Origin of the sequence: Commensalibacter nepenthis, from assembly GCF_029953305.1 — a bacterium.
Classification (GTDB): Bacteria; Pseudomonadota; Alphaproteobacteria; order Acetobacterales; family Acetobacteraceae; genus Commensalibacter; species Commensalibacter nepenthis.
Window position 1 is genome coordinate 1,662,672 of sequence record NZ_JASBAN010000001.1, and the last position, 57,491, is coordinate 1,720,162.

Consider the following 57,491-nt stretch of genomic DNA (forward strand, 5'->3'; position numbering starts at 1 on the left):
GAACAAAAGGTTCAAAAACGTGATCCAATGCTTCTTCGCTAATCCCTGGTCCGTTGTCTTCGATTAAGATAATGATCCGTCTATCATGATGTGGGTCTTTGGCTATGGGTAATTGTTCTATTTTCAAAGTAACAGAAACATTTCCTGCATAATGTAGCGCATTTTCCATTAAATTTTGCAAGGCGCGTTTTAAACTAATGGGGCGGGCTTTGGTGGTAATATGTGGGGTTGGTTCACACAAAAAGATATTGTCTTTTTTGTCAGGATGTGTTTCTTGTAATTCATGAATTAACGTTTGTAATAGCTTTGTTAAATTCAGAGAGACAATAGGTTCATGGCGTGTGCTGTCTTTGCCAAAATCGAGTGTGGCTTTAATCATACTTTCAAGTTCATCCAAATCAGCAATAAATTTCTTTTGTAATTTGGGATCATCAATAAATTCAGAGCGTAATTTCAGGCGTGTGATGGGGGTTCGTAGATCGTGACCAATTGCGAGTAAAAGTTGGGTACGATCATTTACAAAACGATTAATACGATGCGCCATATTGTTAAAGGCTCTTGCTGCGCGAGCGACTTCCAAAGGACCCGTTTCAGGTAGAGGTGGCGCATTGACATCTTGTCCTAATCTTTCAGCGGCGGCAGCTAAGGTGCCAACAGGGGCAATTAATCTGCGCACACCCCAAAATGTTAATAACCCTGTTGCGGTTGCCATAACGAAAAAAGCAATTGGAAAAGTGGCTGATGTAAAAGGGTTAGGAGAGGAAAGTGTATAGCTGATATTTAGCCATTTATTATCATCAGGCAGTTGAAAAGCAATAGCACTGCGATGGGTATCTCGGTCAGAGGCGGCAATAATTTCTTTGGGGCGTAATTCTGGTGGAAAGAGAACCGTAGTCAGTAAATGAGATACGGTTTGTTCCAATTTTTGAGAGCGCGGTGTAATTTTTTGTAAGTCTGGTTGATTAGAAAGAAAAATGGTAAAACCATGCATTGGATCGAGGTCATTGATTTCATCAATACGATCGACGCTATCAACCTCCGAAATATCACGATAGATTGCGGTGGCGCGGTTGGCGGCTTCTTGTTCTTGGGTGATGCGGTCAAAGTCCAGTCGATCTAAGGTATGAATCATTAACCCGCAAGCCTCTACCAAACCGATGCCAACGATAAGGAGCAACCCCGTTCTAGCGGCTAACGAAGAAGGCCATAACCGCCATTTTTTCGATGATTGTTTAGACATGACGGACGGGGACGGCGATGACATATCCCCCTCTATGAACGGTCTTAATGAGTTGAGATTGTCGTCCGTCATCTTGTAATTTGCGTCTGAGACGACTAAGGGTCACATCGATCGTGCGATCTGTTGGGGGAAGTTCATGTCCGTACAGGATTTCAGAGAGCTGATCTCGTGTGACAATTTTGGGTGCATGTTCCAAGAGCGCCAGTAAAAGATCGTATTCTTTTCCTGTCAATGGGGTTTCTGTTTTATCCAAATGCAATAATTGACGTGAGGTTGTATTTAAAATCCATTCCCCAAATTGAATCGATTGCTTTTGTTGATGGTCTTTTGATTGAATTCTGCGTTGCGAACGATGCAAGACAGAGTGAATACGTGCAAGTAACTCTCTAGGATTAAATGGTTTGGAGACGTAATCATCCGCCCCTAATTCCAATCCAATAATTCGATCTGTTTCTTCACCCATGGCGGTTAACATGATAATGGGGATATCATCTTGCTGCCTTAACCAATGGGCAATCTCAAAGCCACTTTCACCTGGCAGCATTAAATCTAAAATCACCAGATGATAGGTGTTTTTTTTCCAAATTTGTCGTGTTTGTTCACCATTATAGGCATGGCTTACTTCAAAATGATGACGTTTTAAGAATTGAGAGAGAAGTTCAACAATTTCATGGTCATCATCGATAATTAATAAATGTGCAGGATGTTCCATTGCTGATCCACTATGTTTTTTTGAGGATATATTCGTAAGAATTTTTTTATGAAAGTAAAGATATTTAAATTTGTTTTTTGTCAGTATAAGTTAAATATAATAAGGGATAAGGTCTATTTTGCTGGTCATGATCTGTACGATGTGTTTGTTGAAAGTCTAGATGTTTGTAAAAATCAACGGCTTGAGTATTCTGTTCGTTAACAGTGGTTGTTAAATGAGCATGCTGTGATAAAGCATGCGCAATCAGTGCCTTGCCAATACCTTGTTTACGCAAAGTATGGTTAATAAATAAGGCTTCTATATGATTTTCGTTTAAAATCATAAAACCAGTAATTTCTTTTTGTGCGTTCATTGCTAAAATAACTGGTATATTGGGTATAAAAGAAGAAAGCTCTTGATGGATAAGATGAAAGTCTTCATTTGATAAAAAATGATGGGTTGCTTTAATCGTATCATGCCATAGATTAATAATAGCTTGGCTATCTGATGGTGTTGATTGACGAATAGTAATGGTCATCATAGTGCCTTTGATTCTTTTTAAGGTAGTATTGGATATTATCGTGTTTAATGCGTTTTATAAATTTATTATTGAGTAAGGACTTTAAAATGATTGATGAAAAAACACCAACTGAAACATGGGATCAGTTAAAGAATAACGAGAATACGGTGTTAATTGATGTTCGTACACCTCAAGAGTGGGAACAAATAGGTTATCCTGATCTATCATCTTTGAATAAAAATATTTTAAAGATCAGTGTCCAAAATATTTACGGGGAACGAAATAATAATTTCATATCAGATTTGACAGAATCTGGTTTAAAACCAGAACAAACACTTTATTTTGTCTGTCGCTCTGGCAAACGCAGCATGCTTGCCGCAATGCTGGCGCAACAAGCAGGGTTTTCCCATGTCATCAACGTCCAAGATGGCTTTGAAGGTCCCACAGACCCAACAGGTCAAACGGGTAAAATTGCGGGATGGTTGGCTGAAAAGCTGCCTGCGATTCAGCCAATATAGTCTTTAATTATTTATGTGATGCTGTTTCAGCGTCATATAATACTTCCAGCACAACGCACCAAGGGTAACGAGAATCATAGCTGGTGCCGTTTGGATCAGCAAGTTTCCCTGATGTATCAACAGGCACATGAGTCAAAGCCACAGAATCATCGACATTTCCGCCAATGATACTGATTTGACGTCCAAAAGGTTGTCCATTTTCATTGACAGACACGACAATACCGCAATGTGCTGGAAACATGTAACCCGTAGGTAAACTAGAGAAACGGATACTATCTCTGTTTTTTCCACGTGCGGTACAAATCATATCTCCAAGTTTAGGCGCATAGTTGGCTGGGTCTTGAGCACGTAGGATTTGAGATTCTCCAGAAGCTGCCGCATTAATATAGGTGGCATGGTTAGGAGAGTAGGGGAAACGATTATTTGCACCTGCAATACGCATCACGTAAGAGAGGAACGCCGCAGACCATGCATAATGTCCGTCATTACGGAAATTAAATACAGTGCCATTGGAGTTATGTTTGCCTGTATAGCTGCCTTCGGGCATGCCTGGATCCATACCAATCCACCAATACTCGCCAACACGTTGCCATAGACCAGGCATGCGCTCGGCTTTGAAATCTGGTACTTCTGGTTCGGGATGTTGTAACGGATCGTAATCTGCAACGGGTTGACCAAATAAACGCCATTCACGCAAAGCAATTGCAACGGCTTCTTGTCTTGCAAAAGGTTCAAAATTATTCGTGGCAAAATCAGGGACACGATCATCATAATATGATTGTTGCTGTTGAGGGGATGTTCCCCTTGGATTTGTATGAATTTGTTGATTAGAGGGACCACCACAAGCGGTTAAAAATCCCAATATAATGAACGGTGACAACTTACGAATCATGTTTTTATTCAATCATCTTATAAATAAGGCGTTAACAGATAGGAAGGGTGTATTAATAAGTATCCTTGTGTAAAATAGTTTTTACTTTTTTAAAATGATTTTTATTTACCAGAATACAGCATTATAAAAGAATTGTTGCTTTTTAGCACTTTAATATATCATGAAATATTATATTCTATCTGATTATCATGTATTTTATGATCTATTTTTAATTTATATATAGTTAAGGTTTTTTCATGATTGTTGCTCGTAATTTACAAGAATTTTTACAAGCTAGAGCTGGGTTTAATGATTATTCTGTGGCATTGGTTCCAACAATGGGGGCATTGCACGAAGGGCATATGGCGTTGGTTAAACGTGCCAAGGAGCTATCTCATTATTGTATTGTAACAATATTTGTCAATCAATTACAATTTGATCAACAAGAAGATTTTAGCCGTTATCCCAAAACCGAAGAACGTGACATTCAGTTATTGGAACAGCATCACGTTGATTTGGTGTGGTTGCCAAGGGTGGGAGATATCTATCCAAAAGATTTTGCCACCCATATTACAGTGGGTGGTCCTTCTTTATTATGGGAAGGGGAAAAAAGACCAGGGCATTTCTCAGGGGTTGCAACGGTTGTTTATCGTTTTTTTTCTTTGATAAAACCGCATGTTGCTTGTTTTGGGGAAAAAGATTGGCAGCAATTGCAAGTGATCCGCAGAATGGTCGAAGATTTAAATATTCCTGTTTCTATTTTTGGCGTGCCTATTGTTAGGGAAACAGATGGGCTTGCAAAATCATCTCGGAATCGTTTTTTATCACAAGAAGACCATCAAAAATCAGCTTTATTATATAAAGTGTTAAAGGAAAGCCACCAAAGATTATTGAGCGGTGATAGTGTTACAGAAGTTCTAAAAGACGCTGTGCAACAATTATCGGACAATGGATTTGAAGTCGATTATTTTAACGCTGTGGATGGTCAGACTTTGTGTAAAATCTCAGAGTGGCAACAAAATGCACGTTTGATTACAGCAGCCAAGTTAGGATCCGTTCGCCTATTGGATAACATATAAGACAATAAAAAAACCTTGTTTCGTATAACAAGGTTTCAACAGCCATCTGGATTAAAATTATTCTACAGGAAGGTCGTCCCGATAGATTTTCTCTTTTCTCTCGTGCATTTCTTGTGCTTCGATGGATAAGGTTGCAACGGGACGTGCTTCCAAACGTTTCAAACTGATTGGTTCGCCAGTGACTTCACAATAACCGTAAGTGCCATCGTCAATTTTTCTGAGTGCATGTTCAATTTTCGAGAGGAGTTTCCTTGCGCGATCATGCGTTCTTAGTTCCAATGCACGATCTGTTTCAGAGCTGGCTCGATCATTTAAATCAATATCAGCAGGGCGGTCTTGAGAGAGATGGTTTAATGCTTCGTTTGAATCGTTTAAAATCGAAGCGCGCCACGCTTCTAATTTTGCCTTAAAGTATGCGAGTTGACGAGGATTCATGAACTCTTCGTCATCAGAGGGTTTGTAGTCATTTTTAAATGAAATCGTATTCATATATTAAGTACCTACGTTGTGCATATAGTGAAAATTGATAGATATAGAAGATTACCCTTACTCTTTGTTTTTTAAGGGTTATAATATCAACAGCATCTTACGCCAAGAAAAAAATGTAATTTTAATGAAAAAAACTTAATCTACGAAATATATAAGGCAAATATGCCTGTTATATTAGATTTTATTATAATTATTTTAAGTATTTATTTATTCTATATTAAAACGACTGGAGCATTTAAATAAATCCCATTTTATTTAAGAACGCTCTACTGGCTTTGACATCTTGTAAACTGCCATCCGCATGACGGGGATCCCTTTCTTGCTCAATAGTAATAAATCCTTCATATTTTATTTGTTTCAAAGTTGTGTAAATAGATGGGTAATCCAATATGCCCTTGCCAATAGGACACATGACCCCTTTGGCACATGCGTCAAAAAAGCGGATTTTTTCTTGCATAACGTCGTTAAAGACAGATATATTAATATCTTTGAAATGGATATAATCAATACGATCTTGATAATGTAAAAGCGTTTTGACGGGATCCATACCCGCATAATAGGTGTGACCTGTATCAATACATAATCCAGCGATTTGAGAATCAATATCTTGGACAATTTGTTCGATTTCGTCTGAAAATTCGATATATCCGCCCGCATGTGGGTGGATAACGGTACGAATGCCATAAATATCAAACGCATGTTTTGCGATTAAAGTGATTGTTTCTGTCATTTCTTTCCACTCATCTGGGGATAACCGTGGGGCACGATCACTATGCCCTGCGGCGTAATCGCGAACATCATGCCCCCAATCCATAATTGTTAAATAAGGGGTAGGGTAATGTTGATTCGAGTACCGATTCGGTTGAGGAAGTTGTGATAATAAGTGACAAATATTATCGGTTTGGAATAATAATGACTGACGGTTTGATACGGACACAAGATCGCTAAAAATAGTTCCTGCGATAATAAACAAATCATATTGATTAAGCACATTAGAGATAAGGGGGACATCCAAAGGTAAATAACCGTATGGTCCCAACTCTAGCCCTTTATACCCTGCCAAAGAAGCCTCTTTTAATACCCGTAACCACGGTGGTAAATAGGGATTTTTGGGATCATCGACCCCCCAACAACATGGTGCCGTTGTAATAGATATATTGAGAGGCTCAACTATTGTCATTATTTTATATCTCTGAGCAAGGTTGATATTATAGCCAAGATAATGATATATAAGATGAATGACAAAACACAGCTTTGTTACAAAATAGGAATTATAGACACATTGTCTGGAAAATAGTATTATTTTTGTAAAAAATGTATTTATAATAAAAAAAGACTTGTGATTCATAAGATAAAGGATCATATAGTAACCCAATTATGACGTCAGTCATTTGTTTCATGGAATATAGAGTGATTAAAATTATTTTAGCCTTGGTTAAAGTAAGTAAGAGTTAATTTTAGTCATAGGAAATATATTCTACTTTTTCGAATTCGTTTGGCCCAAGGGGGCGTAATGCCCAACAGGCTATCTACTGGTTTAGGGGTACGTTGATGAACGCACTTGCTCAACTGGGGATGGTCTCGGAAGTTCCGAGAAGTAACCAGGTTTCGGGTGATCTTGCATATAATATGGAAGATCGCAAAGATTATTTTATTGTTAGAGACGGTATGCGTTTTGCGGGGACACATTTGCTTGTGGATCTGTGGGATGCGACGAATCTAGATTCTCCTGAAGAAATAGATCGCGTTTTGCGCGAGGCAGCAATTGTTGCGGGTGCAACAATTTTGCATAGCCATTTCCATCATTTCTCTCCGAATGGTGGTGTGTCAGGGGTTGTTGTGTTGGCAGAAAGCCATATTTCAATTCATACATGGCCTGAACGTAATTTTGCGGCTTTGGATATTTTTATGTGTGGTTCATGCGATCCATATACATCTATTCCTGTATTGCAACGTTTCTTTAAGCCAGAACGCATCGTTCTGGATGAACAAAGACGTGGAAAAGAGAATCTCTAGGCCAGATAATTGATCGGCGAGAGTTACAGATCAATGAAAGCTGGGCAACGATATTGTCCAGCTTTTTTGTATTTGAAGATAGTGAAAAGGACAACTCAATGTCTAAACAATGGATAGATGAAACACTTTATGATGAATGGAAGCAAAGCTTTCGTGTTGATAAAGAATTAGCCCATAAAAAATCTGAATTCCAAGATATTCGTATCATTGAAAATGATTTTTATGGACGCGTATTGTTGCTTGATGGTGCAACGCAAATTACCGAAAAAGATGAATTTGTTTATCAAGAAATGTTGGCACATGTTCCTTTGTTTGTGCATGGTCATGCCAAACGCGTGCTGATTATTGGTGCTGGGGATGGGGGTGTTTTGCGTCGGGTTTTACAACATCCTGATATTGAAAAAGTAACGATGGTTGAAATTGATGGGGATGTTGTATCTCTATCAAAAGAATTCTTGCCCAAGATTTCTGATGGTTGTTGGGATCATCCAAAAGCCGAAGTGATTATTGGTGATGGTATTCAATATGTTGCCGATGCCAAAGATGAAAGTTTCGACGTTATTATTGTAGATAGCACTGACCCAATTGGTGTTGGGGAAGTTTTATTTACAGATGCATTTTATCGTGATTGTGCGCGTATTTTGACAAGCCAAGGATTGATCGTAAATCAATGCGGTGTTCCCTTTATGCAAGCCGATGAGTTGCGTGAAACCAGCTTACGTCGGGCGAAGTTTTTTTCCTATGTGTCTGCGTATGTTGCGGCAGTTCCAACTTATGTTGGTGGCTTTATGACTCTTGGCATTGCGGGTAAAGGGGAAAACCTTACACGTCAATCGGTTGATGTGATTACTGAACGTGCGCAAAAAGCGAATATTTTAGGCAAGACAAGATATTGGTCACCAGAGGTTCATACTGCCTCTTTTTGTCTGCCTCCATATATTCAAGAGCAACTCCCCTAAGTTATTATAAAAGAATATTAGAATACATTAAAGATTTCTAATATTCTTTTCACGGGTATATGTATTGAATTCTTTTGCTACAAACGCTCATATTTCTTGATGAAGCTATATGTGATTTAGTCATTTTTGAGTGTCACTATAATGTGTGTTATGGTGTATCTCGTTTTATTTTTTATAAAATCTTGTGGCTATCATTAATTACCCATAAATTTAAAAATATAGTATCATATCGTAATATTAGTATTATAGGTGGGGTTTCATATTAAAATTATTGTATAGCTACTGCCTGAGAACGGGGGAAAAGAATGAGTCAAGTCATAACCTTGCTGACTGTTTGTATCATTATTTTGGTAATGGTAGCAATTTTTTATTCATTGTGGGATATTCTAATGGGGCGTTGGTCGGAAAAGAAACGTATTCAAAGGCAGCTTCAGGATCAAGATGAATTTGATAATAGTTAAATGATCCAAACAATGACAAACAAAGAAAATATTGTTAAACGAGGTAAGTTTCAAATTGGTTTAATGCGACATCCTCCTGTGGATGTGCCTGTTGGGTTGTGTTATGGGCATACCGATGTTGCTTTGAAAGAGGCGTGGGAACAATTTGCGGTTTTGCCTACGGATTTTCAAAATGTGACAATATATACTTCTCCAGCAACGCGCTGTTTAAAATTGGCTCAAAGCATTGCTGAACGATATCGGCTTTCTTATCAAATAGAGGATCGTTTGTTAGAGTTCCATTTTGGCGATTGGGAAGGTAAGTTATGGGATGATTTGCCTAAATCCTTGATTGATGAATGGGCAAAAGACCCTTGGGGATGGAACGTGCCAGGGGGAGAGAATGGTCAGGAACTATTCGATCGTGTTTCTGAAGTTTGGCAAGAAATTCACAAAAAACAAGAAAATGCGTTAATTGTATCGCACGCAGGGCCTCTTCGCTTATTACGTCAAGTAGCAATGGATATAAAGCCCATAGAGTTGTTAGGAGACTTACCTGATTTTGGAAAGCTGGAGACTTTTGATTTTTAGATTAAAATAAAGCAATAAAGATCGTGCTGAATACTAGAATTCCAGTTGCTACAAAAACTTGTATAGCGCCTAAAATATCGCCTGTATATCCTTGAATATGACGATATGATAATAAACTTATTCCGATTGTAATGATAATTGCTAGTAGAATATAGGCTATTGCACAAATTGGTGGAGCTAATAAAAAAGTAACAATCAATGTGACTAGAGTAGCAATGATTGTTGAGGGGAGTGCCGTGTTTTTTAATGTGCTGGCCAACCCATCATCTCTTGCTGGTTGACTTATATAAATAGGTAATAAGATGCTCATCCTTGATAGAATAGCAGTGATGATTAAAATAGGAATGGCTTTATAAGAATACTGAACGAGGAAAGCGAGGCTGCTGGCTTGTAATCCCAATATAATCAAGAGTGTTAAAACACCATATGTCCCTAAACGACTATCTCGCATGATGGATAGCTTGTGTTTTTTATCTTTGCCTCCACCAAATCCATCTGCCATATCTGCCAGCCCATCTTCATGTAAACCTCCAGTTAATAATAACTGAAACCCAATGGTTAAAAATGCGATAATCCAAGAAGATGGAAAATAATAAGATGTGGTGAAAAAGAAAATGCCGTTCATAGAACCTAAAATGAGGGATACCAATGGCCATGTCCAAATGGCACGACCAAAGGAGAATGGAAAATCAGAGCGATAAAGCCATTGAACGGGCAATCTGGAAAAGAATGAAAGCCCGCAATAGAGATCAGCATGAATTTTCCTGTAAATTAAGCTCATGACTGTGGAGGGGGAAGCCCTGCATCTTGATAGCTATTCATCCCTGTATAGCAAGCTAAAGCCCCTTTAAGTAAAGGCACAACGGTTGCAGCACCTGTCCCTTCGCCTAAACGCATGTTAAAAGCAATCAAAGGATACAACCCTAAATTACCAGCAAGGAGTAAATGTCCTTTTTCAGCAGAAAGATGGCTGATTTTAGTATGGTCTAGTCCTGTCGGATTTAATTTTTGCAAAGCAGCAATGGCAGCAGTGCACACAAAGCCATCTAATAACACAGGAATATTTAGATGACGCGCGGCAAGGGTTGCGCCTAATATAGCGGCTTCTTCGTATCCACCTAAGAGCCTGCAAATTTCTAAAGGATCAGTCAGTGCAGCTTCGTGTAAAGCTAATGCTTTGTCAACGGCTTGTTGTTTACTGGTGATATATTCTGGTGCGTTGCTGGTGCCTTTGCTGACCCATTGCGCACCATCGCCACCAAATAAAGCAGCGCTGAGGGCTGCGGCTATGGTTGTATTGCCAATTCCGACTTCGCCTAAGCAAAGTAAATTAATATTAGGGGTAACCGCATTATATCCAGCTTCAACCGCTTGTAAAAATTGTTTTTCTGTCATGGCTGGGGCTTGAGTGATATTGGCGGTTGGCTCAAGATTATTAACTGGAATAACGCGTAACTCGGCATTGGCATTTTTGGCAAGTTGATTAATTGCAGCGCCATTTTGATTAATTTGTGCAATCATTAATTCGGTAATAGTGGAGTTATAAGGGGTAACCTTTTCTTCCGTTACGCCATGATTACCTGCAAAAATCATAATACATACACGGTCAAGGGTTGGCTCAGCTTTGCGTTGCCATGCAGCCAACCAGCCTACTAAATTCTCTAACTCTCCAAGGCTGCCAGAGGGTTTTAATAATGTGTTTTGCTTTTTATATGTAGCTTGTTCACTGGCTTCATCTTTGGAAGGGAGGTCCAAACATGCTTGTCTTAATTGTTCTAATGTTTCAAAATTTTTCATGGTTGTAATGCAATACTATGGAAAAAACAGCCTGTAATTAAATTTCTACGCCCACCTTCTGTTCCTAATGGATTTCCAGTGCCGTCGGTCAACGTAGCATAGGGAAGATCATGTCCTGGGTCAATGACTGTCGCATAATGAAATTCATGCCCATGGATCACTTCTTGTTTAGGGGTGTTGAGGAATGCACGACGATAGCCCAGATGGATTTTGCGTTTTTCATAACTACAAGAATGGCTGAGCAATCCTGCCATTGGATAGGTCACACCGTCTTTATCAGTTAAAGTCTTGCCCATCACCATATATCCTCCACACTCCCCATGCACAGGATGGGTCAGAGCAAAGGATTGTAACCCTTTGATAAAGAGATCGGCATTCGCCAGTTGTTCAGCATAGAGCTCTGGATAGCCACCAGGAAGCCAACAAGAATCACACTGTTTAGGAGGGGCCTCATTATTCATAGGAGAGAAAAAGTGAATGCTGGCCCCTTGGTCTTGCCATCCTTTGAGAATATGGGGATAGATAAAGCTGAAAGAAATATCTCTTGCAATCGCGATCCGTTGGCTTGGTGGGGGCAGGGCAATATAGGATGAAGGCGCGGGCATAGAAAGCGTTGTATCCAGCTCTAGGATCGCATCAATATCAATATGTTTCTCTGCAATATCTGCTAAATGATTTAAATGAAGCTCAAGATTTTGATGTTCTTCAGCTTGGATTAACCCCAAATGCCGTGCAGGTAAATGGAGTGTTGGATCACGAGGGATCGAACCAAGAACGGGGATATGAATCCGTTTAAAAGCAGCCTCGGTGCTGGCGTGATGTCTGGGGGAGGCAACATTATTGAGAATAACGCCTTTGACTTGAATATTGGGATTGATAGTGGCAAAACCATAGGCAATCGCAGCCGCAGATTGTGCTTGCCCAGAAATATCCATTACTAAAATAACAGGGAGTTGATAGCGTTCTGCAAGGTCAGCCCCGCATCCTCTGTGACCGTCTTTGGTTTCAATACCATCAAAAAATCCCATAGAGGACTCGATAATCGTAAGGTCAGAGCCTTGTAATGTGGTGGCTAATAAATTATCCAATAAAGGAACAGGCATTGCCCAGCTATCAAGGTTAAAAGAAATTGCGTTGGTGGCAACCCTGTGAAAAGCAGGATCAATATAATCAGGTCCAGATTTTGCAGCACGGACGTTGATGTTTCTGCGTTTTAATGCAGTCAGTAATCCCAAGGTAATTGTGGTTTTTCCACTGGCAGATTTTGGGGCAGCGATAATGAACCCCTTTGCGTTTTGCTCAGAATGCGTCATAGTTTGCTTTGAAGGGAATATGAATGAATCAAGAAAATCAACCATTACGGTATGGATGGTCAACAGGGGCTTGTGCAACGGCTGCTGCCAAAGCGGCTTATCTTGCTATATATAATGGTTTTTTCTTGGATTGTGTAGAGATTACCTTACCCTCAGGGAAAAAAGTTTCATTTTCTTTATTCAAAACCCAAATGATTGATAAAAATTGTGCGATTGCTTCGGTTATTAAAGATGCTGGCGATGATCCAGATGTGACGCATGGTGCTGAAATATGGGTACAAATAAAACGATTAGGAAAAGGTCAAGGAATTCTTTTCAAAGCAGGCAAAGGGGTGGGAACAGTTACGAAACCAGGTTTGCCTTTGGCGGTGGGTGAGCCTGCGATTAACCCTGTGCCACGCCAGATGATTGTGAGTGCCTTATCTGAAGTTTACGATGATCCTCATGTTGAGGTGACTGTTGGTGTAACGAATGGTGAAGCAATCGCATTAAAAACAATGAATCCTCGGTTGGGCATTTTGGGTGGACTATCGATTTTAGGGACAACAGGGATTGTTGTGCCTTTTTCATGTGCAGCATGGATTGCGAGTATCCATCGTGGAATTGATGTGGCGCGGGCTGCACGTTTGGATCATCTGATTGCTTCAACGGGTAATGTTTCAGAGGTTGCAGCCCAAAAGATTTATAATCTGCCTGATAGCGCGTTAATAGAGATGGGAGATTTCGCTGGAGGTGTTTTAAAATATATTAAAACCCATTCAGTCAAAAAATTAACGCTGGCGGGAGGGGTTGCAAAAATGACGAAACTTGCTCAAGGGCATTTGGATTTACACTCCAAACGTTCTTCTGTGGATATAGAGTTGTTGGCTGAATGGGTGGCACAGCTTGGTGCACGCCAAGAAATGGTTGAACAAGTTAAGAACGCCAACACAACAGCTGAGGTTTTTTCTTTGTGTCAGGAGCAAATTCCTTTAGGTGACTTTATTGCCCAAAAAGCATTGCAGATCACAAAACAAGCACTTGATCCTGTATTGATTGAAATTGAAATATTGCTATTTGATCGGCAAGGTAAAGCGCAAGGTAAGGCTATTGGGTAATGAATATTTGATTTAAGCTAAGTAATATAGAGCGGTTTGATGGTGTCTGAGAGCGTCGCATTATCGCTTTCATCTTTTAGACGAACGCCACTGATTTGCTTGATAAAGCTTTGCTCTAATAACCATGCCAGTTTAAATGCAGCCAGATCGTGTCTCAATCCTTCTGGACGAACATTTGAAATACAATTACGATCGGCATCATTGCGTGTATTATCTGGCTGCCATGTCATGTAAATACCAAGGCTGTCTGCGGAGGATAATCCAGGACGTTCACCAATGAGCATAGTGATGGATTTTGCACGTAAAAGAGTACCAATTTGATCGCCAAGTGCCACTCTGGCTTGATGTGCAAGCACAATGGGTCCTAGTTGAATATTGAATTTCTTTAAATAAGGCAGTAATGCGCGAATAACGCCTACAGCCTGACGATCAACTGCATAAGAAGATAACCCATCCCCAATAATAATAATTAAATCAGAAGGGTTTTGATAGGCTTGTTCTAGCTTCTCAATACTTTCTTGGTTTAATTTTCGTCCCAGATCAGGACGGCGTAAATATTCTTCTCGATCTTTTACACAACTATGGACGGTAAGCGTTGATAAGCCCATAGCCTGTAATTCATCTTGTATTTTGTTACTATTAAAAGGTTGATGCACAGCATCTCTTGCTTGTGCATGAGATAGTGAAAAATTTAAAGTTTCTTTGGTTGGTAAACTGACCCCATTACGCCCCAATGCAATGCGTGCTTTGGTGAATTGTTTTAAAAATAACCAATTATCAGGAAGGGTCATGTTTATTCTCCTGCAGGTAAAGAAGCGAGTAAAGGATGATTAGAATTTGCAGCTTGTAATTGCCCCATTTTATCGGTGATATGCATTTTTTCTAACCATTCACCAAATTCAGGTGCATGTTTAAGGTTGAATAAACGACGAAGATATAATGCATCATGAAAAGAAGTGCTTTGATAATTTAACATAATATCATCAGCACCAGGAACACTAATAATAAACGGAATATTTGCAGCTCCTAATAGAGTAAGCAATGTATCCATATCATCTTGATCTGTTTGTGCATGATTTGTATAGCAAATATCACATCCCAAAGGTAACCCGAGCAACTTTCCACAGAAATGATCTTCCAAACCAGCTCTAATAATTTGTTTTCCGTCATATAAATATTCTGGTCCAATAAATCCAACCACGGTATTGACGAGTAAAGGGGTGTAATGTCTTGCCACAGCATACGCTCTGGCTTCACAGGTTTGTTGATCGATCCCATGATGTGCATCGGCAGATAAACAGCTACCCTGCCCAGTTTCGAAATACATGACATTTTTTCCAACGGTGCCTCTATTTAAAGAAAGTGCAGCATCATAAGATTCTTGTAAGATATTCAGATTAATTCCAAAGCTAGTATTGGCTTTTTCTGTGCCTGCAATCGATTGAAAGACTAAATCAACAGGAATATTTTTTTCTATCAGCTGAATAGTATTGGTAACATGTGTGAGTACGCAGGATTGTGTAGGAATCTCAAATCGTTGAATGACTTCATCCAACATTTGGTTAATTTTTCCAAGGATTGGTAAGCTATCACTTGCAGGATTAATGCCAATAACAGCGTCTCCACTGCCATAGAGCAATCCATCCAGCATGCCCGCAGCAATTTCTTGCAAATCGTCAGTCGGACTATTGGGTTGTAATCGGGTGCTAAGATGTCCCGGCAGTCCTATGGTATTTCGGAATTTTGTGACGACATGACATTTTCTTGCGGCAATAATAAGGTCTTGATTACGCATTAATTTACTGACTGCTGCTGCCATTTCAGGGGTAATAGCAGGGCTTGCAGATGTAATCATTTCTGGTGTGGTTGTGTCGTCTAAGATCCAATTACGAAAATCACCCACTGTTAAATGGCTAATAGGCTGAAACTTATCTTTGTCATGACTATCAACGATAAGACGTGTGACTTCATCTTGTTCATAAGGGATTAACTGATCTTCTAAAAATGTTTTAAGAGAAATATCAGCTAGAGCCATTTTTGCAGCAGCACGTTCTTCATCACAACTTGCAGCAACACCCGCCAACACATCACCTGATCGTAAAGGAGAGGCTTTGGCTAGTACTGTTTTTAAATCTTCAAAAACCCAAGTTTGATTGGCTAAAATTGTTTTATACATAATTTTACCTGCTGAATGTTGCTAAGTATTGACTGAGTTTTATTGGTTCATTTTATTTCTGGATGATCGCGTTGCTAGAAAATAAAGATATCCTATACCCATAAACCCAACAAAACATCCTGCCAGTTCAAGATTATAGAGTGCCATTGTAATCAAGCATAAAACAGACATTATCATCGCAAAAAGTGGTGCAAAAGGATATAAAATTGCTTTAAAAGGTCGATGAAGGTTTGGTTCACTATGGCGTAATTTAAACAAGGATGCCATTGAAATAATATACATTAATAATGCGCCAAATGCAGCTACAGTCATAATACTTGCTGTTAAAGGTTGATTGGCAATAATAATCAGAGAGTCTGAAAAAATAGCACCAATGCCAACAAAACCACCTGCTAAAATAGCGATATATGGGGTATGGGTATATTTATTTACTTTTGCTAAAAATATTGGTAAATAGCCATCGCGTGCTAAAGAAAAGATTTGTCGGGAATATCCCATAATAATACCGTGCAAAGAGGCAATTAATCCAAAAAGCCCTAGCCAAACTAAGATATTTAACCATATGCTTTGAGCTCCAACAACAGCCTTCATTGCTTGTGGTAGCGGATCATTAATATTAGCTAATAAACGCCAATCGCCTTTTGCACCGCCTGCGAATAACATAATGAATAAAGCAAGTACAGTAACCGTAATAATGCCAGCGCCTAATGCTTTTGGAATTGTGCGTTGTGGGTCTTTGGCTTCTTCCGCTGCCATAGATGCCCCCTCAATGGCTAAGAAAAACCAAATTGCAAAAGGAGTGGCTGCCAGCATTCCTTCAATCGTGGAAAAATGAAATTGGTTTTGTCCACCCCATCCGTTATTGGCAAAATGATCCCACGAAAAGGTTGGCGCAACGATAACCATAAATAGAATTAACGCAAAAATAGCAAGTAATGTCACAATTAATTCAAAGGTTGCGGCAATATGAACACCAATAATATTCAACCCCATAAAGAGTAAAAAGGCCGTACAAGCGATCAGTTTGGTATTAATATAAGGAAATTGAACATTAATATATGCTCCAATTGCCATTGCAATCGCAGGAGGCGCAAAAACAAACTCGATTAATGTTGCAAACCCAGCAAAAAATCCTATTGTCGGTCCGAAAGCACGTAATGCATAAGCAAAAGGTCCTCCTGCGTGGGGAATAGCCGTACTTAATTCTGTTAAACTGAAAATAAAACAGCAATACATTAACGCAATTAAAAGAACGACAATTAAAAATCCTAATGTTCCAGCAGAGGCCCAACCATAGCTCCACCCAAAAAAAGATCCTGAAATAACCAGACCAACCGCAATTCCCCAAAGATGAAAACCGCTTAATGTCTGTTTAAGAGCTGTGTTTGATGACATAAGCAACCCTTTAGTATAAAATAATATTGAAATGAAAAAAACCTATAAAAACAGTAATTAAATTATAAATATAAAGCAAATAAAAAAATTAATAGGATATATTTATTAAATATTTGAAATATTGAATTATAAAATTTTGTTTTAAATCATTTTATTAGTGATAAATGTTTAATTTTTTCTTTTTCTGTAACTTTGTATAAAATTTTTTAAATAATCTGTATCGTCTATTTTAAGATCTTATTTTAAACCGTCTTTGATACTCAACATTATAGAGTGCGCTTTCGGTTGCTTGTTGATCGTGCAGGGCGGGACCAACCATAATCAAAGTCGTGCGTTCAACGGGTTGTTGGTTGAATTGTTCGATAATTGTGCCAAGGGTTCCTTTTAAAATTTGTTCATTTTCCCAAGTGACTCTGGCTGCAATAATAACAGGGCAGTCTTCTCCATAGAACGGGGCAAGGCGTCCAACGATCTCGTCTAAGCGATGAATAGCTAAATGTAAAACCAATGTGCAGCCTGTCTTTGCAAAAGTTTCTAGTTTTTCGTTTTCTGGCATAGAGGATGCACGTCCAGAAATACGGGTAAGGACAATTGATTGTGCAATTTCTGGAATAGTCAGTTCTTTTTCTATGAGGGCAGCGGCGGCGGCAAATGCAGGTACGCCAGGCGTTAACGTATAAGGAATATGATGTTTTATTAAACGCCGAATTTGTTCGGATACAGCACTGTAAACGGATAAATCTCCTGAATGAAGACGGGCAATATCTTTGCCTGCTTGATGGGCTTTGACATATTCTGCTTCGATTTGATTGAGATTTAAAGGTGCAGTGTCAATTAATGTTGCATCAGGTGGACAAAAATCCAGCATTTCTTTGGGAACAATAGAGCCTGCATATAAACAAATTGGACATTCAGAGAGGAGTTTATGTCCTCGTAATGTTAATAAATCCACAGCCCCAGGGCCAGCACCAATAAAATGAACAGTCATAAAGGGTCTCCTTTGATCGCTATGGAAAAACTTATTTTGTTATAAATCATTTTAGGAATCAGTAAACGTCCATTTTTATGAATAAGTGCCAGCGCACATGCTTCCGCTACGGCACCAAGACCCGTATGGTGATAGGTTGTTTCGGAATAACTATTACATTGAGGTTGTAAACGCAGCATTATTTCATGGGGAATAAAATGAACAGGAATAATTGATAGTTTTTTCAGATCAATCGCATTTTGATCTTGTTGTTTAAACGCAGGAAACGCGATATCGGTTGCATAATATTGATATTTTTGTAAAAGCATTTCCAATGTTTGGATAAGCTCTAACCCAGATGTTTTTTTTGAAAACCCCATACCAATGACGACCGGTTGCAAAAAGGTACAGGCGACTATTTGGTTATTGGAAATATCTTTTTGCATTTGTTTAAATCTTAAGACACAATAAATTCAGTATATTTTAAAAAGATACTTATTTTAAAGTGATCCATTTCTTATCGGTTCGGTTAAATTGATTGGGTAGTTATTGGTATTTTTATTGTTTCTGCACGACATATTGTGTAATAGCTCGGGCAGGTTTAAAGCCGTGATATTGCCCCAAAGTTTCGTAATATTCAACGGATAGTCGTGTTATTTGCCCGCCCCGTTGTTGTTGTGCTTTGAACAATAAATAATCTCCTTCAGCAGTCACAGAGTTGATGACCAACCTTCCCAGTGGACATAGTGCGTTCCAGACTGTTTCTAATAAATTTGGGGATGTTAATCCGCCACCAATAAAAATCGCATCTGGACGTGGCAAATCTTGCAAAGATTCAGGTGCTTTACCATTGATAATTTGCAAAGCTGGCACACCAAGGCGTATTGCATTTTCTTTGGCACGATTGGCACGATTTATATGGGGTTCAATAGCAATGGCTTTGCAAGTTGGGTGTGTTAACATCCATTCAATAGCAATAGAGCCAGAACCCGTTCCAATATCCCATAATAAAGCCCCAGGATAAGGTTGTAATGCGGATAGTGTATTGGCACGAACAGTTTGTTTGGTTAATTGTCCATCATTTTCAAACCAATGATCTTCTCGTCCATGTGTAAAAGGAAGAGCAGTAAAATGATCCAACTCAAGGGCAATGATATTTAAGGGATGAATATCGTTTGGAATGGCATCTCTTCCAGATAGCCAGAAGATATGTTCATCCTTACCACCAAGGGCTTCTAAGATATAAAAATTTTTATAAGATATATGCCACTCTTTTAAAAGAGTATGAACTTGATGAGGAGTTTTTTCGTTAGCGGATAGAATAAATAATCGGCGATACGGGATGAGGGAAGGGCGTAACGTTTCAATAGGTCGCCCACATAAAGAAACAGTATGGACATCCTGTCCATGCCATCCAAGGCGATTACATGCCAAACTATAAGAGGAAATAGCTGGAAAACTATTCCATTCGGCATGGGTTAATGTTTTTGTTAGTAAAGGACCAATTCCATACCAAAAAGGGTCTCCAGATGCCAAGACAGCAACAGGGGTTGGTTTATGTTGTAAAATTTTCTGTATAGAATGATCCAAAGGATTAGACCATATTTGCTTTTCCCCTTGAATTAACGCGTGTGCAAGGGCAAGATGACGCTTGCCCCCAACGACAAGACTGGCATTTCGAATGCGGTGTTGCGCGGTCGGACAAAGTCGGTCGATACCATCTTCACCAATACCAATAATATTTAAGAATTGATTTGACATCGAAATACTTCTATTCTAGGTTTTTAGGGAATTATTAATCGAGTGATTGTAAAGATTTCTACTAAGTAAAGTCAATAACCACTCGGCATAACAAACAATAATTTTAGAATTAAACAGTAATTAAAGATAAGATAGACTGTAGATGGGGTACGTCGTGAAATAATTTTGGTCTCACGCAAGGAATTGTTGTTGGGACAATCATTGACGATATTAATGATTTAGAAAATAGCACAGGGATAAACAATTTATTGAGTTTTACTGTCCCAGTTCATCAAGATATTACCGATACCCCAACAATGTCGTAATTTTTAAACGCATCAAATACTGAATACACAATCACTGGCAAATCAGGTAAGCTGAAAGCATTTCTAGTGAATGGTAAGCAACTTGCAATACAAAATTTAGAGTCACGGATGACAGTAAAAGTGTGGATAATAGATGAAAATCAAGAGGTTATCGCATATTTAGGAATAGGAGGGGGATAATTTACTCTTAAATCCTGCGATGTTTGCTTCTCGACTTGCGGTTGATATAACGGTGTGGAATCAAGCCATATCTCATTCAGAAAGAGATTCGGTAAAATTCCCACAATACCTAGTACATGAAGCAGAAAAGCAAGGTTATAACACCAATATTTTTTTGTGACTGGACATTCATTGGGTGGTATCGAGGCTTTTTATGTCGCTCAACAAACCGGTTTAGGGGGGCATTTGAATTCACAGGCATTCCAGCATCAACAACGGTATAAGGTACAGGTGATAAGTTTGTTAGCGTGGTTACCTATGGTGATTTTGTGGGTGAGTATGCATCTGATATTGCAAAAGGTATCCGTTTTTAACAATAATGTATTCGGACGCAAATGGAGAGATGAATCATTATGGTAAAGTATTAACAATTGGTGACAAAGCTGATAGTGAGGCAATGATGAGTAAGTTGGTAGATTGGAATAATTCAAGTTTAAAGAATGTAGTGGATATTTTGAAGGTTATTCCTGATTTCTTTAAGTTTCATTTGCCTAGAACGCAGGCAGCTGATATGGGTATCGAACTTTCTCCACATTCTTTATTATGTAATATGATTTCTACACAACATGGAAATGTCATTCCAATGGTTAATGATTCTATTACGGTTGCTTTCAAAACATAAACTCAATTAACATTGCTTGAAGGGATATGAAATTTTTAAAAAAATTTTAATTTTGGGTGGAACAACGGAAGCATCAGCGTTGATCAAAAACTGTCGAGATCAGGAAAATCTTGATCTAGTTTTGTCATTAGCTGGTGTAACCCAAAGCCCTGTTTTGCCTGCACGAATAGTCACTAGGATTGGTGGGTTTGGTGGCACGATTAAAATGGCAGAGTGGCTAAAAGATAATCAAATTCATGCCATTATTGATGCAACCCATCCTTTTGCTCAACAAATTACGAAAAATGCGTATCAAGCAGCACGAATTGCGGACGTTCCTTATTTACGTCTGGAGCGCCCTGCGTGGCAAAAAAAGCCAGGGGATATTTGGCACGAAGTAAAAACTGTTGAAGAGGCGGTTTTAAAATTAGGCAAAGACCCTTTGCGTGTTTTTGTCACGATTGGTCGCAAAGAGTTATTGCCCTTCAAAGAATGTGCTGTTTCTCATCATTATTGGATCAGAAGTGTTGATCGTCCTCAGGAATGTTATCTCCCTCGTCATGTTCAGTTAATTCAAGCCAAAGGACCGTTTGATGAAGCGGACGAGATGGCTTTTTTAAAGCACCACCAAATTCACTATATTGTTAGTAAAAATTCAGGAGGGCAAACCGTGTACGCAAAAATCAGCGCGGCACGAAAATTAAAGATTCCTGTTATTTTGATTCAAAGACCGATAATGGAGCCAATGCCATGCGTAGATACATGGCAACAAGCTCAACAATGGATATTTCAAATTGAATATCAAAACCCCAATTCAGACAAAGAAGGATGATCTTCTGGTCTGGTTCCCAAAGTCCAGAAATATTTGCGTTCATTTTCTTGAATAGGCAAATCATTGATACAAGCAAATCGTTTGCTCATTAGCCCATGCTCGTTAAACTCCCAATTTTCATTGCCATAAGAGCGAAACCATTGACCACGATCATTATGCCACTCATACGCAAAACGAACCGCTATTTTAGTGTCCGTATAAGCCCATAATTCTTTGATTAACCGATACTCTAATTCTGTTTGCCATTTTGTGCTTAAGAATTGGATAATTTCTTGTCGTCCATGAATAAATTCAGAACGATTACGCCATTGACTGTCAATTGTGTAAGCCAAGGCAACTTTTTCTGGATCTTGGCTATTCCATCCATTTTCAGCTAGGCGCACTTTTTGACAAGCGGTTTCAAAAGTAAAAGGGGGCAAAGGTGGGCGTTGTTCTGCCATGATGTTATGGCTTTCAAATGAGCGCGTTATATAGATTTATTTGATTTAAATATTTTTCCACTCAATAGTCAAATTAACATTTTGCTTATTCTGTTCAATTAATTGGGCATTTGGTTCATCAGTATGCTCTACCCATGCTTTGGCATCTTCGACAGAACGTCCAAAGTAACAATGGCGGTCGACCAGACGTTGTTGACGTTCTGCAATCGGTGCTGTGACGAACCAACGCTCATCAAATAAAGGTGCTAATGTTTTCCATTCATTTTGTGCTAATAAGAGATAATTGCCTTCTGTAATAATCAGGGGAATGTTGTCGAATATTGGAATAGACCCTGCGATAGGTTCCTCTATGGTTCGATAAAATTCGGGTGCATAAATAATTTCGTTTTTTTGTTGATTTTTCAAACGCTCAATTAATGCTTTATATCCCCATACGTCGAATGTATCTGGCGCACCTTTGCGTTCTTTGCGTCCTAGACGCTCTAATTCTTTGTTGGATAAATGATAACCATCCATTGGGACAATCATAGAAATATCTTTTAACGCTTCGTGCAGTAATCGGGCAACGGTTGATTTTCCAGAACCTGGCGCACCAGCAATGGCTAAAATAGTACGTTCTTTTCGGCGTGCTAATATTTTGGCGTGGTCAATATATTCCTGAGGTAATATTAATCCGTGAACAGGATTTTCGCTGATATTTGTCATAATATTGTCCTTTAAGCTACAGCTATTTGGCATAGAGTAATATAGTTTTTAAAAAGTGAAAGTGGTTCTGAATGGAAATGATTGTTAGAGTGATTGATTTTGTATAAACTTGTATTACAAATACATTATTTGAAGAGGAAAATAGAATGAATTTAGACAAGGATTACTTTCTAAATAAATATAATTTAATGCTTCCTCACACTGAAGTTGTTGAGGCAATGCCTAGTTTAACCAAAGGCACAGCACTAGATTTGGGATGTGGTGGGGGCAGGAATAGCTTATATTTGGCTCAGCAAGGATTTACAGTCGATGCATGGGATCATAGTGAGAATAGTATCCAAAAATTGGATAGTATTTGTGTGAATGAATCCATTGATTCGATTACAACCAGAGTGGTTGATTTAAATAATCTTGATTTTTCAGGTCAATATGATGTTATTATATCGACCGTTGTTTTCATGTTTCTCACTCCTAAATCTATTCCTCATTTAATTGGGAATATGCAAAAATCAACCAAAAAAGGCGGGTATAATTTGATTGTTTCCGCAATGGATACAGAAGATTATCCATGCAACCTTGATTTTTTCACATTCACTTTTAAACCCAGAGAATTATCTTCATACTATGATTCATGGACAATTAAGAAATATAACGAAGATACTGGTCTGTTACATAAGACTGACGAACACGGTAATCGAATAAAATTGCGTTTTGCGACCCTTTTAGCACAAAAAAACTAGCAATCATGAAAAAACGGCAGTGTTTTTTACTATACTGCCATTTTATGATTAATTTTTTTGAATGATATCTTTTGTTTTTTGAATATCTTCTGGGGTTAAAGGATGAGCGTGATTGCCCCAATTACTGCGGATATAATTAATGACATCAGCCGTATCTTTATTGGTCAATACCCATTGATATCCAGGCATGGCATAAGGTAAGTGATCTTGTGTCACAGGGGTTTTTCCGCCTTCTAAGATGATACGAACCAGTGTTAATGGGTCTTCACTATTAACGGTTAAGTTTCCTTGTAATGGTGGGATGACATGGTTATTGCCTTTGCCATTCACACCGTGGCAAGTGGAACAATAGCGCATATACATAAACTCACCATTATCTCGTACTTTTGCTTGCGAAGCACTGCCAGTGGGTTGAACGGCTCGTTGATTGCCATCAATATTGGCAAGATATGTTGCAATCGCATCAAGGTCTTGATCGGTTAAATATTGTGTGCTTTCACTGACCACCTCATCCATTGGACCCGCAAGCGCTTTATGTTCGCTGCGACCTTTTTTCAATAAATCAATGGTTTCTTGTTTTGAAAAAGGCAAATTACGCAATGAGGGGGCATACCATCCCGCAAGTTGTGCGCCACTTAGATAGCTGCCTTTTTGTTCATCAAAACTTTTTTCCTGCATGCCATAGCCACGAGGCGTATGGCATGTGCCACAATGCCCAGGACCTTGGACGAGATATGCACCTCTGTTCCATTGTTCACTTTGATCTGCACGGGGTTGAAAACGCTTGTTTTCTGTATACATAGCATTCCAAGCAGAGAGAGGCCAACGTATCGATAAAGGCCAAGAAATGTCTGATGGGCGATTGGCGACGGCTTGGGGTTTGACTTCATTCATTAAATAATTATATAACGCTCGCATGTCCTCATCGCTTAATTTAACATAAGAGGGGTAAGGCATAGCAGGGTAAAGATGCTGACCGTCTTTGCCAACGCCTTTACGAACAGCACGTACGAAATCGTTATAGCTCCAACTACCAATACCGTTGGTTTTATCAGGCGTGATATTAGTAGAATAAATATTCCCCAAAGGCGTTGGGAATTTCATTCCACCAGCTAATTCTTTGCCATTAGGAGCCGTGTGGCACGCACCGCAATCGCTGGCACGGAAAACATATTCTCCCTTGGACATCGTAGGATTGGCATGGGCAATACTGGGTAATGTCATCAAAAAGAGGATTGATAAGCGTTTCATGATTATCCTTTCATCTTATGAAGTTCATTAACCGCACGCCATCCTTGATCAATGGCAGCATGCGCATAAGGTGCCCAATCTGAATCAGAGTTTGCGATGGTAATACGCCCCACAGGTTTGCGCGCTGTTTCGATGATTTTTTGTGCGCTATCTTCATCGGATTCAGACAAACCGCTATAAGTATAAGAATATCCATGCGCCCAACGATTAACGGTAATGGCTTGAATGTCTTTGGTATGGTCAAAGCCCGCATCGCCAAACATTCCTTGTAATTGGTCACGGATCATACGTTCATGTACCTCGAACGGAGTACCCAATAAGAATGCACGTCCTTTACGAGATTGCTCACGAATGCTGAGACCGCTGCCAGGGAAGGTCGGCACATAAACCATATGTAAACAAATCGGTTTCTTTGGGTCTCTGGGGTGTTGATACTCCCCCATATCAACGGGGTAATCCAGTTTCACACGGCTATAAGGGGCTGCAACAGCATAAATTTCATGAACGCCTTTTTTGATAAAAGGTTCCCAATTATTGATGATGACCTTGGTGTAAACTAATGGTGCTTTGACATTTTGTTTTAAGGCTTCTTTTTGAGTTTCTGGCATTTCAGGCACAATATAAGGAATCATCATATTATACCCAGCCATCACAACATGACCGCCTTTGACTTTGTGCAGTGTGCCTTCTTTGAGATAGGTTACCTCTACGCCATCATCAACGTTTGCTACATGAACGCCTGTACTACTCAGTCTTAATCGGACGAAATTTTCTGGTTTATCCAGTTGGTTATAATCAAATTGAGCTGTAACGATGCTTTCCATTGTATCGCCTGGCGCAATCGCTGGGATTAAGTGACGAACAATTGAACGTGCAAGACCAGCATTGCCATCAGGGAAATGATAGATATAAGGATCCTCTAAATCAGCAAGGTCATCAGGATCCATAGGGGGTAAATTCATCCCATCAAACCCAGGTAACGCACAAAGACGGGCATCACTACATGAAACACCATCAATCCCTATGGCTTGGAAATCATTGGTTCGTTGTTGAAAATATCGAATAGCACTATCGTTTAATTTGACTTTGTCTTTTAAGAATTCTGTATAGCTATGCTTATCAAGCCATGCCGTTTTCTGTTCAGGGGTCATGCCCGGCATATAATCTTTGTTTTCGGTGTGAAGTGCAATCAGAGCTTTGCGATCTTCTTCACTTAATGGGAAATCATTGATAAAATCAACAATATTACGTCCATTTAAGCGATCAGGTGGAATGTCATCAGAGACTGCTCGACCTGGATCACCAGCGACAATTTTGTCGACACCAAAATTCTTTTTATCAAAATAAACACCACGGCTTAAGTTTAAATCTGGGTAAAAAGTTTTGTCGAAATCTTTTGCCATGACATCAACATTAATATTTAATTCTGCGATCAGTTTTTTAACGACATCACTAAAATTATGTTGTGGGGATTGAAAGGATTCACTTCCTCCATATCCCAAGATCATACTATCACTAGTATGAAATTCATTGCGTTTTGCATGACCACCAAAATCATCATGGTTATCAAGCAACAAAATCTTGCTATCTTTACCTTGTAATTGTTGCCAAAAATAAGCAGATGCTAAACCGCTTAGACCTGCACCCACAATCACAAGGTCATAAGTCTCTTGAACAGGTAGGGTTTTAGAATTAAATTTCTCTCCTTCGCGTCCCAAGGCATGAGCCCCTTCAAAAGAACCAGGGTGATTGCCCCTTAATCCCGTTAAGGTGGGGGGATAATATAGTGTTTGAGTCGCAGTCTGGGCGGATGCTTTTAATATCTGTGCAGGTGCCATTCCCGCAACAATACTAATTGCCACACCATTCAAAAAATCACGCCTTGTGACAGTCATTGAGTAAAGCCTTATATATTTTGTTTTATCATTTTTGTATATCATAAAACGACGGAGATTAAACAATAAACAATTGATGAGCTTGATATTCGAGCTTGCTAAAAATTAGTAGACGTAATGCTGAAATATTGGGATGATTTTTTAAATACTAGTTTTGTATATATTTTTATTACGTTAATATAAATACACGAAAGCAACTTTTCTCAGTGGCAAAAGATATTATTTTTTTGGTTGATTAGGATGATTATGTGACTATAAGGGCATGTTTTTATACGCAGATAAAATACATAAAACAACGAAGGCTTTGTTTTATAAATAGAAGTTTATGTATTTTATCTTTGTGTAAAGGAGTGCGCTATTTGTTTTAATAGTTGCTAAATAATTATAGTCTTTTTCTGACCATTATATAAAGTTTATACATAATTTGTCTGCGTTTGGTGCCTAAAGGTAAAAATCTATTTACAAAAGGTTTCAAAATCTCTCTGATTGTAAAGTTTGGATTAATATATATTTGTTCAACCTTATGCTCAACTCTATGTTCGATATTTGATGGTGCATGGTATGTTGGAACGTTATTATTTTTCCAAGGGGTATTGCGTAAATAATAGAAAAAGATTGACGCAAAGTCTGCAGTGGGATTAAACCATGGTTTTTGCTCGCCAGCGAAATGGATAATCCATGGATCTTTTCTTGCTTTGAAATAGTTTTCCATAATTGGTAATGGAAGTTTTTTATAAAATGTTTCAACATTGCCATTGCCGTGTAAAACGTTCCATTGCATGTCCAGATAATAAATATCGCCTTCTAAATGTTTATTTAAAAGATCTTGATCTAAAAACCAATAACTTGCTTTACACATATCTTCAAGAATATCTTGATCTACACCAGTTTTTCTGATTTTTTTGGTATTAAATATTAACACACCAGCTTGGGCATAATTATGAGGGTTTTTCATACCTAAATATTGCTTTAGATACTCCTCTGTTGTTAACCCACCGCATACATCACGACACATTATTTTAAATTTGATAAAACCAGCCATGACATAATCTTTGACTGCTGCTACGGAATTATTGCCAATATCAGTATCAAATAGATGTTGAACGTCTTTGTTAACAACCATATCTGCGTCTAAATAAACAACTTTATCATATTGTGGCAGGATGGTGGGGATCAAGATGCGATAATAGGTTTCTTTAGAAAAATGTGCATGTAAGTTTAAATTTTTATTAGCAAAAAAATGATCAACATTAATGATGTTTAACTTGAAATTCTTCAGATTTCTAAACATAAAGTTAAAGTTGAATTTCGTTGTCTCAGACAATGCACCTTCTATAATGTAAAGGTCATAAAAACAAGTGGGATCACTATTTTCAATGATGGATTGAATTAATGCAGCACCCGTAATTGCGTAATTCTCATTAAAGGCGGTCACGATAGGAACTATTTTCTTATAGTTTTTTTTAATTTTATCCAATTGAGAGGTATCTGTCATATTTGTCATCGCCACAGGTTGTTGTGATGTTAATTGATAGTTACCGGTATTGACATTGTGTACAAAGGTTCTGCGGCATTCTACAATTTTTAATGTTTCATTTTGTCTTAAGTGTGTCAGATATATACCCAGTAACCATTCAGAAATATACCCAAAAACTCTATATTCTTGTAAATCTCTGTTTTCTAAATTTAATTTTTTTTCAAGTTCAAATAAAATATCAAATAGCCATGCACTGTAATGTTCAAAAATATCACGCTTCATGATGAACATATTGGTATAATAGCCCTCAGTGGATATATTATAATTGGTAATTGCTTCTTCATATTCTGGATATTTTGCTCTTAGAATATCCAGACATGTGTAATAATCTTTAATAAAAAGATTGGGACCATTTTTATATTGATCGAGATTATTTTTAGCGTAATGGTTTCTGACGTCCCATTTTTCAGGAGCTACGACATCAACATTGATTAAAAATTTTTCTAAAGCTTGATCGGAGTATCCAACCTCTTTTAAATAATTTTGATCTATTTGATCATACGGGGTAACACCATATATATTGTTTTCAGTTGTATTCTCTGGGTTAAATATAAAATGACGCCGATAGTGGCAAAAACCGATATATTCACTGGTTAAATCATTTTTCCATGCCCAATATTGAGCTGTCAGTTCACAAAAACTTTTGTTTTTGAGGGAGATATTATCCCCGGTTGCATCATTTAATTCTGTTGGAAATAACGGTTTGTTAAATGCTGTGCCAACTTGTATGGGCTTAAAGTAATTTGTTTTAATGAGATCACATTGATTGTGATAAGAAACATAAAGGGAAATTTTTTTCATTTTGTTCAACATGCTGATAAAGATGAGACATAATTTTTTATTGTTTTGTGTTTTATATGCAAATTTAAGAATTTCTTATGGGGCTATTTTGGTTTTTTATATAAAAACCCATCTTTAATACCTTTCAAAGTATATAAAATAGAATGAATATTTCTTCCTCTACAAATACATAGGATTAAAATACGTATAATTCTAAGAAAAATAGAGAATTTTGAGAAAGGAGGATATTGACTTTTTTGTAAAAATACAAGGTTCCTCACCATATAATATATTTTTTTATTTCGATAAATATTTATATTGATGCTTGTATCGTGGGTAAATATTAAATTTGGAGAAAATAAAATTTTATAGCCTAATTGTGATAAATGATAAGAAAAAAGAACATCATCGAAATATAGAAATAAATGGTCGTCAATCAGATCGGTATACTGGCGCAGTATATTGTGATGTAGAACGGCCCCAACAAAAGAAAATGTTTCCACTTCTTCTGGCCAAGAAAAATTTGGCAGGAAATTATCTGGTTTTATCCCATATAAAAGTGTTTCATATATTGTATATGGAACTTTTTTATACGGAACGTTCATTTTACAGATTGCACCAGAGGGTAATAATACTTTACTAGAAAAGATTTGATAATCTAGTTTATCTAATGCGTTAAACTGATCTAGCAGATCGATTGCAGGATAAGCATCATCATCATAGAAAAATACCCATTCTGTGTCTAAAGTGTCTGCGATAAACTGTGAGCCATGTCTAAAACCACCTGCACCACCGCTATTTTTTGTTGTTGTTAAGATATGCAGGCGGGGATCTTGTTGGGTTGATAACCATCGGGCTGTATTATCAGTTGATGCATTATTCACGACGACAATATGATTGAATGATAAAAGTAAGGTGGCTTTTAAACATTCTTGTAATTGTGTTAAACGATTATAGGTAACAATTAATGCCGTACAGTTCATAAATTAAAGCCAATAATTTTAAAATAAACGTTATAGTAATTATTTAGGTTATGAAAATAAGCTAAAATAATGTTATTATCCTAGCTCATTTTCATAATTTTATCATTTTTTTTTAAAATTATTGAGTTTTTAATCTAATTTTGGATGTTGATCGATTAAACTTTGACGTTTCTTTTCAAGTTCGGCGATTGTTTCATCTATCTCTTCAACCTTTTGTTCGATGGTTTCAAAATGTTGAGATAAGATTTCTTTTGCTTCCTCTTTATCAGAAGCAGTTGGTGTTGCACCACGCAAAGGTTTGTTCGCAGTTTCAGGCATCGTACATGCGGTGGCCAGTCCAATAAGTGATACAAGCATCAGGTAAAAAGCAGGCATGTATGAATTGTTGGTTGCGCTAACTAACCATGCAACGAACGCTGGGGTAAATCCAGCAATAATAATAGAAACATTAAAAGAAATTGCTAATGCGCTATATCGAACATTGGTTGGAAAGAGTGCTGGTAAAATGGAAGCCGTTACCCCAACAAAGCAATTTAATGAAACTGTTAGAATAAGTAGCCCAACAAAGATCAGTCCAATAGTATTACTTTGAATTAACCAAAATGCTGGATAAGATAACAATAATAATCCAATACTACCTGCAAAAATAAAAGGACGTCTGCCAATTTTATCACTGGTTAGACCAATAAAAGGTTGTACAAATAACATCCCTACCATAATGGCAATAATAATCAACAATCCATGATCTTCAGAATAACCCAACCGTCCAGAAAGATAGTTTGGCATATAGGTTAATAACACGTAATAGGTGATATTCATTGCCAGTACTAGACCAATACATGTCATGAAACTTTTTGAATATTTAGTGGCAACCTCTTTTACAGATAGTTTAGGGGGTTGTTGTAGCTCTTTTTTACTATCTGATTCCATTGTATCAATATGTTTTTGGAAAGCAGGGGTTTCTTCTAATTGATGTCTAAGATAAATACCAACGAAACCAAGAGGCAAGGCTAAAAAGAACGGAATCCTCCATCCCCAACTAACTAAATTATCATTTCCAATGATGCTGGAAAGGATAACAACAACACCAGCACCTAATACAAACCCAGCAATAGAGCCAAAATCTAGCCAGCTTCCTAAGAACCCACGTTTACGATCAGGGGCATATTCAGCCACAAAGATTGCGGCACCAGAATACTCACCACCAACAGAGAAGCCCTGTGCCAGCTTACAAATTAACAAGAAAATGGGGGCTAGTATTCCAATACTGTTATAACCAGGAATTAACCCAATTGCAAAAGTACTGATGGACATAATAACAATGGTGATAGACAAGATTTTTTGGCGACCATATTTATCCCCTAAAATCCCGAAAAAAATACCCCCTAGTGGTCTGACTAAAAACGGAACCGCAAAGGTTGCCAATGATGCAATAATTTGGATACTTGGATTGGCTCCTGGAAAGAATATTTTTCCCAAAGTGATTGCCAAGAAACCATAAACTCCAAAATCAAACCATTCCATTGCGTTGCCAAGGGCTGCGGCAGTAATGGCTTTTTTTAATTTATCATCATCAACGATTGTAATATCATTGATATGAAGAGGTTTATGTTTTTTCTTTAAAAGTTTCATATAAAATCCTTCAGATTTTTTTTGCTTTTATAATGATTAGGTAATATTATCGCACTATTTGAATGTTCATGGGTTGAAAGAACTACCGATTTCGCCTTTTGTCTGCCACCAGATCCTCTTTTTCAATATGATAACCAGATTGATCCAACGCTTTAAGAATTAAAAAGCGTTTCGTAACCCGTTTGCTCGCTGCAATTTGGGTTAATTGATTATCCAGATAGGTTGGAATCATTAATCGCAAAGAGGCAATTTTTTTATCAGAAGGATGATGTAGATCATCCTGCATAAAATAATCGCTTGACTGTTTAGATATGTCCCTTTGTTTTATAATCGTATAGTCACCATTATTGGCAGAAAAGGTTTCTAACACATTTTCTGTTGATGGGCAGTCTTCTTTATCAACCATATTTTAAATCGTTTTATTAATAAGATTATTGAATTGATACCGTGTATAACGATTTGCATATTTATACATGTACATATTATCATGTTCACTTATATACATATACAATTATGTAAATCAACTATTTTTTCAACATGGAAATATATGGGTTGGCATGATTGAGATAATCAAAGGTCAAATAAATCTTAGCTTCAAAAAATATAAAATTCATTTTAGATCAGGAAGGTGCTGATAAGGCTTGATATTGATATAAGTCAGCTTTGGAGGAACCTAAAATAGATTAATAGGGCATTAAAAAAGCAAATATACTCTTTTGAAGCTGACAATATGGACGGGTTGTTATCAGTTTTAATCAATCGCCATCAAATCTTACAATTATCGTTTTGTTTGCTTTAAATACATCAAGGACGTTAAATATCAATTAAAAGCTATATTAAATAAGGGATATTTAAGAATGGTGCCCAAGGGCGGAATCGAACCACCGACACAGCGATTTTCAGTCGCTTGCTCTACCGACTGAGCTACTTGGGCACTAATGACTATTCACTGTTTCGGTCTCTAGTGAATGACTGTATGTAAAGCATTTACCCTACATTGTGATCGGGATCAAGTCTTTCTTTTAAAGAATTTTCTAATTCTTCTATTTCGTCTTCATCTCTGGGTTCGGAACTCAGGCGATAATCTCCAGAAAACCAACGGCTTAGATCAATATCAGCGCATCTTTTGGAACAAAAAGGGGTATATTCTGGCACGGTATTTTTTTTACAAATAGGACATTGTTCTGATGATTTACGCATAATGATACTCCCATTGTTGCATTGTGAAGGATGGATTTGATTCGATTGTCAAAGAAACAGCACATCGTTTTTCAAAATGATTTATTGCCCATGAATCATTTTGTAATGCTTGTTTTATAGTAAGGCTTAGGGTCAAGGTGAGATGATGATAGTGATGATGAGTGGAAAGTGCTTTAAATTCTTGTTCTAATTGTGCCAAAATCTTTGTCATTTGCCCATGAGTAGAGGTAAGTAATTCATGTAATGGCGGGCGTTTTCGTGGACGGGTTATTTCAGCCAGACCTAAATTCGTAAATCCAAGGAAACGAGGTTGCAAAGGGTCAAGTGCCAAAGATTGTTCAAAATTTTCTTGGAATAACCGTCGTTTTTTAATAGGCAATCCCGCCATATCAACGATAATGGCACCTGATAAATTGCGTAGCCTTAAGTGATGCAATAACGCAGGTAAGGACTCTTTGTTGGCATTAAATTGCGCGCGCAGCTTATGTTGTCTGTCATTACTCTGTGCTGCGGTATCCATGTCTATGGCAACCAAAGCAGGAGTAGGGGTGATTGTGGCGCGCATCCCCATCGGCAGCTGGACTTCTGATGTTTCCAAAGCGTCAATTTGTTCTAGTAGTTCCGAGCTGAGGGGGGCGTTAGATATTTTTACTCTTGATGTATAGTCCGTGGGAATCAGTTGAATCAAAGCAGGTTCGTCGATCAGAATATCAGCATCAGACCATCGTTGTGCCAATTCCTCAAAAGGGGAAATGCCAGCTTGTAAACGTCGAAAGGATTTGTCTTGTGGTAGCGAATATTCGTCAAGGTTGCGTGCATCTAAACGAACCCCTTTGCCTCCTTGTGCACTACGTGTTACGCGAACTGTGATCCAATCCCCTCCAAGCAATGGTTTTGCGGTGGCGTTATTAGGAAGAAATCCAGAAAAATCTTTGCCCAATGCCACAAAAGCCCCACCCAGGGCAGGCGTATAATGCTCAACACGCCCTAAATAAAGATCACCAAACCCATCAGAATGCCCTGGATACCATATGGCAAAGTCTAAGAGTTTTTGTGCATTAATAACAGCGATACGAATAACGCCAGGGGCAGAGAGTAACTGTATGGCAGTCATATTGAGGATTCTAACATTATTTTGAGTAAAAATATAGATTAATCTTTATTATACAGAAATCCCATATTCATTTACTATTTTTTATAGAGAATAACTAAGTGATAGAATGTAGCTAAGTATTTTCTATTTTGCTAATTATCTGGATAGAAGTAGATTATAGATATTAAAGCCTCTAACTATTTTATTAGATGGAGGCTTTAATATTTCATAGCAATAACCGAGCTTTAATTAACCAATATGCTAGGTAAATAATTTTTCCATCGTCTTGGTCTGTACCGATATATTCTGATTCTAGTATGATTCTCTGGACATCAAAAGCTGTACCAGTAGTGAGATCGAATATGTTGATAATTTCTCATATACTCTGTCCTTCATTTGTAATTCGATCATATTTTTATCTGTACATTTGCATCATAGAGTATCTAATGGGATAATACTGCATGCTTCTTCTTGAAGAGCATTAAATTGCACTTTTGTTTTTGAAAACAGTTTTTTAGCAGGATAGTCATTATTAGTAGAGATTGTTATCAATGGTGATTTACTACTTGCTGTGTTAATCCAGAGATAAACAGATGTCTTAAGTATAAATATGTTGCCGGCATCCCAATTTGTTCTTCCCTTCCTAGGACTAATTGATAAATTATTGTTGGCATGATACATATGTAGAAGTATATAGACTGTTCAATATAACATTTAAACCCAAATGGAGTGTTTTACCTCCATATTTTTGAAGATTATATATTTCTGTGATATCTACACTTTCGGTAGCTTTTTTTCAATTATTCTGTCATGTTTTGAACCTTTATAAATTAAAATAATATTCGCCACAACTTGCCTTTTTCGGGCATAAATCAACAAATCTATAGTGCTAATTAAGTTGAGCTGATTTGGTTTTTTAGAAATTTTATTACAAAAAAAGACACAGTCATTGTGTCTTCAGTTGATATATTCTGTATTTTTCTAAAATTGGATATAAAAACGATCTACGTAAGATCCTTTATAAGTCATAATGTTATGAAGACAATATAATAAAACTATATTTATTAAAACATACAATAAGAAAATGTAAATTATTCAGAATTATTTCAGTATAAATCAATATTTAAAAAAATAGTTTGGATGAGCAAAACTAAGGGCGGAAGAAGTCAAATAATTAATCCATGACCACGTAATAATTGTGCGGTTTCAAACAAAGGAAGCCCGACAATATTACTGTGGCTGCCACTGATGGCTTTGATAAAAGAGGCAGCTATTCCTTGTATGGCATAGGAACCTGCTTTATCTTTCCACTCGTCACTATCCAGATAATGTTCAAGTTGCTTTTCTGTTAGGCGAGCAAACTGTACCATGCTGCATACTTGTCGAGAGGATGTTTTACCTGTTTGTGTGTTGATTAACACCACACTGGTATAGACACGATGCCTGCGCCCAGAAAGTAAATTTAAATGGCTTTTTGCAACTTGACGATCAGAGGTTTTGTTCAAAATGCGTCTGCCAGCAGCAGCAACCGTGTCTGCTGCTAAAATAACAGGAATGCTTCTTTCAATTTTTTGCGCAGCAATTGCCTTGGCATTGGCCAGACGTTGAACATATACCCTTGGTAATTCTTGTTTCAAAGGGGTTTCATCAATGTCGGTTGCAATGATTGTTTGTGGGGCAATACCAATCTGTTCCAATAGCTGTAGCCGTCTGGGTGAAGCAGAGGCAAGAACAATTGGCAGTTTGGTAACGGTATAAGTCGACACAGCGTTACCTTTTAAGGTGGATTTATTTAAAGCGGAAAGTAATACGACCTTTGGTGAGGTCATAAGGGGTCATTTCCACATTTACACGATCGCCAGCCAATACACGAATACGGTTTTTACGCATTTTACCACTGGTATGTGCCAAGATAACATGTTCATTATCTAACTTAACACGAAACATAGCATTCGGAAGCAGCTCTGTTACTGTTCCACTAAATTCGATCATATCTTCTTTAGACATTTGTAAAAATTTTGTCCTTGTATTTACTTATAATTATAAACTGCCACAACATAACGACGATTTCTTTAAAAAGTCTAGCTTTTATTTGCTTAAACTCTTTAAACGTTGCGAAATACTTAATGCGTGTGCTGTTAATCCCTCGGTATTGGCGATGGCGACGGCTGCTGGACCAACATTTTGAATACCCTTTTTATTGGATTTTAGGAATGTTGTGCGTTTCATAAAATCGAAGATGGAGAGACCCGAAGAAAATCTTGCCGCGCCACTGGTTGGTAAAACATGGTTCGGACCACCCACATAGTCGCCGATTGCTTCGGGACACCATTTCCCAATAAAGATCGCACCTGCATGGCGCACATCTTCGAATAAACTATTCGATTCTTTGACCATCAATTCTAAGTGTTCTGGAGCAATTTGATTAATAAGCGTTGCTGCCTCATCCCAAGAATCAACAATAATCACTGCACCATGATGGTCCCAACTGACTTGTGCGATTTCTTTACGGGCAAGGGTTTGTAGTTGTTCATCAACAGCTTTAATGACTTCATCTGCAAATTTCTTATTATTGGTAATAAAAATAGATTGCGCCATTTTATCATGTTCAGATTGTGCCAATAAATCCAATGCAATATGGGTTGGATCATTGCCTTTGTCTGCAACTACAACGACTTCGGAGGGACCCGCCACACTATCAATGCCAACCAATCCATAAACCTGACGTTTTGCTTCGGCGACATAGGCATTGCCTGGACCAACAATATAATCTACTGGGGTAATGGTTTCTGTGCCAAAAGCCAACGCAGCAATGGCTTGTGCGCCACCAATACGATAAATCTCGGTAATGCCTGCTTTATGTGCAGCTGCCAACACAAGTGGATTGAGTTGCCCATCAGGAGTAGGGACGCACATTGCCAATCGTTTGACCCCAGCCACTTTGGCAGGAATAGCATTCATTAAAACCGATGAAGGATAGGCAGCAGTGCCACCAGGAACGTAAAGTCCAGCAGAATCCATAGGTCTCCATCGATAACCTAACTCAAAACCACTCTCATCTTCATAATATAAATTGGGAGGAAGCTGTTTTTGGTGAAATGTTTTGATTCTGTCGGCTGCAACAGCCAACGCTTTTAATAATTCAGTTGAAGTTTGACGATAGGCAGCTTCAATCTCTTGATCCGTAACACGTAATGTTTCTGGGGTCAGCTCAAGACGATCAAACCGCTTGGTATAATCACAAAGGGCTGTATCACCATTCTTTTTGATATTTTCCAATATTTCGGTGACGGGCGCTTTGACCGCAGATGTGTCCATTGCTCTGGCTGTTAATAAGCGCTTAAAAGCAGTTTGGAAATCAGATTGTGTCGTAGATAAATATTGCATGGCAAAATCTCAGAAAATTAAACAATAACTTGAGGGGATAAAATTTGGCGAAATCGTTCCGTTAGTGCGTTAATACGAACAGATTGGGTTTTCAAAGCGGTTCGATTAATAATTAAACGGCTGGATACATCAACGATGGTTTCAACTTCTTGTAATCCATTGGCACGTAACGTCGAACCTGTATCAACCAGATCAATAATTAAATTAGATAATTTTAATACTGGGGCAAGCTCCATCGCGCCATGTAAATTAACAATATCCGCTTGAACGCCTTTCTTAGCAAAGAAACGTTTTGTAAGATTAGGATATTTGGTTGCTACACGGATTTGAGACCATCTGGCGGGGTCACCAAGATTTTTGTCTTTGGTATTTGCCAGCTGTGCAACCGATAAGCGACAATGACCAATATTTAAATCCAAAGGCGCATAAATATCAGGATAATCAAATTCCATTAAGACATCAGACCCACATACCCCCAGGGATGCCGTGCCAAACGCCACAAACGTCGCAACATCAAAAGAGCGAACACGAATAATATCCAATTCAGGATCATTCGTTTTAAAACGCAAAAGGCGACTATCTGCATCGAAAAACGCAGGTTCTGGGATAATATTTGCCTTTTCAAGTAAAGGAATGCAGGCTTTAAGGATTCTTCCTTTGGGAAGGGCAAGGATCAAAGAATTATTGTTCATGTCAGATGCAGATGTTATTTGTCTTTTTTATTGTTAAAAATAGAAGATGACGAAAATGAAGGAGAAGGTGTTGGTTTAGGAGCAGGAGGCGTAACATTATTTTTGTTAACACCGCCTTTGACAACATAACCTTCAATAATAGGCTTTGTTATGTGAAGATTAAGAGGTTTTTTCATGTTTGTTCTTTCTGCTCGTCTTGATGTTGAGGAAACTCTATAATAACAGAATCGATTGGTAAGGATATATACATATACGGAGCATTATAAAGCTCAATGCCTGCTAAGTCATATGTTTTTACATCCAATAAAAAAAGTTCCCTTATATCGTTGACTTCTGAAAAGGCTTGAATCGTCCCAGAATATATTATTTGTTTATCATAATCTTTGATATGTACATATTTCATTTTATCTGAATTAAAAACAAAATCCCATACATCCTCATCAGCATATCTATTTGTAGCTCGAATTGTTTGTAGGAATCTAGTAATTAATTTATAATTTTTTACATATAACCATACTATGGAACAAACAGACGCAATGACAATAGCCCATAATAATTCTTGCAAAACACGATTATTAATGATGGTCGTTTTATCTGTTTCGCTCATTAAGATAAAAGATTGATTAAAAATCTTAAATATAACGAATTCAATAAAATAAGTAAAAACGCCAAAGACAAACGCTCTGATAATAAACTGATTTTCAGAAGATTTTCTTCTTTTAGCAAAATCAATATCAATCTTTGCCCATAAGAAACCAGGTAAAAGTAAAATGGCGATCTGTAAAAGAAAAAAGTCAATTTTCATTCTTTAAAGATGCCTTGTCATATAAGAGCGTGTAAAACCAGATTATACTTACTTATCTAGATATAATCTGGTTTTTGATTGTTTTTTTATTCTATCTAGCTTTTGATACGTTCAATATTTGCACCACAAGCGGCCAGCTTTTTCTCGACTGCTTCATAGCCACGATCCAGATGATAGACCCGGTTTAAACTGGTTTCCCCAGCCGCAGCCAATCCAGCAAGGATCAAAGAGAAAGATGCACGAAGGTCGGTCGCCATCACAGGCGCACCAGACAAAGAATGAACCCCACGAATAATGGCAGAGGAACCATGAACGTTGATTCTGGCTCCCATACGATTCAGTTCAGGCACGTGCATAAAGCGATTTTCAAAAATGGTTTCGGTAATCATGCTGGCACCTTCTGAAATAGAAAGCAATGCCATAAATTGGGCCTGCATATCCGTTGGAAAACCAGGATAAGCCTCGGTCATGATATCAATACCACGCAAGCTGCCTGTGCGACGTACACGAATAGCGTTGTCTTCTTGGAAAACTTCTACGCCACATTCTTCCAAAGCATGTAAAACAGAACCAAGATATTCTATCTTTGCACCGATCAAGCGTAATTCTCCACCTGTGATGCCTGCGGCACACGCGTAAGTGCCACATTCAATACGATCGAATAAAACGGAATGTTCTGCACCATGTAAAGAATCGACACCATCGATAATGAGATGGCTGGTGCCTTTTCCTTGGATTTTTGCACCCATAGCGATCAAGCAGTCAATTAAGTCAGAAATCTCTGGCTCTCTTGCAGCATTTAATAACTCGGTTCTGCCTTTGGCAAGAGTAGCTGCCATAACGGTATTTTCTGTTGCACCAACAGAGACAAAAGGAAATACAAAGCGTGTGCCTGTTAATCCTTTGGGAGCAGTGGCATTAATATATCCGCTATCAATTTCGATTTCTGCACCCAACGAGGTTAAAGCTTCTAGGTGAAGATTGACAGGACGAGTGCCAATTGCGCACCCACCAGGCAAAGAAACGCGGGCTTTACCACAGCGAGCCAATAAAGGTCCCAAGACCAAGACAGAAGCACGCATTTTGGATACGATATTATAAGGAGCTTCGGTATTGGTGATTTCGCCCTTAAAAGAATAACAATGCGGGTCTTTGCGATCGATATTGATATCTAACCCATGTTGATGGATAAGATCACACATGGTTTTAATATCCACAATTTGTGGCATATTTTTTAAAAAAAGTGTTTCAGAAGTCAAAAGCGCGCAAGGCATAATGGCTAATGCAGCATTTTTCGCCCCACCAATAGTAATATCGCCTTGTAGGGGTCTTCCCCCACGAATTAAAAATCGATCCATAGTTTTTCAGTTTCTTTATCTAATTATAAACGTGGAGTGGCAACGCCTGTTTGCCCCATATATTTCCCTTTTTTATCTGCATAGCTGATATCACAAGGCGCACTGCCTTGGAAAAAGAGAAATTGACAAATGCCTTCATTGGCATAAATCTTGGCTGGAAGAGGGGTTGTATTGCTGATTTCAATCGTCACTTGACCTTCCCATTCAGGTTCCAAAGGGGTGACATTGACGATAATACCGCATCTGGCATAGGTCGATTTTCCCAAGCAAACAACTAAAACATCTCTTGGAACGCGGAAATATTCAATGGTATGCGCCAAAGCAAAGCTATTGGGTGGAATGATGCAAACATCGGTTTTACGGGTAACGAAGCTGTTGGATGTAAAATTCTTAGGGTCAACAATTGCGTTATCAATGTCGGTAAAAATTTTAAATTCATCGGCTATACGGGCATCATATCCATAGGAGGATACACCATAAGAGATTATGCCTTCACGATGTTGTTTATCTGTAAAGGGTTCGATCATTTTATGATCTTTTGCCATTTTCGTAATCCAACTGTCAGGCATAATCGACATGAACCTATTCCTCTTTAATCTTTCGCAATGATGAGCTGTTCAATAAACGACCTTTGGCATTCAAACAAGCATTTTTTAAAAAAGAGCTTATGATTGTTGTTCTTTTTTATTGCGTTGCTGTTCTTTTCGGCGTTTAAGGTTTTCTCGAAGCGCCGCAGCTTCTTTTTCGCGACGCTTTATTTTTGCCTCTTTTTCAGGCTGTGCGGTTTTATTGGTATTCATTATAAAATTACATCTTGAATGATTATTTTGTATGTTTTACAGCATATGCAGCCGCAGCACCTAATAAACCAGGTTGAGGATAGGTTAATAACTCAACAGGCACTTGCGCCAACATTCTTTCAAAACGACCTTTGTCCACAAATCGTTCACCAAAACCAGATTGAGGCAAATAATCAGCCAATAATTGACCAATGCCACCACTGATAATGACGCGCGTTGCCAAGTGAACCAATGCGAGATCAGCACAAACCGTTCCTAGATTTAAACAAAAACGTTCCAATGCAGCAGCCGCTAGATGGTCAGTTCCTTTTAAAGCGGAATCCCAAAGATTGCTATCGCTGTGATGGCTAACGGCTAGTCCAGCATTGGCAGCAAGTGCGTCATAAATATTGCCAAGACCCGGACCAGAGATAATTCGCTCTGCGGACACGCGGCGGTAATGTTGTTTTAAATAGCGTAAAATACTGATGTCGATATGATCGCAAGGGGCATAGGTAATATGTCCACCCTCGCTGGGAACAACACGGTATGAATCATTATCATCAAACATCAATGATGCAACACCCAAGCCAGTACCTGGCCCTACAATCGTTGTAACGCCTGTTGGTTTTTCTTTGCGTTTTGGACCAAAAATATGTTTTAAATATGCGCCATCGCTGTGGGCTGCTGCATGAGCAACCGCTTCGAAATCATTAATTAAAATGACTTCGTCCAATTCTAATTGATCGGCTAGTAATGCTGGACGAATAATCCAAGGGCTGTTGGAAAATTTAAGAATATCACCACGAATAGGACATGCAATCGCCATTGAGGCTGCTTTGGGTAAAGCGCGACCGATTTTTTGCCCAAAAGCATCCCATGCCAGTTGCAAAGTGGCATAATCGGCGGTTTTTAAGATAGTTTCATTATCAACGGATAATACTTTGCCATTTTGAACTTTGGCAACGGCGAAACGAGCATTGGTTCCGCCAATATCGGCAACAATCACCTCTTTGGTATTGTCGCCAGAAGCTGTTTGAATGTTTTTGTCGGTCATAATGAATATCCTGTATAAAATAGATTTTAACTGTAAACCGAATAATGATGAGTACGAATTACTTATTTGGAATATTTGGTCGGTGCAGGCAATGTTAAATCAAGATCAGGATGACTTGATAACATCACTTCCATAGCTTGATATACATGCCTCAGTGATAAAGACTGGGAATAAGAGGATGGGGTAATTAATCTTGCTTTGCGTGAGGTAACCAAGTCATTTAAAAAGGCTTGTCGATCTTGTCCATAAATGGTTGCTCTATAAAAGCAATTTTTATCCGTTTTATGGTCTAGGATCAGATTTAAACCCAATTTTTCACTTTTATCTTTGACATAAAAAATAATGCCAGTATCAGACCAGACAGGTGTAACAGCATCAAGCACAATTCTGTCCGGTAAAAAGGCAATATATAAAACGGGAACCATATCCATGCGTGTATTCCACCACATTAATCTGGGTGGATTGCTTTGTGGGTTATAGCGCCATTCCCCGTATTGAGGATAGGAAAGAGGTGAAATTTCACCATTTTGCGTTTGTGAAACAGAAGAGGATGTTGAAACTGCATGAGCAGAAACAGATAGTGCCGAGCAGATTACCAAGCTGGACATTAATAAACCAATGAGTTTCGAACGATGAATAAGGAATTGAACCATAAATTTACCTCTTGCTGACTTAATCTTATCGATTATGATGTATAATACAATAAATAAAAATTAATTATTTGTTATTGCTTTGGTTTTTTCTTTGATTTTATCGACCTCGCCTTTGGGGCTCATGATACATTTTCGCCAGATTTTATCTTTGTCATGTTGATCTGGATCATTACTGCCCCAACACCAGCCTTTCTTTTCCATTTGTTTTAATAAATCATTTCGTTTTAAACAAATATCCGTTCTCATCTTTTCTTGACCAGAGGTGGTCATGGCTAAACATTGCTTAACGTAATAATTGGTTTCTTGATATAGTGGAAATAGTTCTGGTGACATTCCATCCAAAGGAACAAACACGTCTTCTTCAATCTCGTTGAGCGCCAAAGGTTTTGGCGCAATGAGGTTATTTTGACGAATAAGTTGAGTAAAATCATTCATTGCGGCGCGTAACCCATCTGTGCTGATGGGAACAGATGTCACCGTCGAAAGATTGATGACCATTGGGGATTCGCTTTCTAAGGCAGAGACCAGCTTGTCGATATTTTGGGTATAAACCGCAGTTGAGAATTGAACCCATCCTTTATGATCGCTGACTTTATTTAAAACAACGGAAACATTTTTGATATTCCATGTAATAAAGGGTAGCTTTAATGCTCTGTTTTCTTTTTTCTTGGCCACAACATCAATGGTAATCATATGGGCTGATGGGGTGATATAGAGCTTGATTGATGAGTTGGGTTGTTGCCACAATAAGCTGGCATAAGGCTGACCCGAGACAATGCTCCAATTTCCATAAGCATTATTATGTTGTAGTTGATAGCCGTTATCTTCATCAAGCAGTGCAGGTGCTGGGAACGAGAGTTTAGACGCAGCAGCTGTTGTGACAGGCTGTTGTGCTATGGACAAAGAAGAAGAGAGCAAGCCTATGCCAATAAAAGTTGGGATCGCTCTTAAAAGTGATTTTTTACACATTTCATACCTTATTTCATCAAAACGCTTTATAATACGAAAAGATAACAAGAAAGCAAAGGAGTTTTCTTGTGTTTTCTATAAAACAGATTTTATAGCGAATATATATAAGAAATCATTGTTTTTCGTTATATAAAACTAGGTAAAGTAAAAGGTATATTTTGGTAAAATAATGAATAAAAAAGCAATTGGGTAATATAATTGTAACATTATACAAAAAAATAGCTTTTTAATGAAAATAATTGTAGTATATATTTTATTCAAATCATAGGTAAAAAATATGGAAGCCAACCAATCTGTAGATTATACAGATATGTTGTCTATTTGCCCACAGGCATTGGAAACATATCAACAACGTGGTGTAAACGATGTTATTGCAGCATATGATATTGGAAATATCTTAATTACCAATCATTTTTATGGCGAAGCAGCTTTTTTTTACAAGCTTGCATTTAATATGCATTCTAAAAATCCATCAGAACATCCATTAAATCATGTTTTATGGATGATCCGCATGGTTGCTCTTTTAAAAGGGGGATTCCCTCTAAAAGATGAAGATATGGAGCAATTAAGAAGCCTCAGTCTTCCTTTTTACAATTATGTAACGGGTTGGAAGCAATATAAAGACAATCACGACGCATTATCTGCTGTTTTGACAATGGGAAATTGTTATGAGGAATTTCCAACTGGCGAGGGTGCTGATCGTACTTATCTGTCAATTATGATGGATTTGTTTAATGGTAACCCGCATTTGTCTGTAATTGGAAGAACCTATCATAACAGTATGATTCAGGTGATTCCTAATAATTTATTTATGTATTGGGATGACGAGGTTTCCGAAGATAGAAGCAATTTTGAGTATCATCAACAATTAGGATATTTCAATTGTAAAATCTTTAGTAAAACAGAAGCGGTGGATTGGCTGTATCAAAACTATGGTATCGAAGCAAGGCAGATATTTCTTTCTTTAAATTCCCTTGTTGAAGCCGAAGATTTTTTGCGTGTGCATGTGATTAACCAATATGGTGGTTGGTGGTTGGGGAGGGGACTGCGAATTAAATCAATAGAGCAGTTTTGTTCAGTTTTACCAACTATGTATGAGCATGTATTTTTCTTGGCTGATATTGACGTTGTTCATAATGATTTTTTTGGTTCGGTTGCGAATAGTCCCATTTTGAATGAATGTATTCGTTCTTTATATCATAATTGTTATGTCAATCCTGATTTATTCCCAACTTATAAAACAGGACCCGGTATTTTTAATCGTGCTGTCAATAGAACGCTATATCGTTGTTTAAAAGGGCAAGGGCAACGCCCTTCTATGATTGTGTTAAAACATCAAGATTTTTGGTGGCAAGTGATTGAGACCAGCCATCCAGCCCAATAAGAATAGTCGTCACCATTATATGTTTCAATAAAAAGCGCTATTATAATAGCGCTTTTTATATATTAGAATTCAATAATAACAGGAACATGGTCAGAAGGTTGCTCTTTATCTCTTTCCGACTTATTAATGGTAAAGCTTTGTAACCGCTCGGCAATTTTTGGAGAAAGTAGAGCATGGTCAATCCTTAAACCAGCATTGCGTTGCCATGCACCTCTGGTATAATCCCAAAATGTATAGAGCGTTTCTGTGGGATAAATTGCACGTAAGGCATCGGTTAATCCAAGCCATAATAATTGGTAAAATCCATTGCGGCTTTCGGATTTAACCAACGCATCATCAGAGGATAATGTTTGTGGTGCGTAATCTTGGTTGGTTGGGCAAATATTAAAATCGCCAGCAAAAATACAATCTTGTTTATTTTTTAATAAATGCTCTGCACGTTTGATTAATGTATTTATAAAATGGATTTTTCTTTGAAATCCTTCTTCACCCCCAGAATTGCCATTGGGTAGATATAAATTACATAAAATAATCCCTTGGCTTTCGATTTCCAGGTACCGCGCTTGGGGATCTTCTTCATTTAAATCAGGCAGGACTGTATGATTCAGTTGATAAGGATGACGGCTGAGAATAGCAACACCATTATAGGCTTTTTGTCCATTGACAATGACTTGATAGCCCATTTCCTCGAATATTTCTGCGGGGAATTGTTCATTTTGGCACTTGATTTCTTGTAAAAACAACCAGTCAGGTTGTTCTTTGGTTAACCATTGTTGAACATGCGTATGGCGTTGACGGATAGAGTTAATATTCCAGCTGGCAAGTTTCATAAAATAGACCTAATTTACCGTATAGAGTTGATTTCATCAGATGAATAAAGTTTACTAGGGTTTCAAGATATATCATAGTTATTCTATGATACTATGTGTTGTATCGGTAAATTATTTAATAAAAGAGTGAAAAAGATGGATTTAGCAGTGTATGCAGTGCAAGAGGCGACTGCTAAAGGACGAGTATATCCAGAAATGGAATCTTCATCAGGACGCACACCGTGGCAGAGAGACCGTGATCGTGTCATTCATTCGACTGGATTTCGTGTATTACAATATAAAACGCAGGTTTTTGTAAATCACGAAGGGGATTTTTTTCGCACCAGATTAACGCATTCTTTGGAAGTCGCACAAATAGCGCGTTCTATTGCTAGGTCTCTGCAACTTAATGAAGATTTAACCGAGTGTTTGGCATTGGCACATGATCTTGGGCATCCTCCTTTTGGACATGCGGGTGAACATGCGTTGCAAGAAGGCATGAAAGACTATAATGGTTTTTCTCATAATGACCAATCGTTACGACAAGTGACTCGGCTAGAGCAACGATATGTTCAATTTGATGGATTGAATTTGACGTGGGAAAGTCTAGAGGGTTTGGCGAAACATAATGGTCCAGTTTCAAACCCAGATCCATATTTGAAAGCCTATAATCAGTTTTATCCTATGGAGTTATCCAGCTATGCTTCTGCCGAGGCGCAAATTGCTTCGATATCCGATGATATTGCGTATCACAGCCATGATCTGGATGATGGGTTAAGAGCGGGTTTGCTGCGATTTGATGATTTAAAAGATTTGCCTATTGTTGGACAAGCTCTATACGAAGCACAACAAGTGATCCAAGAAAGTCCTGCAACAGAGCATCAACATAAACGGTTGCGTCACGAGATGATAAGGCGTGTTATCAATATATTAGTCAGTGATTTAAAACAACAAACCGCTTTGAATCTGAAGGCGTTACAGCCTAAAAATCCAGATGATATTCGGTATGCGAAAACAGGTATTGTGCAATTTAGTCCCGAGATTGGCCACGCTAATCGAGAGATTCGTCAATTTTTATATAAAAATCTATATTATCATTGGCGTGTTAAACGAATGAGTCGTAAAGGAAAATTATTGGTCAAAGAATTATTTGAAATTTTATCGACTAACATGGATTTATTGCCAACAGAATGGCATTCTCGTTTAGAGAAAGCCGAGAAAAGCAAACAAAAATCAGGCGCATTTCGTGTTGTGGCGGATTATATTGCTGGCATGACAGATCGTTACGCGATGGAGGAATACCAACGTTTAACGGATTTGGCAGTCTTGGCTTAAGATTTTTTCTGGGATAAATGAAAAGATAGAATGGCTTTTTTGATAAGGGTTATGTAAATAAGAAGGGATAGATTCCTTGCTTTTGAGAAAGATAGTTTTTAGATGAATAATCATAATCTGTACGTTTTTTTCCGCCAGTATGTTTTGGAAGCCTTGCGGAAAACCGTGCCTGATTTACCAGAAGAATTATTGGAACGGGTTGAATTAACCCCCACCAAAGATCCTGTACATGGGGATATGGCGACGAATGCCGCATTGATTATTGCCAAGGCGGTAAAACGCCGTCCGCAAGAATTAGCACTAGAGTTAGCAGATTATTTAAGGACAATTGACGGTATAGAGCATGCCGAGCCCGCAGGGCCAGGGTTTGTTAATTTAAAGATTACGGCCTCTGTTTTCCAAAAACTGATTTCAACTATTTTACAAACAGGTGAGTCTTTTGGTGCCAGTACTATTGGTCAAGGCATTGCTGTGAACGTGGAATATGTTTCCGCAAATCCAACAGGACCAATGCATGTCGGACATTGTCGAGGGGCTGTTGTTGGCGATGTTTTGGCGAATTTGATGGCTAAGGCTGGATTTGATGTCACCAAAGAATATTATATTAATGATGCAGGCACTCAAGTGGTGGCTTTGGTATGGGCAGCGTATTGGCGTTATTTACAAGCACTCGGTCAAGATTTATCTGCCGAAGCATTTGAAGAGAAATATAAATCTCATATGGCGAGTGGTCTACAATATCAAGGCGATTACTTGGTACCTGTTGGACAACGCTTGGCGAAAGAGCACGGGGATGTTTTACTAGAAGGCACGAATGCACAACCCGTTCCAGCATGGTTTGATATTGTGCGTAAATGTGTTTTAACCGAAATGATGACCAACATTCGTGAAGATTTGAATGCGTTGGGTGTTCATCAAGAGGTGTTTATATCAGAACGGTCTATTTTGGACTCTGGTAAAGCAGAAAATGCTTTAAATCGTCTTAAGGACAAAGGATTGCTTTATACAGGTGTGTTGGAACCTCCCAAAGGCAAAGTGATCGAAGATTGGGAACAACGTCCTCAGACTTTGTTTAAGTCAACCGAATATGGCGATGATGTGGATCGTCCTTTACGCAAATCCGATGGGACTGCAACTTATTTTGCGAATGATATTGGCTATCATTATGACAAAATAGAACGGGGTGCAAAAATCCTGATTGATATTTGGGGCGCAGATCATGGGGGTTATGTGCCACGTATGCGTGCAGCAATCAAAGCCCTGACCGATCAAAACCCAGTTGATTTCGAAGTGGTTTTGTGTCAGATCGTGCGTGTTGTGCGTAATGGCGAAGTGGTTAAAATGTCTAAACGGGCAGGGACATTCGTAACATTACGAGATTTGATTGACGAAGTCGGCAAAGACGCAGTACGCTTTACAATGCTGACGCGTAAATCTGATGCACAGATGAATTTTGATTTGGAACAGGTTATTGCACAAACGCGTGATAATCCTGTATTTTATGTACAATATGCTCATGCAAGGTGCCGTTCTGTATTACGTTCTGCTGCCGAAGCAATGGGTGTGGATGCAGTTCAACCAACCAAGTTGGCTCAACAGGAGCTTACCATGTTAAAAAGTGATGCAGAGTTAAATCTAATGCGTCGTTTGGCACAATGGTCTCGTATTGTTGAAAGTGCCGCTTTGACTAGAGAGCCACATCGAATTGCATATTATTTAACAGAAGTTGCATCAGATTTTCATGCGTTATGGAATGCTGGGCGTGATGATGCTACACTCCGTTTTATTCAAGAAGATGACTTATCAGGAACGATGGCTCGGTTGGCGTTAGTAGAGGCCACGGCTTGTATCATTCGTTCTGCAATGATGATTTTAGGTGTCGAACCAGTAGAGGAAATGAGATGATAGATCCAAATTCACCAGACCCTTCAAAAAGAAAATCATTTTTTGATGAAGATACGTTGGATGAAGGGGGAAATATTCGTCCTCCTCATCCAGAGCAACGGGTTTATAATGATCGTGAGCGAATGGCTTCACGCTATCATGATGACGAAGAAGAGGATCTTGGAGATCAGGAGTATGATCGTCGCAAATCGCCTCGACTTGGTTTTATGAATTCTTTTGGTGGTGGAAATGGCGGTGGGGAGACAACACGTCGCCTAACTTATGCTGCTGGTGGCATTGGTGCTTTACTGGTTGTATTTATTGGTGGGTGGATGTTCTTTAAATCATCCAACTCTGGCATCCCTGTATTTGAACCCCCAGCGGAAGTGGCTAAGGTTAAACCCGCTAATTCTGGTAATGTAGAAACCATTGGCATGGGCGTGGGTGAGAATGGTTTAAATGGGAATGTCTCTAATGGAAATACACCCAATAGCCAACCAGGTTTGGCTTCTGGTCCAGAGCAAGCCAATCCGCAAGCATTGGCAGAGCAATTTAATCATCCTCCAGCAGTCAAACCACCCCCAGTATCACATCATACGCCGACACCTTCTGTAACACCTAAAACGGAAACAGAAAACAATGTTGCCGTAGAAACAACACCCCCTAAACATGTAGTGCATCCAAAGCATCAACAGCCTCATCGTGTGAAAGAAAACAAAGAGAGCAAAGCACCAGAATCTAAGAAAGCCATCAAAAAACCAGAAGCCCATCAATCTGCATCGGGTAGTTTTGGATTACAATTAGCGTCGCTAAAGTCTCAGGAAGCTGTACAAAAACAATGGCAAGTCTTAAAGAAAAAGGTACCTGAGGTTTTAGGTAAATATTCTCCATCCATTCAAAAAGCAGAAGTTGGTGGCAATACAGTCTATCGTTTACGGGTTAAAGGATTGGCTTCCAAAGCACAAGTGAATAGCGTTTGTGGTCAGTTAAAAGCAAAAGGCGTTGCTTGTACGATTGCCTATTAATGATGTAACCTTTTAATGTCAGAATTAATTGATATTGGGTTGGAACAAGGGGTTCAGGAAACTGAATCCTTTGTTGTGCATTTGGATGGATTTGAAGGGCCATTGGATTTGTTGTTGCAACTGGCTCGTACGCAAAAAGTTGACTTGGCGAAAATCTCTATCTTACAACTCGTAGAGCAATATTTAGAAATTATTGAATCCGCACGTAAAATCCGTTTGGAACTTGCGGCGGATTGGCTTGTGATGGCGGCATGGTTGGCGTGGCTGAAATCTTGTTTGTTATTGCCTGAAAAGCCTATTGATGGTGAGGAAACTGAACAAGCAGTTGATATACTGCAAGAACGTTTAGAAGAATTAGAACGGATTAACAAAATTGCTCGATGGATGAATGATCGCCCTTTGTTGGGCAGTGAAGTGTTTACACGTGGGTTTTACGAGAATCATACCGAGATTGATTCTTCTGGTGTTGTGTTAGATATTTCGCGCTTTATGAATGCGTTTGTTACTGTGGCACGGCGAAAGTCAAAAAAGAAGTCTTGGCGTATACGTTCTTTTAATTTTTGGACGGTTCGGGATGCATTATCTCGATTAAGACGTTTGTTGGGGCAAAATGACGTGCTGGGTTGGCATGTGTTGGATGCGTTTTTACCAAGTTATCAATCATTACAAGAACCTGGAGTTACCCATGATATGATTTCTCGTCGGGTAAAGGCTGCATGGAGTGGTACTTTGTTGGCAGGATTGGAGTTGGCAAAGGATGGGCAAATTCAATTGAATCAACAAGAGCAATTTGGACGCATTCAATTAAAAAAAGCTGATGAAATGATGATGTCAGAAAGCGAGCGAAAGCAATGACCTTAATTCCCATACAGTTTAAAGAGGTTTTAGAGGCATTTATTTTCTCGCAAGAAAATCCTGTATCAGAAAAGCTAATGATAGAATTGCTTGTTAAAAATTCGGTATCTTCAACAAATATGACTATATTATCCAATGAGTTACAGTTAATGTTGGAACAAATACAGCAAGAATATGCAACCAAAGGTATTCGATTATATAATATAGCAGGCGGGTGGCAGTTCAGAACCGCAGAGGAATTGGCACCTTATTTGGTGAAGATTATCAATAAGCCCAAACGTCTATCCCGAGCGGCAATGGAAACATTGGCAATTATTGCTTATCATCAGCCTTGCACACGTGCAGAGATTGAAAATATTCGTGGGGTTAGTTTGGGACAAAATGTCTTAGATAGCTTGTTGGAAAGTGTATTGATTAAACCTTGTGGCACAAAAGCGGTGCCTGGGCGTCCAATATTATGGGGAACGACTCAGGAATTTTTAAGCTATTTGGGATTAAACACATTACAAGATTTGCCCAAGAAAGAAGATTTATTTACAGATATTCCCTATCAAACTTCGTAGGAAGGAACGAATTTTTCTGGATTTTCTAGTCAGAACCCGTATAGAAAGAAATATAGAATAAATGTCTTATTGCTGTGAATCTGAGGGATTGGAAGGGCAAAAAAAGTAATGTTTGGTTTTTCCTGGGCAGAGCTCCTTTTAATTGGTGTGGTTGCCATGGTCTTTATTGGTCCCAAAGACTTTCCCAAAGTATTAAAATGGCTGTCTGATGTGATTAAAAAATGTCGCAAAATGGCCAGTGAATTTCATAGCCAAGTGGATGAGGTGATTAAAGATCCTGATTTAAAAGAGGCTAAGGATCAATTGCTGCAATTACGTAATTTAAATGTAAAAACGGCGATTTTAAATACAATTGATCGAGATGGATCTTTGCAAAATACATTACGGGATTCCCCATTGTCACAAACTGCGATGAGCTCTCCTGCCACGGATTATTCGGAAATTGCGCAAGGGGAAATTAAGCCTATTCCAGGGATGGTTGATGAGACAAGCAATGAGTGGGAAGTTGAAAAAGAGATTGATTATGAAGCGTTGGAAGCCAAAGACCCAGCCCCTTCTTTTTTCCCACCGCATATTGCTCAACGATTACAAGTCAGGCGTGCCGCACCGCCATCCCCTGCAATGATACCGCCCCATATTTCTAAATATAAAGAACAGAGATGGTCATGAGCAATCAAGAACGAACAGAAAGTTTAAACGACAAAGCCATGCCATTGATGGAGCATTTCATCGAATTGCGTCGTCGATTAGTATGGTGTGTTGTGACTTTGTTAATTACGTTTGGTTTTTGTTATCATTTTTCTCAGCAAATCTATTTATTTCTGGCACATCCTCTTGAGGCTGCGATGAAGGCGGATGGTCAACAGCCACAGATGATTTATACGGCTTTGTATGAGGCATTCTTTACAAATATCAAGGTGGCTTTTTTTGGGGCAACATTTTTGTCTTTTCCGATGATTGCAACCCAAGCATGGATTTATATTGCGCCAGGATTATATAGAAATGAAAAACGCATTTTTGCACCGTTTTTAATTGCAACCCCATTTTTATTTTTGTTGGGTGCAGCTCTGGCGTATTTTTTTGTTTTTCCAATGGCGTGGAAGTTCTTTTTGTCTTTTCAAGTTGGTGGACCAAGCAATGTCATGCATATCGAATTACAAGCCAAAGTATCTGAGTATTTAAGTTTAGTAACACGGCTAATTCTGGCGTTTGGTATTGCGTTTGAGTTGCCTGTATTATTAACATTAATGGCCAAAATTGGATTTGTAACGGCGCAAAAGCTAAAGAAATTTAGGCGATATGCGTATGTGATTGCGTTTATTATTGCGGCTATTTTAACGCCACCTGATGTGATTACCCAAGTATCTTTGGCGGTACCGTTAATTTTATTATATGAAGTTTCAATTTTTTCCGCTCGTTTAGTAGAGCCCAAACACTCTGAGGAGGATGAATAAATGCATGATTTTCGTGCGCTGCGCGCTGACCCAACGGCTTTTGATCGAGATTTAGCACGTCGAGGGTTGCCTCCCGTCAGTGAGGAATTGCTGAAATATGATGAAGAACGCCGTAATTTATTGAATGAGCTGCATACGAAGCAAGCGGATCGCAATAATTTATCCAAACAAATTGGACAGCTTAAACGTAATAAACAAGACAGCGCAGATTTGGAGGCTCAGGCAATTGCATTGCGTACAGAGTTAGAGACCATTCAGACCAAAGCAGATGCGTTGGATGCCAAGATTTTTGAAATCCTTGCTCGCCTTCCTAATCGTTTGAGCGAAGAAGTGCCAGAGGGTGTGGATGAAAATGATAATGTGGTGATTCATCAATGGGGTGAACCAAAGGATTTAGGTTTTACGCCGTTGCAGCATTTTGACCTTGGTGAAAAACTGGGGATGATGGATTTTACTGTGGCTTCTAAATTATCAGGCGCACGGTTTAGTATTTTAAAAGGATCATTGGCGCGTTTAGATCGTGCATTAAGCCAATTTATGTTGGATTTGCATACACAGGAGCATGGGTATGTTGAGTATATTGTTCCTTTGTTGGTGAATGAACAAACCATGTATAATACGGATAAGTTGCCTAAATTTGGGGATCAATCTTTTTGCACCAAAGATGATCGTTGGTTAATTCCAACAGCGGAAGTGCCTTTGACTGGCATGCAAGCCGATGAGTTGATTTCTGTGGAAGAACTCCCTATTCGTAGAACTGCGGTTTCTGCATGTTTCAGAAGCGAGGCGGGCGCTGCAGGAAAAGATACACGCGGGTTAATTCGCCAGCATCAATTTTACAAAGTGGAAATGGTCAGCATCACAACCCCAGAGGAAAGTGAAGCTGAACATGAACGCATGACGCGTTGTGCGGAAACCGTGTTGGAAAGATTGGGATTACCCTATCGCCGTATTTTGCTTTGCTCTGGGGATACTGGGTTTGGTGCAGCGAAAACATGGGATTTAGAAGTCTGGTTACCAGGGCAACAAGCATGGCGTGAGATTTCTTCTTGTTCGAATACGAACGCATTTCAAGCCCGTCGTATGAATGCGCGTTTCCGCCCAAAAGCCGAAGAAGGTAAGAAGGTCTCCCCTGAATTTGTGCATACGCTCAATGGCTCTGGCGTCGCGGTGGGACGTGCCTTGGTCGCTGTGATGGAAAACTATCAAAACGAAGATGGCAGCATCACCGTGCCAGAAGTGTTGCGTCCTTATATGGGTGGTATTGAGAAAATTGGTTAGAATTTGAAAAAACTCCCCGTTACCTGTTGTGTGATGACAGAGGTAAGGGGAGGTATTTAGTTACGTATAATATTACGAAAAAATAATTAAATTATTATTTAATAATTTCTTCATAAGTTTCTTTATCAAAAAATCCTTGGGTATTTAATTTATAAGCTTTTTTCTCTCGTCTCGTTGAGGCTTTATAATTTTTTATAGTCTACGATCGCTGACTTATCCCCGCTAAAAAATCTGGTAAACAAGAAACCAATATCTTTTTTAGGCGTTTTCGTTTTTTCAAAAAGCGTGACGGCTTTAGAATAACAACGACGTAAATCTGATGAATTTGATAATTTACTTTCTTTTTCTTTTAAATCGCAAACAATTAATTGAACAGACCCATTTGTATCATATTCAATTGATTTTTCCATATCATTAATGGATTTTCAATAATACTGTATATCTATGATGGTGTTGAGCTTTGGCAATATTGAATTTTATTGGTGCTAAAATAAAAAAAGCACAGTGTTTACTGTGCTTGGGATTGATTAGACTCTAAAAGAGCAATTTGCTCGCTATTATCTCAGGTTTAATAAATCGTTTCAAGAGGTAAATAAATGACAAAGGGGTTATTTCCCTAGTTTAGCCGTCAAATCTTCAATAAACTGCCATGCAACACGTCCATTTCTGGAACCACGTGTGACAGACCATTCATTGCCTTGGGCGATTAACTCCTCATCAGAGATGTTCAGATTGCGTTCTTTGGCATAGGCACGGATGATATTGTCATAAAGGTCTTTGTTGCAATTATGAAATCCAATCCATAATCCAAAGCGATCTGACAAAGAGACTTTTTCTTCAACAGCTTCGGCGGGATTGATTGCGGAATTAACTTCATTCTCTATCATGTCACGTGGCATTAAGTGACGGCGATTGCTGGTGGCGTAAAATAGAACATTGGTGGGACGACCTGCAATACCGCCATCTAAAACGGATTTTAATGCTTTGTAATCTCGATCTTCTTTTTCAAAAGACAAATCGTCAGAAAAGACAATGAAACGATGGGGTAATTCTTTTAAAAGTTGTAACAATATGGGTAAAGAATGAATATCATCGCGTGGAATTTCGATGATCTTAACTGGATTATGTTGGTCTTTGGTGGATTGATTGACTTCTTGATGCACGGATTTAATTAAAGAGGATTTTCCCATGCCTCTGGCACCCCATAGCATGACATTATTTGCCGGTAGTCCTTTGGCAAAATGTAGGGTGTTGTTAAACAAAAGTTCTTTTTGATAGTCTAGCCCTTGTAGTAAATTGAATTGAACAAAAGCGACTTCATTCACTGGGATTAATGTGTTTTTTTGTGTTGTCCAAATAAATGCGTTGGCTTGTTCAATATTATCAATATAGGGTTTTGGAGGGGATAATTGTTCTAAAGCCGTGGCAATGCGTTCCAATAAGGGCAGAATATCTGTCGTCATGATTTTTCCAATAAATTTTAGTAGGCGTTTGACGTTATATGTAATATGAAATAAAGATGTTTGATATTAGATAATTATACATAGTGTGGATAGAATAGGAAATCACTTATGACGAATTTAATGGATTTATTAATTCCTGCGGCGCATGCTCAGGCTGCTGGCGGCGGTGGTAGCAGCAATTTTTTAATTAGTATCGCACCGTTTGTTGGTATCTTTTTTATTTTTTATTTTATGATTATTCGTCCACAGCAAAAAAAAGCCAAGCTGCAACGTGAAAGCATGAAAGCATTGCGCAGAGGGGATAAAATCTTAACAGCAGGTGGTATTATCGCGACTGTTGTGAGAAATCAAGAAGATTCCGATGAAATGGAAGTCGATCTATCTAATGATGTTAGAGTTAAAATCTTGCGCAGCACGATTACATCTGTATTGGAAAGCAAAGCAATTCAAGCCAACGAAGCCAATAAGAATGTGAAAAAAGCAAAGCCTGTGGTTAAGAAAGAAAAAGAAGTTAAAATAGATAAAGAAGCTGAACCTGCTCAAGAAATAGAGTTGGAAAAAACAGAAGTTACCGATAAAACGGACAACAAATAGACCAAAAAAACCCGACATAAAGTCGGGGTTTTTTATGGGTTAGATTATGCGTTTAATTGTTGTTCCGCAAAATCATAATTTGCCAATTTATTCAAGAAATTGTCAATAAAATCTGGACGACGATTACGGAAATCGATGTAATATGCATGTTCCCATACATCAACGACCAATAATGCTTTGCCTTGACCTTCGGAAACAGGGCTTTTAGCATTTGGTGTTTTGGTAATGATTAATTTGTCATTTTTATCAAGAACAAGCCAAGCCCAACCTGAACCAAATTGAGTGGTTGCAGCTTTTTTGAATTCTGCTTTGAAATTATCGACAGAACCGAAATCTTTAACGATGCGGGCTTCAAAGCTTTCAGACATTTTTCCGCCTGTTGGGCTTAATGAATTCCAAAACATGGTATGGTTATAATGTTGACCAGCATTATTTAACACTGGGGTTAATGTTTCGTCTTTAGCAGCCATAACAATTAATTCTTCAAGGGTTTTGCCTTGAAGTGCAGGGTTCGCAGCAACCAAATCATTTAATGCATTTACATAAGTTTGATGATGTTTACCATGATGGAATTGTAATGTTTCTTCGCTCATTCCAGCGCGAGATAAAGCATTTTCAGGATAAGGAAGTTTTCCAAGTTCAAAAGCCATTTATTTTGTTCCTTTATATCGTTTCTTGATTATATAAGACCATTTTGGTTCTTATTATCCTTTATATATAAAATTTATCGCATTATTTATAAAGGTTAAATTATCAATTTGTTTAAATTTTATTTTTCACAAAAATATTATATAAGGTTTTTATGACAACAAAAGACACATCTTCTTTACTTTCTGTATGTGCAATCTATGTACAAAAATATAATCCAGATTATTTTTATTGCGCATTATTTGCTCCATTCTATCACAGAGAGCTGATTTTTCAATTATTAGCGTTTCATATTGAAATTACGCGTGCAGTTTCTTTGCCGTCTTCATGGTCAGTGGCAGGACCGATGGCGGGGTTTATTCG

The 57,491-nt window shown here is 38.4% G+C and carries 62 protein-coding genes and 1 tRNA gene (2 of these 63 cut by a window edge); 21 read left to right on the plus strand and 42 right to left on the minus strand.

The features are described 5' to 3' along the window. The 3 genes from QJV33_RS07745 to QJV33_RS07755 all read right to left on the minus strand — a co-directional run. Positions 1–1,264 carry the 5' portion of an ATP-binding protein gene (locus QJV33_RS07745; RefSeq protein WP_281462782.1) on the minus strand. The gene continues 149 nt to the left of window position 1, outside the view, so 1,264 of the gene's 1,413 nt are visible here — the first part of the coding sequence; the start codon lies at positions 1,262–1,264; its stop codon lies beyond the left edge, outside the window. After that, positions 1,233–1,952 carry a response regulator gene (locus QJV33_RS07750; protein ID WP_281462783.1) on the minus strand — a complete coding sequence of 240 codons (720 nt, stop codon included), beginning with the start codon at positions 1,950–1,952 and terminating at the stop codon, positions 1,233–1,235. Before QJV33_RS07750 ends, QJV33_RS07745 begins: the two co-directional genes overlap by 32 nt. 64 nt (positions 1,953–2,016) lie before the next feature. Next, on the minus strand, positions 2,017–2,472 hold the full coding sequence (locus QJV33_RS07755; RefSeq protein ID WP_281462784.1) for an acetyltransferase: 456 nt from the start codon (positions 2,470–2,472) through the stop codon (positions 2,017–2,019). 86 nt (positions 2,473–2,558) lie between these two features. Here QJV33_RS07755 and QJV33_RS07760 point away from each other — a divergent pair, with 86 nt between their 5' ends. Then, the gene (locus tag QJV33_RS07760; protein ID WP_281462785.1) at positions 2,559–2,969 is read left to right on the plus strand and encodes a rhodanese-like domain-containing protein; all 411 of its coding nucleotides are present in this window, start codon (positions 2,559–2,561) and stop codon (positions 2,967–2,969) included. 7 nt (positions 2,970–2,976) lie between these two features. On the opposite strand, the gene QJV33_RS07765 is transcribed toward QJV33_RS07760, so the two are convergent. After that, the gene (locus QJV33_RS07765; RefSeq protein WP_408869653.1) at positions 2,977–3,861 is read right to left on the minus strand and encodes a DUF2272 domain-containing protein; all 885 of its coding nucleotides are present in this window, start codon (positions 3,859–3,861) and stop codon (positions 2,977–2,979) included. A gap of 236 nt (positions 3,862–4,097) precedes the next feature. On the opposite strand from QJV33_RS07765, the gene panC reads away from it, so the two are divergent. Next, a complete protein-coding gene (gene panC / locus QJV33_RS07770) occupies positions 4,098–4,919 on the plus strand; it encodes a pantoate--beta-alanine ligase (protein WP_281462786.1) in 822 nt (273 codons plus the stop codon). A gap of 57 nt (positions 4,920–4,976) precedes the next feature. Here the strand turns inward: panC and dksA are convergent, their stop codons facing one another. Further along, the gene (gene dksA / locus QJV33_RS07775; RefSeq protein WP_281462787.1) at positions 4,977–5,408 is read right to left on the minus strand and encodes an RNA polymerase-binding protein DksA; all 432 of its coding nucleotides are present in this window, start codon (positions 5,406–5,408) and stop codon (positions 4,977–4,979) included. A 235-nt stretch (positions 5,409–5,643) separates the two neighbouring features. Further along, positions 5,644–6,588: a sugar phosphate isomerase/epimerase family protein gene (locus QJV33_RS07780; RefSeq protein WP_281462788.1), complete on the minus strand. Its 945-nt coding sequence runs from the start codon at positions 6,586–6,588 to the stop codon at positions 5,644–5,646. 371 nt (positions 6,589–6,959) lie between these two features. Between QJV33_RS07780 and speD the strand changes: the two genes are divergently transcribed. The 4 genes from speD (at position 6,960) to QJV33_RS07800 (ending at position 9,414) form a co-directional block, all read left to right on the plus strand. Continuing rightward, complete coding sequence (gene speD / locus QJV33_RS07785; protein WP_281462789.1) at positions 6,960–7,424, plus strand: adenosylmethionine decarboxylase; 465 nt, start codon at positions 6,960–6,962, stop codon at positions 7,422–7,424. Between the two features lie 98 nt (positions 7,425–7,522). Then, positions 7,523–8,383, plus strand: a complete 861-nt coding sequence (speE, locus tag QJV33_RS07790) for a polyamine aminopropyltransferase (RefSeq protein WP_281462790.1) — start codon at positions 7,523–7,525, stop codon at positions 8,381–8,383. A gap of 305 nt (positions 8,384–8,688) precedes the next feature. Then, positions 8,689–8,844, plus strand: a complete 156-nt coding sequence (locus QJV33_RS07795) for a hypothetical protein (RefSeq protein ID WP_281462791.1) — start codon at positions 8,689–8,691, stop codon at positions 8,842–8,844. Positions 8,845–8,856: 12 nt separating this feature from the next. Continuing rightward, positions 8,857–9,414, plus strand: a complete 558-nt coding sequence (locus QJV33_RS07800) for a histidine phosphatase family protein (RefSeq protein ID WP_281462792.1) — start codon at positions 8,857–8,859, stop codon at positions 9,412–9,414. A 1-nt stretch (position 9,415) separates the two neighbouring features. Here the strand turns inward: QJV33_RS07800 and cobS are convergent, their stop codons facing one another. Genes cobS through QJV33_RS07815 form a run of 3 tightly spaced genes read right to left on the minus strand, consistent with a single transcriptional unit; the run spans position 9,416 to position 12,524 of the window. Beyond that, positions 9,416–10,195, minus strand: a complete 780-nt coding sequence (gene cobS / locus QJV33_RS07805) for an adenosylcobinamide-GDP ribazoletransferase (RefSeq protein WP_281462793.1) — start codon at positions 10,193–10,195, stop codon at positions 9,416–9,418. Beyond that, positions 10,192–11,211: a nicotinate-nucleotide--dimethylbenzimidazole phosphoribosyltransferase gene (locus QJV33_RS07810; RefSeq protein WP_281462794.1), complete on the minus strand. Its 1,020-nt coding sequence runs from the start codon at positions 11,209–11,211 to the stop codon at positions 10,192–10,194. Before QJV33_RS07810 ends, cobS begins: the two co-directional genes overlap by 4 nt. Next, positions 11,208–12,524, minus strand: coding sequence for a cobyrinate a,c-diamide synthase (locus QJV33_RS07815; protein WP_281462795.1), 1,317 nt, complete (start codon positions 12,522–12,524; stop codon positions 11,208–11,210). The genes QJV33_RS07810 and QJV33_RS07815 overlap by 4 nt, the downstream gene beginning before the upstream one ends. A 23-nt stretch (positions 12,525–12,547) precedes the next feature. On the opposite strand from QJV33_RS07815, the gene QJV33_RS07820 reads away from it, so the two are divergent. Next, positions 12,548–13,621 (plus strand): cobalt-precorrin-5B (C(1))-methyltransferase, encoded by a 1,074-nt coding sequence (locus tag QJV33_RS07820; protein ID WP_281462796.1) that lies wholly within the window; start codon positions 12,548–12,550, stop codon positions 13,619–13,621. Between the two features lie 17 nt (positions 13,622–13,638). Here the strand turns inward: QJV33_RS07820 and eutC are convergent, their stop codons facing one another. From eutC to cbiE, 6 genes are all read right to left on the minus strand, one after another. Continuing rightward, on the minus strand, positions 13,639–14,412 hold the full coding sequence (eutC, locus tag QJV33_RS07825) for an ethanolamine ammonia-lyase subunit EutC (RefSeq protein ID WP_281462797.1): 774 nt from the start codon (positions 14,410–14,412) through the stop codon (positions 13,639–13,641). Positions 14,413–14,414: 2 nt separating this feature from the next. Then, entirely contained in the window at positions 14,415–15,797 is a 1,383-nt protein-coding gene (locus QJV33_RS07830; protein WP_281462798.1) for an ethanolamine ammonia-lyase subunit EutB, read from the minus strand. A 39-nt stretch (positions 15,798–15,836) separates the two neighbouring features. Then, positions 15,837–17,192 carry an ethanolamine permease gene (gene eat, locus QJV33_RS07835; RefSeq protein WP_281462799.1) on the minus strand — a complete coding sequence of 452 codons (1,356 nt, stop codon included), beginning with the start codon at positions 17,190–17,192 and terminating at the stop codon, positions 15,837–15,839. Between the two features lie 229 nt (positions 17,193–17,421). Then, the gene (cobM, locus tag QJV33_RS07840) at positions 17,422–18,180 is read right to left on the minus strand and encodes a precorrin-4 C(11)-methyltransferase (protein WP_281462800.1); all 759 of its coding nucleotides are present in this window, start codon (positions 18,178–18,180) and stop codon (positions 17,422–17,424) included. After that, a complete protein-coding gene (locus QJV33_RS07845; RefSeq protein WP_281462801.1) occupies positions 18,177–18,605 on the minus strand; it encodes a cobalamin biosynthesis protein in 429 nt (142 codons plus the stop codon). The genes cobM and QJV33_RS07845 overlap by 4 nt, the downstream gene beginning before the upstream one ends. 112 nt (positions 18,606–18,717) lie before the next feature. Further along, positions 18,718–19,920, minus strand: coding sequence for a precorrin-6y C5,15-methyltransferase (decarboxylating) subunit CbiE (gene cbiE, locus QJV33_RS07850; RefSeq protein ID WP_281462802.1), 1,203 nt, complete (start codon positions 19,918–19,920; stop codon positions 18,718–18,720). 867 nt (positions 19,921–20,787) lie between these two features. Here cbiE and QJV33_RS07855 point away from each other — a divergent pair. Together QJV33_RS07855 and QJV33_RS07860 are read left to right on the plus strand one after the other, a co-directional pair. Continuing rightward, a complete protein-coding gene (locus tag QJV33_RS07855; RefSeq protein ID WP_281462803.1) occupies positions 20,788–21,066 on the plus strand; it encodes a hypothetical protein in 279 nt (92 codons plus the stop codon). Between the two features lie 16 nt (positions 21,067–21,082). Continuing rightward, positions 21,083–21,877, plus strand: a complete 795-nt coding sequence (locus QJV33_RS07860) for a cobalt-precorrin-6A reductase (RefSeq protein ID WP_281462804.1) — start codon at positions 21,083–21,085, stop codon at positions 21,875–21,877. Here the strand turns inward: QJV33_RS07860 and QJV33_RS07865 are convergent. Both QJV33_RS07865 and QJV33_RS07870 read right to left on the minus strand, forming a co-directional pair. Next, positions 21,847–22,317, minus strand: a complete 471-nt coding sequence (locus QJV33_RS07865) for a nuclear transport factor 2 family protein (protein ID WP_281462805.1) — start codon at positions 22,315–22,317, stop codon at positions 21,847–21,849. The genes QJV33_RS07860 and QJV33_RS07865 overlap by 31 nt on opposite strands. 45 nt (positions 22,318–22,362) lie before the next feature. After that, positions 22,363–23,022 (minus strand): nucleoside/nucleotide kinase family protein, encoded by a 660-nt coding sequence (locus tag QJV33_RS07870; protein ID WP_281462806.1) that lies wholly within the window; start codon positions 23,020–23,022, stop codon positions 22,363–22,365. A gap of 146 nt (positions 23,023–23,168) precedes the next feature. Between QJV33_RS07870 and tehB the strand changes: the two genes are divergently transcribed. After that, positions 23,169–23,762, plus strand: coding sequence for a tellurite resistance methyltransferase TehB (gene tehB, locus QJV33_RS07875; RefSeq protein WP_281462807.1), 594 nt, complete (start codon positions 23,169–23,171; stop codon positions 23,760–23,762). 48 nt (positions 23,763–23,810) lie between these two features. On the opposite strand, the gene QJV33_RS07880 is transcribed toward tehB, so the two are convergent. From QJV33_RS07880 to QJV33_RS07980, 21 genes are all read right to left on the minus strand, one after another. Then, positions 23,811–25,013, minus strand: a complete 1,203-nt coding sequence (locus tag QJV33_RS07880; RefSeq protein ID WP_281462808.1) for a c-type cytochrome — start codon at positions 25,011–25,013, stop codon at positions 23,811–23,813. 2 nt (positions 25,014–25,015) lie between these two features. Next, positions 25,016–26,908, minus strand: a complete 1,893-nt coding sequence (locus QJV33_RS07885; RefSeq protein WP_281462809.1) for an NAD(P)-binding protein — start codon at positions 26,906–26,908, stop codon at positions 25,016–25,018. 382 nt (positions 26,909–27,290) lie between these two features. Continuing rightward, positions 27,291–29,246 (minus strand): DUF4422 domain-containing protein, encoded by a 1,956-nt coding sequence (locus QJV33_RS07890; protein WP_281462810.1) that lies wholly within the window; start codon positions 29,244–29,246, stop codon positions 27,291–27,293. Between the two features lie 83 nt (positions 29,247–29,329). Then, positions 29,330–30,208: a glycosyltransferase gene (locus QJV33_RS07895; RefSeq protein WP_281462811.1), complete on the minus strand. Its 879-nt coding sequence runs from the start codon at positions 30,206–30,208 to the stop codon at positions 29,330–29,332. Positions 30,209–30,337: 129 nt separating this feature from the next. After that, positions 30,338–31,840, minus strand: a complete 1,503-nt coding sequence (proP, locus tag QJV33_RS07900) for a glycine betaine/L-proline transporter ProP (RefSeq protein ID WP_281462812.1) — start codon at positions 31,838–31,840, stop codon at positions 30,338–30,340. An 82-nt stretch (positions 31,841–31,922) separates the two neighbouring features. After that, on the minus strand, positions 31,923–32,246 hold the full coding sequence (locus QJV33_RS07905) for a hypothetical protein (RefSeq protein WP_281462813.1): 324 nt from the start codon (positions 32,244–32,246) through the stop codon (positions 31,923–31,925). A gap of 452 nt (positions 32,247–32,698) precedes the next feature. Beyond that, positions 32,699–32,774: transfer RNA gene (locus tag QJV33_RS07910), tRNA-Phe, on the minus strand. A 53-nt stretch (positions 32,775–32,827) separates the two neighbouring features. Then, complete coding sequence (locus tag QJV33_RS07915; protein WP_281462814.1) at positions 32,828–33,040, minus strand: DNA gyrase inhibitor YacG; 213 nt, start codon at positions 33,038–33,040, stop codon at positions 32,828–32,830. Beyond that, the gene (locus QJV33_RS07920) at positions 33,033–34,154 is read right to left on the minus strand and encodes a ribonuclease E/G (protein WP_281462815.1); all 1,122 of its coding nucleotides are present in this window, start codon (positions 34,152–34,154) and stop codon (positions 33,033–33,035) included. The genes QJV33_RS07915 and QJV33_RS07920 overlap by 8 nt, the downstream gene beginning before the upstream one ends. A 1,145-nt stretch (positions 34,155–35,299) precedes the next feature. Continuing rightward, on the minus strand, positions 35,300–35,962 hold the full coding sequence (locus tag QJV33_RS07925; RefSeq protein ID WP_281462816.1) for a Maf family protein: 663 nt from the start codon (positions 35,960–35,962) through the stop codon (positions 35,300–35,302). After that, positions 35,922–36,140: a translation initiation factor IF-1 gene (gene infA, locus QJV33_RS07930; RefSeq protein ID WP_025860133.1), complete on the minus strand. Its 219-nt coding sequence runs from the start codon at positions 36,138–36,140 to the stop codon at positions 35,922–35,924. The genes QJV33_RS07925 and infA overlap by 41 nt, the downstream gene beginning before the upstream one ends. An 81-nt stretch (positions 36,141–36,221) precedes the next feature. Then, positions 36,222–37,520, minus strand: a complete 1,299-nt coding sequence (gene hisD, locus QJV33_RS07935; protein WP_281462817.1) for a histidinol dehydrogenase — start codon at positions 37,518–37,520, stop codon at positions 36,222–36,224. A 17-nt stretch (positions 37,521–37,537) separates the two neighbouring features. After that, positions 37,538–38,212 carry an ATP phosphoribosyltransferase gene (hisG, locus tag QJV33_RS07940; RefSeq protein ID WP_281462818.1) on the minus strand — a complete coding sequence of 225 codons (675 nt, stop codon included), beginning with the start codon at positions 38,210–38,212 and terminating at the stop codon, positions 37,538–37,540. A 14-nt stretch (positions 38,213–38,226) separates the two neighbouring features. Continuing rightward, positions 38,227–38,388: a hypothetical protein gene (locus tag QJV33_RS07945; RefSeq protein WP_281462819.1), complete on the minus strand. Its 162-nt coding sequence runs from the start codon at positions 38,386–38,388 to the stop codon at positions 38,227–38,229. Continuing rightward, on the minus strand, positions 38,385–39,017 hold the full coding sequence (locus QJV33_RS07950; RefSeq protein WP_281462820.1) for a DUF6338 family protein: 633 nt from the start codon (positions 39,015–39,017) through the stop codon (positions 38,385–38,387). The genes QJV33_RS07945 and QJV33_RS07950 overlap by 4 nt, the downstream gene beginning before the upstream one ends. 95 nt (positions 39,018–39,112) lie before the next feature. Further along, positions 39,113–40,375, minus strand: coding sequence for a UDP-N-acetylglucosamine 1-carboxyvinyltransferase (murA, locus tag QJV33_RS07955; RefSeq protein WP_281462821.1), 1,263 nt, complete (start codon positions 40,373–40,375; stop codon positions 39,113–39,115). Positions 40,376–40,398: 23 nt separating this feature from the next. Then, on the minus strand, positions 40,399–40,953 hold the full coding sequence (dcd, locus tag QJV33_RS07960) for a dCTP deaminase (protein WP_281462822.1): 555 nt from the start codon (positions 40,951–40,953) through the stop codon (positions 40,399–40,401). 87 nt (positions 40,954–41,040) lie between these two features. Continuing rightward, entirely contained in the window at positions 41,041–41,175 is a 135-nt protein-coding gene (locus QJV33_RS07965) for a hypothetical protein (RefSeq protein WP_281462823.1), read from the minus strand. A 22-nt stretch (positions 41,176–41,197) separates the two neighbouring features. Further along, entirely contained in the window at positions 41,198–42,211 is a 1,014-nt protein-coding gene (gene glk / locus QJV33_RS07970) for a glucokinase (protein ID WP_281462824.1), read from the minus strand. 62 nt (positions 42,212–42,273) lie between these two features. Then, positions 42,274–42,864 carry a hypothetical protein gene (locus tag QJV33_RS07975; protein ID WP_281462825.1) on the minus strand — a complete coding sequence of 197 codons (591 nt, stop codon included), beginning with the start codon at positions 42,862–42,864 and terminating at the stop codon, positions 42,274–42,276. A 60-nt stretch (positions 42,865–42,924) separates the two neighbouring features. Then, positions 42,925–43,833 carry a hypothetical protein gene (locus tag QJV33_RS07980; protein ID WP_281462826.1) on the minus strand — a complete coding sequence of 303 codons (909 nt, stop codon included), beginning with the start codon at positions 43,831–43,833 and terminating at the stop codon, positions 42,925–42,927. A 277-nt stretch (positions 43,834–44,110) separates the two neighbouring features. Between QJV33_RS07980 and QJV33_RS07985 the strand changes: the two genes are divergently transcribed. After that, entirely contained in the window at positions 44,111–45,217 is a 1,107-nt protein-coding gene (locus QJV33_RS07985) for a hypothetical protein (protein WP_281462827.1), read from the plus strand. Between the two features lie 62 nt (positions 45,218–45,279). Here QJV33_RS07985 and xth read toward each other — a convergent pair whose 3' ends face one another. Next, a complete protein-coding gene (xth, locus tag QJV33_RS07990; RefSeq protein ID WP_281462828.1) occupies positions 45,280–46,047 on the minus strand; it encodes an exodeoxyribonuclease III in 768 nt (255 codons plus the stop codon). Positions 46,048–46,182: 135 nt separating this feature from the next. Between xth and QJV33_RS07995 the strand changes: the two genes are divergently transcribed. The 8 genes from QJV33_RS07995 to serS all read left to right on the plus strand — a co-directional run bounded on the left by QJV33_RS07995 (position 46,183) and on the right by serS (position 54,423). Then, complete coding sequence (locus QJV33_RS07995) at positions 46,183–47,361, plus strand: deoxyguanosinetriphosphate triphosphohydrolase (protein ID WP_281462829.1); 1,179 nt, start codon at positions 46,183–46,185, stop codon at positions 47,359–47,361. A 102-nt stretch (positions 47,362–47,463) separates the two neighbouring features. Beyond that, on the plus strand, positions 47,464–49,266 hold the full coding sequence (argS, locus tag QJV33_RS08000) for an arginine--tRNA ligase (protein WP_281462830.1): 1,803 nt from the start codon (positions 47,464–47,466) through the stop codon (positions 49,264–49,266). After that, entirely contained in the window at positions 49,263–50,270 is a 1,008-nt protein-coding gene (locus QJV33_RS08005; RefSeq protein ID WP_281462831.1) for an SPOR domain-containing protein, read from the plus strand. Before argS ends, QJV33_RS08005 begins: the two co-directional genes overlap by 4 nt. A 15-nt stretch (positions 50,271–50,285) precedes the next feature. Continuing rightward, positions 50,286–51,125 carry a segregation and condensation protein A gene (locus tag QJV33_RS08010; protein WP_281462832.1) on the plus strand — a complete coding sequence of 280 codons (840 nt, stop codon included), beginning with the start codon at positions 50,286–50,288 and terminating at the stop codon, positions 51,123–51,125. Next, a complete protein-coding gene (gene scpB, locus QJV33_RS08015; protein ID WP_281462833.1) occupies positions 51,122–51,688 on the plus strand; it encodes an SMC-Scp complex subunit ScpB in 567 nt (188 codons plus the stop codon). The genes QJV33_RS08010 and scpB overlap by 4 nt, the downstream gene beginning before the upstream one ends. A 108-nt stretch (positions 51,689–51,796) precedes the next feature. After that, positions 51,797–52,357: a Sec-independent protein translocase protein TatB gene (gene tatB / locus QJV33_RS08020; RefSeq protein ID WP_281462834.1), complete on the plus strand. Its 561-nt coding sequence runs from the start codon at positions 51,797–51,799 to the stop codon at positions 52,355–52,357. After that, entirely contained in the window at positions 52,348–53,142 is a 795-nt protein-coding gene (tatC, locus tag QJV33_RS08025; RefSeq protein ID WP_281462835.1) for a twin-arginine translocase subunit TatC, read from the plus strand. Before tatB ends, tatC begins: the two co-directional genes overlap by 10 nt. Then, entirely contained in the window at positions 53,143–54,423 is a 1,281-nt protein-coding gene (gene serS, locus QJV33_RS08030; protein WP_281462836.1) for a serine--tRNA ligase, read from the plus strand. 182 nt (positions 54,424–54,605) lie between these two features. Here the strand turns inward: serS and QJV33_RS08035 are convergent, their stop codons facing one another. Both QJV33_RS08035 and QJV33_RS08040 read right to left on the minus strand, forming a co-directional pair. After that, a complete protein-coding gene (locus tag QJV33_RS08035; RefSeq protein ID WP_281462837.1) occupies positions 54,606–54,833 on the minus strand; it encodes a hypothetical protein in 228 nt (75 codons plus the stop codon). 198 nt (positions 54,834–55,031) lie between these two features. Beyond that, positions 55,032–55,886, minus strand: a complete 855-nt coding sequence (locus QJV33_RS08040) for an ATP-binding protein (RefSeq protein WP_281462838.1) — start codon at positions 55,884–55,886, stop codon at positions 55,032–55,034. A 108-nt stretch (positions 55,887–55,994) separates the two neighbouring features. Between QJV33_RS08040 and yajC the strand changes: the two genes are divergently transcribed. Further along, positions 55,995–56,480, plus strand: a complete 486-nt coding sequence (gene yajC, locus QJV33_RS08045; RefSeq protein ID WP_346771129.1) for a preprotein translocase subunit YajC — start codon at positions 55,995–55,997, stop codon at positions 56,478–56,480. Positions 56,481–56,524: 44 nt separating this feature from the next. Here yajC and QJV33_RS08050 read toward each other — a convergent pair whose 3' ends face one another. After that, complete coding sequence (locus tag QJV33_RS08050) at positions 56,525–57,130, minus strand: superoxide dismutase (RefSeq protein ID WP_281462839.1); 606 nt, start codon at positions 57,128–57,130, stop codon at positions 56,525–56,527. A 152-nt stretch (positions 57,131–57,282) separates the two neighbouring features. On the opposite strand from QJV33_RS08050, the gene QJV33_RS08055 reads away from it, so the two are divergent. Continuing rightward, on the plus strand, positions 57,283–57,491 hold the 5' portion of the coding sequence (locus QJV33_RS08055) for a squalene/phytoene synthase family protein (protein ID WP_281462840.1). Its footprint extends 634 nt past the window's final position; only the first 209 of its 843 coding nucleotides appear in the window; its start codon is at positions 57,283–57,285; the stop codon falls past the right edge of the window.

Coding starts and splice junctions, on each gene's coding strand:
- QJV33_RS07750 (WP_281462783.1), bottom strand. CDS start 1,952: ATGGAACATCCTGCACATTTATTAATTATCGATGATGACCATGAAATT.
- QJV33_RS07755 (WP_281462784.1), bottom strand. CDS start 2,472: ATGATGACCATTACTATTCGTCAATCAACACCATCAGATAGCCAAGCT.
- QJV33_RS07760 (WP_281462785.1), top strand. CDS start 2,559: ATGATTGATGAAAAAACACCAACTGAAACATGGGATCAGTTAAAGAAT.
- QJV33_RS07765 (WP_408869653.1), bottom strand. CDS start 3,861: ATGATTCGTAAGTTGTCACCGTTCATTATATTGGGATTTTTAACCGCT.
- panC (WP_281462786.1), top strand. CDS start 4,098: ATGATTGTTGCTCGTAATTTACAAGAATTTTTACAAGCTAGAGCTGGG.
- dksA (WP_281462787.1), bottom strand. CDS start 5,408: ATGAATACGATTTCATTTAAAAATGACTACAAACCCTCTGATGACGAA.
- QJV33_RS07780 (WP_281462788.1), bottom strand. CDS start 6,588: ATGACAATAGTTGAGCCTCTCAATATATCTATTACAACGGCACCATGT.
- speD (WP_281462789.1), top strand. CDS start 6,960: ATGAACGCACTTGCTCAACTGGGGATGGTCTCGGAAGTTCCGAGAAGT.
- speE (WP_281462790.1), top strand. CDS start 7,523: ATGTCTAAACAATGGATAGATGAAACACTTTATGATGAATGGAAGCAA.
- QJV33_RS07795 (WP_281462791.1), top strand. CDS start 8,689: ATGAGTCAAGTCATAACCTTGCTGACTGTTTGTATCATTATTTTGGTA.
- QJV33_RS07800 (WP_281462792.1), top strand. CDS start 8,857: ATGACAAACAAAGAAAATATTGTTAAACGAGGTAAGTTTCAAATTGGT.
- cobS (WP_281462793.1), bottom strand. CDS start 10,195: ATGAGCTTAATTTACAGGAAAATTCATGCTGATCTCTATTGCGGGCTT.
- QJV33_RS07810 (WP_281462794.1), bottom strand. CDS start 11,211: ATGAAAAATTTTGAAACATTAGAACAATTAAGACAAGCATGTTTGGAC.
- QJV33_RS07815 (WP_281462795.1), bottom strand. CDS start 12,524: ATGACGCATTCTGAGCAAAACGCAAAGGGGTTCATTATCGCTGCCCCA.
- QJV33_RS07820 (WP_281462796.1), top strand. CDS start 12,548: ATGAATCAAGAAAATCAACCATTACGGTATGGATGGTCAACAGGGGCT.
- eutC (WP_281462797.1), bottom strand. CDS start 14,412: ATGACCCTTCCTGATAATTGGTTATTTTTAAAACAATTCACCAAAGCA.
- QJV33_RS07830 (WP_281462798.1), bottom strand. CDS start 15,797: ATGTATAAAACAATTTTAGCCAATCAAACTTGGGTTTTTGAAGATTTA.
- eat (WP_281462799.1), bottom strand. CDS start 17,192: ATGTCATCAAACACAGCTCTTAAACAGACATTAAGCGGTTTTCATCTT.
- cobM (WP_281462800.1), bottom strand. CDS start 18,180: ATGACTGTTCATTTTATTGGTGCTGGCCCTGGGGCTGTGGATTTATTA.
- QJV33_RS07845 (WP_281462801.1), bottom strand. CDS start 18,605: ATGCAAAAAGATATTTCCAATAACCAAATAGTCGCCTGTACCTTTTTG.
- cbiE (WP_281462802.1), bottom strand. CDS start 19,920: ATGTCAAATCAATTCTTAAATATTATTGGTATTGGTGAAGATGGTATC.
- QJV33_RS07855 (WP_281462803.1), top strand. CDS start 20,788: ATGAATCATTATGGTAAAGTATTAACAATTGGTGACAAAGCTGATAGT.
- QJV33_RS07865 (WP_281462805.1), bottom strand. CDS start 22,317: ATGGCAGAACAACGCCCACCTTTGCCCCCTTTTACTTTTGAAACCGCT.
- QJV33_RS07870 (WP_281462806.1), bottom strand. CDS start 23,022: ATGACAAATATCAGCGAAAATCCTGTTCACGGATTAATATTACCTCAG.
- tehB (WP_281462807.1), top strand. CDS start 23,169: ATGAATTTAGACAAGGATTACTTTCTAAATAAATATAATTTAATGCTT.
- QJV33_RS07880 (WP_281462808.1), bottom strand. CDS start 25,013: ATGAAACGCTTATCAATCCTCTTTTTGATGACATTACCCAGTATTGCC.
- QJV33_RS07885 (WP_281462809.1), bottom strand. CDS start 26,908: ATGACTGTCACAAGGCGTGATTTTTTGAATGGTGTGGCAATTAGTATT.
- QJV33_RS07890 (WP_281462810.1), bottom strand. CDS start 29,246: ATGAAAAAAATTTCCCTTTATGTTTCTTATCACAATCAATGTGATCTC.
- QJV33_RS07895 (WP_281462811.1), bottom strand. CDS start 30,208: ATGAACTGTACGGCATTAATTGTTACCTATAATCGTTTAACACAATTA.
- proP (WP_281462812.1), bottom strand. CDS start 31,840: ATGAAACTTTTAAAGAAAAAACATAAACCTCTTCATATCAATGATATT.
- QJV33_RS07905 (WP_281462813.1), bottom strand. CDS start 32,246: ATGGTTGATAAAGAAGACTGCCCATCAACAGAAAATGTGTTAGAAACC.
- QJV33_RS07915 (WP_281462814.1), bottom strand. CDS start 33,040: ATGCGTAAATCATCAGAACAATGTCCTATTTGTAAAAAAAATACCGTG.
- QJV33_RS07920 (WP_281462815.1), bottom strand. CDS start 34,154: ATGACTGCCATACAGTTACTCTCTGCCCCTGGCGTTATTCGTATCGCT.
- QJV33_RS07925 (WP_281462816.1), bottom strand. CDS start 35,962: ATGACCTCACCAAAGGTCGTATTACTTTCCGCTTTAAATAAATCCACC.
- infA (WP_025860133.1), bottom strand. CDS start 36,140: ATGTCTAAAGAAGATATGATCGAATTTAGTGGAACAGTAACAGAGCTG.
- hisD (WP_281462817.1), bottom strand. CDS start 37,520: ATGCAATATTTATCTACGACACAATCTGATTTCCAAACTGCTTTTAAG.
- hisG (WP_281462818.1), bottom strand. CDS start 38,212: ATGAACAATAATTCTTTGATCCTTGCCCTTCCCAAAGGAAGAATCCTT.
- QJV33_RS07945 (WP_281462819.1), bottom strand. CDS start 38,388: ATGAAAAAACCTCTTAATCTTCACATAACAAAGCCTATTATTGAAGGT.
- QJV33_RS07950 (WP_281462820.1), bottom strand. CDS start 39,017: ATGAAAATTGACTTTTTTCTTTTACAGATCGCCATTTTACTTTTACCT.
- murA (WP_281462821.1), bottom strand. CDS start 40,375: ATGGATCGATTTTTAATTCGTGGGGGAAGACCCCTACAAGGCGATATT.
- dcd (WP_281462822.1), bottom strand. CDS start 40,953: ATGTCGATTATGCCTGACAGTTGGATTACGAAAATGGCAAAAGATCAT.
- QJV33_RS07965 (WP_281462823.1), bottom strand. CDS start 41,175: ATGAATACCAATAAAACCGCACAGCCTGAAAAAGAGGCAAAAATAAAG.
- glk (WP_281462824.1), bottom strand. CDS start 42,211: ATGACCGACAAAAACATTCAAACAGCTTCTGGCGACAATACCAAAGAG.
- QJV33_RS07975 (WP_281462825.1), bottom strand. CDS start 42,864: ATGGTTCAATTCCTTATTCATCGTTCGAAACTCATTGGTTTATTAATG.
- QJV33_RS07980 (WP_281462826.1), bottom strand. CDS start 43,833: ATGTGTAAAAAATCACTTTTAAGAGCGATCCCAACTTTTATTGGCATA.
- QJV33_RS07985 (WP_281462827.1), top strand. CDS start 44,111: ATGGAAGCCAACCAATCTGTAGATTATACAGATATGTTGTCTATTTGC.
- xth (WP_281462828.1), bottom strand. CDS start 46,047: ATGAAACTTGCCAGCTGGAATATTAACTCTATCCGTCAACGCCATACG.
- QJV33_RS07995 (WP_281462829.1), top strand. CDS start 46,183: ATGGATTTAGCAGTGTATGCAGTGCAAGAGGCGACTGCTAAAGGACGA.
- argS (WP_281462830.1), top strand. CDS start 47,464: ATGAATAATCATAATCTGTACGTTTTTTTCCGCCAGTATGTTTTGGAA.
- QJV33_RS08005 (WP_281462831.1), top strand. CDS start 49,263: ATGATAGATCCAAATTCACCAGACCCTTCAAAAAGAAAATCATTTTTT.
- QJV33_RS08010 (WP_281462832.1), top strand. CDS start 50,286: ATGTCAGAATTAATTGATATTGGGTTGGAACAAGGGGTTCAGGAAACT.
- scpB (WP_281462833.1), top strand. CDS start 51,122: ATGACCTTAATTCCCATACAGTTTAAAGAGGTTTTAGAGGCATTTATT.
- tatB (WP_281462834.1), top strand. CDS start 51,797: ATGTTTGGTTTTTCCTGGGCAGAGCTCCTTTTAATTGGTGTGGTTGCC.
- tatC (WP_281462835.1), top strand. CDS start 52,348: ATGGTCATGAGCAATCAAGAACGAACAGAAAGTTTAAACGACAAAGCC.
- serS (WP_281462836.1), top strand. CDS start 53,143: ATGCATGATTTTCGTGCGCTGCGCGCTGACCCAACGGCTTTTGATCGA.
- QJV33_RS08035 (WP_281462837.1), bottom strand. CDS start 54,833: ATGGAAAAATCAATTGAATATGATACAAATGGGTCTGTTCAATTAATT.
- QJV33_RS08040 (WP_281462838.1), bottom strand. CDS start 55,886: ATGACGACAGATATTCTGCCCTTATTGGAACGCATTGCCACGGCTTTA.
- yajC (WP_346771129.1), top strand. CDS start 55,995: ATGACGAATTTAATGGATTTATTAATTCCTGCGGCGCATGCTCAGGCT.
- QJV33_RS08050 (WP_281462839.1), bottom strand. CDS start 57,130: ATGGCTTTTGAACTTGGAAAACTTCCTTATCCTGAAAATGCTTTATCT.